A 57671-nucleotide genomic window follows, 5' to 3' on the forward strand; every position below is an offset into this window, starting at 1 on the left:
TTTGCTTATAAGGGCTCAGTCGACTTTTTTTCATGGGATTTATTCTAAATGATTTTGAATAAATCTAGTTATCTAGTACAGCCCCTTAAATTTTCGTCATCGAGTAATTGCATTTTCTCATCGGAAAGAACATGCATATAGTGATAGGCTTCATTAAGAACTTCTCTACCTTTTTCTTCAGAAAAATTAGCTTTTGCTTCGTTATAAATTTGAGCCAAATATTGGGTTCGAGCAACGTGCAGTTTGTCCAGCAAGCCGACGTTAAAGGTTTTATTTGCCCTATTAATGGTTTTTTGAATGAAATCCCTTGGTGTTTGTGATTCAAAGTGGAGAACATTAAAGTTGTACTCAACAGCCCCTTCAACCAACTCCCTATCCAAAGAGGCATTCAGATGGCAAGAATTTTGCATGACAATTTTATTGACGCGGGTAAAGGATTTTCCTGATACATATCCATAAAATCCGCCTTTATTAATCATTTCTGGGCGGTTGTAGATAGTTTGGTATGCTTTGGAATGGTATTTGTGTAATTTAAAATAGGGTGTTTTATAGACATCTAAGCCTGATTGAGGCGCTTCATTCAAATAAACTGCTTCTCTTGGGCGAGCTAAAACAGAGAAAACATTATCCGGGTAGGTAGCTAAAATTTCGTTGACATTGCCACGGCTATACAGCAATTCATCAATATCCAACATTAAGAGCCAGTCGGCAGAAGTGAGTAACTGAGCATGGAGCATGTTGTGATATTGTCGGTATTCCACCAATTCGGGGCGAGTACCTGCCTGATAGCGCAAACAATCGAAATGTGGGCAATTTTTCCAAAAATCGTCATCACAACCGATTAAATGCACACGTCTGTCTTGATTGATTTCCGATAATGGAAAATCGTTAGGAGAATCTAAAAATACAAAGATTTCTTTTGCACCTAAAGCAAGATGATGTTGGATAAAATAATTGATATAAGTGGGCGTTGATTTTACGGTTACGACCACTGACCATGAAGGATAGCAGACTGTATTGTTTTCTTGAGTGCTTTTATTAAAAGGAAATAAGCATTTATTAAGATTTTTCATTTTGTTTTCCCTAAAAATATTTTTTATTAAATCTAAAGTAAAAAGGCCGTCTGAAAGTAATGTAGTTTCAGACGGCCTCGGATGGTTATTCAAATGTAACGGCTTCGGCCAATACCTTGCCCGCTAAATCTTTGGCTGACAGAGAAGGTTTGCCGTCCAAAGGCCATTCGATACCGACTGTGGCGTCGTTCCAAATCAGGGAATGTTCGGCTTTGGGGTTGTAGTAGTCGGTGCATTTGTACACAAATTCGGCGGTGTCGCTCATCACATAAAAGCCGTGGGCAAAGCCTTCGGGTACCCATAATTGGCGTTTATTGTCGGCAGACAAAACTTCGCCGACCCATTGGCCGAATGTGGGCGAGCTTTTGCGCATATCAACGGCGACATCGAATACTTCGCCGGAAACCACGCGCACGAGTTTGCCTTGGGTGTTTTCGGTTTGGTAGTGCAGGCCGCGCAATACGCCTTTGGTGGATTTGGAATGGTTTTCTTGAACAAAAGTGCGCTCGCACACGTTTTGTTTAAACCATTCGTCGCGGAAAGTCTCCATAAAGAAACCGCGCTCGTCGCCGAATACTTGCGGCTCTAGGAGTTTGACGTCGGGGATTTTGGTGTCGATGATGTTCATGATGTTTCCTGTGTGGCCGTCTGAAAAGTTTTCAGACGGCCTTTTTGTCGGGAGTAGGGTGGGTTTTAACCCACCATTTTAAACATACGGCGATGGTGGGTTAAAACCCACCCTACCTTTTTTCAGACGGCATACGCCTGAATATTTTCCAGCGCTTTTTGCCAATCGCTCGGGGCAATACCGAAGGCCGTCTGAATTTTGCTTAAATCCAAACGGGAATTGGCGGGGCGTTTGGCCGGAGTGGGGTAATCGGCGGTGGTGATGGCGTTCAACTGCGGCTGCTTATCCAATACGCCGGCGGCTTCTGCGCGCGCGAAGATGGCTTGGGCGAACTCAAACCAGCTTACATAAGGCTGTCCGCTGAAATGGTACACGCCATAGGCGTTTTCTTTGCCGGCCAAAATCTGCTCGGCCATATGAATCAGCGCGGCAGCGATGTCGCCGGCGTAGGTCGGGCCGCCGAATTGGTCGCCGACGATGCCGAGGCTGTCGCGCTGTTTGCCCAAGCGAATCATGGTTTTAACGAAGTTGTTGCCGTGTTCGCCGAATACCCATGCGGTGCGCATAATGATATGGCGCGGGTTGGCAGCAGCAACGGCAATCTCGCCGTCGAGCTTGGTTTGTCCATATACACCTTGCGGATCGACGGGGTCGCTTTCTTTGTAGGCGTAATCGGCGGCGGCTTGGCCGTCAAACACATAATCGGTGGAAATATGCATCATCAGCGCGCCTTGCTGCGCGGCGGCTTCGGCCAAATATTGCGCACCATTGACATTGATGGCGGCGGACAATTCGGCTTCGCTCTCGGCTTTATCCACGGCGGTATGCGCGGCGGCGTTGATGATGACGTCGGGGCGGAAGGCTTCCACGGCGGCAAACACGGCGGCGCGGTCGGTAATGTCAAGCTGGTCGCGGTCAACCGCCAAAATCTCGGCTTTGCCGGTTAGTTGTTGCGTCAGGCAGTAACCGACTTGGCCGTTGCTGCCGGTAATCAGATATTTTGCCATTATTGTCCTTTCACCAGTTTGAGTAGGTATTGGCCGTATTCGTTTTTAGACATGGGTTTGGCTAATTCGGCCACTTGCTCGCTGCTCAACCAGCCGTTGCGCCAAGCGATTTCTTCGAGGCAGGCTACTTTCAGGTTTTGCACGTGTTCTAAGGTTTCGACGAATGAGGCGGCTTCCAGCAGGCTTTCATGCGTGCCGGTATCCAGCCAGGCAAAACCACGGCCGAGTAATTGCACATTCAGGCTGCCGTCATCGAGATACATTTGGTTGATGGAGGTGATTTCCAATTCGCCGCGTGCCGATGGTTTAACTTGTTTGGCAAACTCAACCACGCGGTTGTCGTAGAAATACAAGCCGGTAACCGCCCAATCGGATTTGGGCTGCTGCGGTTTTTCTTCGATGGACAAGGCTTTGAAGTTTTCGTCAAATTCCACCACGCCGAAACGCTCGGGGTCTTTGACCTGATAGCCGAACACAGTTGCGCCGTGCGGCAGGGAAGCAGCTTCTTTCAGGGTTTTGCTGAAACTTTGGCCGTAGAAAATATTGTCGCCAAGCACCAAACACACGCTGTCGTCACCGATAAATTCTTCGCCAATCAGGAAGGCTTGCGCCAAACCGTCGGGGCTGGGCTGAATGGCATAGGAGATATTGATACCGAAATCGGCGCCGTTGCCCAGCAGACGTTTGAAGCCTTCGTTGTCTTCGGGCGTGGTAATCACCAATACATCGCGGATACCGGCCAACATCAAAACAGACAGCGGATAGTAAATCATCGGTTTGTTGTACACCGGCAAAAGCTGTTTGGATACGCCGCGCGTAATCGGGTAGAGACGGGTGCCGCTGCCGCCGGCCAGAATAATGCCTTTCATAATCTTGCTCCTAAGTAATGTGGTTTTTCAGACGGCCTTTTAGGGATGGAGGCCGTCTGAAAAAGTAGGATGGGTTTTAACCCATTATTCATATGGTTGTTGTCGGAAACATCGGGTTAACCCCACGCCATATCCGGCTATTAAGCGCCTAAACGCTCGCGGTTGTAAGAGCCGTCAAGTACGCGCGACCACCAGGTTTTGTTGTTCAAATACCATTCAACTGTTTTGCGGATACCGCTTTCAAAGGTCTCTTGCGGTTTCCAACCCAGCTCGCGGCCGATTTTGGCAGCGTCGATGGCATAGCGCACATCGTGACCCGGACGGTCTTTCACATAGGTAATCAAGTCTTCATATTTGGCAACGCCGGCCGGTTTTTGCGGACGCAGCTCTTCCAGCAGCGCGCAAATGGTTTTCACTACTTCGATATTGGCTTTTTCATTGTGGCCGCCGATATTGTACGTTTCGCCCACCACACCTTCGGTAACGACTTGATACAGAGCGCGGGCGTGGTCTTCCACATACAGCCAGTCACGGATTTGCATACCGTCGCCGTAAACCGGCAGCGGTTTGCCGTCGAGCGCGTTCAGAATCATCAGCGGAATCAGTTTTTCCGGGAAGTGGAACGGGCCGTAGTTGTTGGAGCAGTTGGTGACAATGGTCGGGAAACCGTAGGTACGCAACCAAGCGCGTACCAAATGGTCACTGCTGGCTTTGGAGGCGGAATACGGGCTAGAGGGCGCATAGGGTGTGGTTTCGGTAAACAAGTCATCGGTACCGTGCAGGTCGCCATACACTTCGTCGGTAGAAATATGGTGGAAACGGAAGGCGGCTTTTTTATCCGCACCCAAACCGCTCCAATAGGCGCGGGCGGCTTCCAGTAGGGTATAGGTGCCGACGATATTGGTTTCGATAAATGCCGCCGGGCCATCGATAGAGCGATCCACATGGCTTTCTGCGGCCAAGTGCATCACCAAATCAGGCTGGTGTTGCGCAAATACACGGTCTAATTCAGCGCGGTCGCAAATATCTACTTTTTCAAAAGCATAGCGGTCGCTGTCGGCCACGGATTCTAAAGATTCCAAGTTGCCCGCGTAAGTTAGCTTGTCGAGGTTGACGACGGCATCTTGCGTGTCGTTGATGATGTGGCGGACAACTGCCGAACCGATAAAGCCGGCGCCGCCGGTAACGAGGATTTTTTTCATTGTCGTCATATTCCTATATGGGAATGGAAGGTTAAGGGTGTTGTGTCTGCCGGATAAGGTAGTTGATTCTTTGATTTATCGGACAATCGACTAACTCTTGGCTAATAATGTGGTTTTTCAAATTGTAGAACGATGAGGCCGTCTGAATGGTAATTACCGGGTTGCCTTCATCTAACCGTATGGTATTTTTTCCATATATTTCGTTATTCTGATGGTAGATGGCGCCTAGAGGATACCCTACTGGGTAAAACAAAATATAGGGGATGTTTTCGTTGAGAAACTGAGTCTCCATAGCAGAAATATCGCACAAACCATAAAGGGCTGTAAAATTATTTATGCTGGATACAAATTTAATTCCTTGTTTCCTTAGCCTAATCTTTTCAATAAAAGTCAAAGACAAGCCATTTGTATATAAAATAGGACGAAGCTTATTCTGTTTTAACTGGCTCAACAAGTTAAGCAAATAATGCCGATAGGATTTTAGCCGGTGGCCAGTATTCGGATGAGGTTTTATGATAATAGTATTATTCCTCAGTTTTTCCGCTAGTTGAGTAATTGTTTGCGCCACCAAATTCGTATAACTTAGGCTGGAGTAGTCTTCTGATGGCACACCACCTTCCCATGTCGGTGCATAAAAAATGACCTCTTGGGTGTCTGGGGAAGGTATAGATAGGCCAGTTTTCCCAATAAATGTATCACCCATGGCAATGATTTTACCGTGGTCGATGTCATAGGGTGTAAAAATATGATTTTCTAAATACCGCTGTTTTCCTGCCTCCCCAGCAGTAACAACATAATCGTAGATACGGATAATAGGTTTTACTGAGGAGATTTTATTGCTTTCACCATGTGTTACAAAAATGTGGGTTAAGTTACGGTTGGCTACGATACGGCAATTGGATTGCGCATTAAACAAATAAAATACTACACCGCCATTAGTCATGCGGATTTGAGAAGGGTGGTTGAATCCAATAGCTTGAATGCCAGCCGTTTTAAATAATTGAGAAAAATCCCCTGTATGCTTCTTATAAATTTTATAATAGACAATAGTCTTTTCATAATCAAAAATATGATTTTGAAAATAACTGATAAGCTGCCTAGCTGCGCCAGTGATTTTAGTGTCTAAATAAATATAGTTCATTATTTCCATACCCAAAAAGTTACACCCTCTTCTTTAAAGTTTGGGCGTAACCTTTGCTTGTGTCATGATACGGAATTAACGTCCGTCTTTCCTTACATCGACAATAATACCGGTTTTGTTGTTGAGTAAAGTCGCAAGACTGGTTTTCGCGACTTCTTCAGCACTCAGCAATAAATTCGGATCTTCTTTACCGAAGTTTTCTTCCCTCATTGGCGTTTTGGTGCGTTCTGGATTGATACAGTTGATACGAATACCAAAAGCATTCCATTCATCTGCCAGAGCTTGTGTCAGATTGACAATCGCGCTTTTGCTGGAAGAATATAATGCATAATAGGCACGGCCACGGGTATAGGAGCTTGAGGTAAAGTTCAACAACATACCTTTAGTATCAGAAAGGTACGGTTTTGCTTCAATTGCTACATTAATGGTACCCATGTAGTTAATATTAATCAAGTCTAAAATTTCTTGATCTGATAATGTATCAATGGGTTTTTTAATCAGTAAGCCGGCAGTATTGACAACGTAATCAATTTTTCCTGCTTGGTCATAAACTGATTTTAGAAAATGGGCAACGCTATTTTTATCTGCAACATCAGTTTGGTTAGCAGAGCGGCTGGCAGAGAATACCTTAGCACCTCTGAGCAAGGCCATATCATGGATAGCTTGACCGATACCACTACTGCCGCCAAAGATAGCAATCACTTTACCTTTGAGCAGATCCAAATCTAATCGGTCATTGATTTCAGTACGTTCACTAGATTGGAGTAATTTCTCAGCAATAAACAAATCAATCGGCTGAGTAACTTTCATATTGCTTTCTGAACCCAATACCGTAGCGACACGTAGATGGGGCAGCATCGCGCGGACAACGCCACAGTCACAGGTAAATACAGAACGATTTTGGCGTTTGGCTTCTGCGTAGGCAGCAGAAATCGTTTTGAGCAGGAATGCTTGAGGTGTTTGACCACGGCGCATATTGGCGCGATTAGGAATATTGGCGATACAACCGTCATCATAGACTTCTACCAGTGTATCGGCAGACGGAATAACCACATCCACAGCTTCAAACAAACTTAATTTATCCACACAGTCTTCGATAATACGGTTGGTAACCAGAGGACGCACGGAGTCATGAAACAGAACTTTGGTTTCAGGATCATAGCCATGCATAGCCGTAATGGCTGAGGCAGTAGAATCAAATCGTTCTTTGCCTCCAACAACAACTTTGGAAACCTTTTTCCAATTATTTTGTTTAACTAAGTCCCAAGTTTTTTCAATATAAAGCGGTTGAGATACGATGATGATTTCATCAATAGATGGTGCATCTTCAAATTGTTGGATAGTGTATTCCATTACCGCTTTACCGGCCAATTTAGTAAATTGCTTTGGCACTAAACCGCCAAATCGTGAACCACTACCGCCAGACAAAATAACGGCTACGCTTTTACTCATGGTTATTTCCCCACTTTAAAATTAAATTATGTGATTTATTGAACGATGATTTCTCGGATATTAGCTTTTAGCGGATCTGAATCTGCTACAACTTTTAATTGATGGGCAAATTCATCATGCAGGGTCTGCTCTGTGCTAAGCAGATAATCCATAGCTTTGATACGCTGCTCTTTTTTGTAGTCATCACCACCTAAAACACGCTCAAGCTGTGCCAATAATTCTTCTATATTAGAGAAAGTGTATGCATAGTCAGAATAGGTCATGTCGCTTTGAGAAATTTTAATTTCTTTGTCTTTTGGGATATAGGCAAACAAAGGACCATTGGCGGCAATGCATTCAGATACAACCGCTGAAATATCGCAGATGTAGATATTTGCGTTCATAATCAGATGGCTGACAGGGGTCAACTTGTCTGCAATATAAAAAGAAGTACCTTGACGTTGTAGTTCTTCACCAATTTTTTTCGGTGCATCTCCCAACATTTTGTCACGGGAACCAGTAACAGGATGGAATTTCATGGATAAGTGCATGCCAAAGCGTTTATAAATTTCGCTCAGCATGGTTGAAGCCATGCGTACAGAGGAGTAGTTGCCTTCCTCATAGACGCCTTCCCAAGTTGGCAAGTATAAAATTCGAGGTTCGGAACGCTTGTCCCAAGGGGTTTGCGTTTGTTTGATAATATCAGCCAACATTGGACGACCAATTTTGACAAATGTCATATGTGCTGTATTGAATCCAGCATTTTTGAAACGGTCGATGTGGGCTTGACCAGCCACCCATACTTCGTCATATACGCGGAAAAATTTGTGTGCGCTGGCAGATTTGTCACTGTCACCATGACCCAAGAAAATATGTTTATAGACATTAAAGCGCAGTGTATGAATCATATTGCCAGTATTAGACAAATAATAAATAGCTTTTACGAAAGCTAAATTACTTAATATACCCTCAACATCAATTGGATTTTTGGCGTAGATAACATCTACTTGAGGGTAGTTTTCACGCACCCATTTGTACAAATCCATATTGCGCACTAAAACAGCAAAATTTTCATTAGATTGGATGAAATATGGAATCCATTGGCTCAGATGGGATGGCCCATGCGTCATACCTTCGCCGGTATGGATGACATGCGCAATTTTTTTAAATGGATTAAGGGCATCAGTCTTGCGGGTAACAGGTTTTTCAACGGGTGGCATGGCAGTTTTCTCAGGAGTTTTTACGGATTTTTCGACGGGCTTTGCTACGGAGGGTTTGGTTGCAGCAGCTTTTGCTTGAGTGGGCTTTGTTGCTGTCGCTTGTGGCGGTTTTTCCGCTACCGGTTTAGGGGTTGCAGGTTTTGTTGCCTTCTCTGTAGGTTTAGATTTTTCAGTAGAAGGCTTGGGAACACTAGATTTAGAGGGTGCAGGTTTTTCTGCAACCGGTTTAGGTTTGGAAGGAGGGCTGTTTTTTACAGATGCTGTTTTTGTTTTCTCAACTTCTTTGGGAGGAAGTTGGATTGGTGTGTTATTTTTGTTCTTATTGCTTATAGCATCTTGAAAGAACAATTTTGGATTTGTCAAAAGTTTTGTGAGTTTGCTCATAATCACCAATCTGGAGAATTAGGTAGGTAAAGCATTTCAGCTTTCCGATTTGTCATAATGCGAGGTGGCAATATAATCTTTCATCAAACATGTAGATAAGTGCTTTCAAGTGAAATCATTTATGTAATGTGATGATGTTAATCATTTTGAATTTATTTGGCCTAAATGGAATTCAGCTGAGAATCTAGATTAATCTGTAACTGGAAGGATATTTTCCTCTAAACTGGATTGGTATTCAAGGCTATAATATAGTTACTTATTGTATTATAGATGGTATTACTAAGGGCGGCAATTTATAAAATTAATCTTAAGCCGTCTGAAAAAGGTAATTCGAGGCAGATAGGGAATATCGTGTATGATATACTTCGCTAAGTAATTGATTGGTCGGCTTCAGAGTAAGACGGGAATGCGTTTATGAATATGATTTTGAAGACAACTGCAGGTTTGTTGGTGCTTTTGAATATTGTTGCCTGTGGCAATATTCCAACATCCGGGCCAAGTGGTAGAAAAGTTGCGGCTTTATCGCAACAGCAGGCGGATAGCCGTGTGCCGGATGTTGCGGTAATTGATGTAGATGAATCGGTTGTGCGTGCACTATATCAACGGAGGATGAATCAATCCTTTGCACAATGGGGTCAAGGATATGCTTCGGTAGGAGCCGTTAATATCGGGGATGTGTTAGATATTACGATCTGGGAAGCACCTCCGGCGGTATTATTTGGCGGTTCGCTTACATCAGTAGGCTCTGGTAGTGCACAGCTCACGAAGTTGCCTGAACAAATGGTAACGTCATCAGGCACTATTTCAGTGCCTTTTGTTGGTAGTATCCCTGTTGCAGGCAAAACACCGGCTCAAATTCAAGAAATTATCCGGGGACGCTTGCAGAAAATGGCTAACCAACCTCAGGTAATGGTGCGTTTGGTTCAGAATAATGCTGTGAATGTCTCTGTGGTCAGGGCGGGCAATAGTGTACGTTTACCACTGACAGCAGCTGGAGAACGGGTACTGGATGCCGTTGCGGCTGTAGGAGGTTCAACAGCCAACGTACAAGATACAAATGTTCAATTAACGCGTGGTAATGAGGTGAAAACCGTTGCGCTGGAAGATTTGGTGGCGAATCCGCGTCAGAACATTTTGTTACAAAAAGGCGATATTGTCACTATGATTACTAATCCCAGCAGTTTTACTGCAATGGGTGCGGTGGGCAAAACGCAACAGGTTGGCTTTTCGGTTAAAGGTCTTTCTCTTGCAGAAGCTATCGGTCGCATGAGTGGTCTGCAAGATGGCCGTTCAGATGCACGAGGAGTTTTTGTGTTCCGTTACACGCCTTTGCTGGAATTGCCGTCTGAAGAGCAGAATAAATGGGCAGCGAAAGGGTATGAGAGCGAGGCAGAGATCCCTGTGGTCTATCGTATTAATCTGAAAGATGCCAATGCAATATTCTGGACTCAGCGTTTCCCGATGAAGAATAAAGACGTGGTATATGTATCAAATGCGCCATTGTCTGAAGTAAGAAAATTCTTGTCGTTCGTGTTCTCTCCAGTGGTTAGCGGTGTGAACAGCATCAACAATCTTACTGAATGATATAAATAAAATATTTGGGAATAGTAAAATGTCTGAGCAAATTCCTGTTGTGATGCCGGTATCGGTAAATGAGAAGAAACCACAAAATCCAATTAAGAAAAAGTCTTTTTGGCGTAGGATTCGTCCGTTGTTTTGGATTACGGTTATTATCCCGACACTATGCGCGTTGGTGTATTTTGGCTTGATAGCTTCGGATCGTTTTATCTCTCAGTCGAGTTTTGTGGTTCGCTCTCCTAAGTCTCAAACTTCTTTAGGAGGATTAGGTGCAGTTTTGCAGGGCGTTGGCTATTCCCGTGCTCAGGATGATACTTATACGGTTCGAGAATATATGCAGTCAAGGGCAGCATTGGCTCAGTTGGAGAAAAAACTGCCAGTACGAACATATTATGAAACCAAGGGTGACGTGTTTAGCCGTTTCAATCCGTTAGGGCTGAGGGGGGGAAATGAAGCGTTTTACCTCTATTTCCGAAATCGGGTAAACGTTGATTTTGATTCCGTATCTGGCGTGTCTCATTTGAATGTGACTTCGTTTGATGCCAAAGAGTCGCAGAAAATCAATAAGGCGTTGTTGGCTCAAGCTGAAGTACTGATTAACCAGTTAAATGAGCGTGCTCGGGGGGATACCATCCGTTATGCGGAGGATGCCGTCACCACGGCTGAAGAAAATGTTAAAAATGCAGCAGAGCAACTGACAAAATTTCGCTTGAAAAACGGCATTTTCGATTTGAAAGCGCAATCGGAAGTACAAATGGGGCTGGTGTCTAAATTACAAGACGAATTAATTGTGATTCAAACCCAGTTGGATCAGGTTAAAGCTGTTACACCTGAAAACCCGCAAATTCCCGGACTGGTTGCACGCGAGAAAAGTTTAAAACGTGAAATTATGGCGCAAATGCAAGCTATTGCAGGGGGCGGACAGGGCTCATTAACTTCTCAAGCAACAGAATATCAACGTGTTTACTTGGAAAATGAGTTAGCAGAGAAACAACTGACTACTGCCATTGCTTCTTTAGAAAGCGCTAAAGCAGAAGCCGACCGCCAACAACTGTATTTGGAGGTCGTGTCCGACGCCAGTAAGCCGGATTTGGCACAAAAGCCAGATCGTTTGTACAACATTGTGGCGACATTCATCGTCGGTTTGATGGTGTATGGGGTTTTAAGCCTGTTGATAGCCAGCATCCGCGAGCATAAAAACTGATGAAAGCTTTGGATCAAACATCATTCCGAGAGTCGTTGGTGATTCAAAACAGAGTCATTGGCGCTCTGCTTATGCGCGAAATCATCACGCGCTATGGCCGTAATAATATTGGTTTTTTATGGTTGTTTGTCGAACCTCTATTAATGACGCTTTTTATTGTGCTGATGTGGAAGTTTTTTCGTGCAGATCGTCTTTCAACATTAAATATTGTGGCGTTTGTATTGACCGGTTATCCGATGGCTATGATGTGGCGTAATGCTTCTAATCGGGCTATTGGTGCAATTCGTGCCAATATTAGCTTGCTGTATCACCGTAATGTTAGAGTGCTGGATACCATTATTGCCCGTGTCTTATTGGAAGTTGCAGGCGCAACAATGGCGCAGATTGCCATTATGCTGGCCTTGATTGCGGTTGGTTGGATTGATTGGCCTGCCGATGTGTTTTATATGGTGTTAGCATGGGTGTTGATGGCTTTATTTGCATTTGGTCTAGGGCTGGTTATTTGTTCGCTGGCTTATCAGTTTGAGGTGTTTGGCAAACTGTGGGGAACCATGAGTTTTGTAATGCTACCGCTTTCAGGCGCTTTTTTCTTCGTGGCCAGTTTACCCCAGCAGGTGCAAGGTTATTTTTTGACTATTCCAATGGTGCATGGAACAGAGATGTTTCGGGCTGGATATTTCGGTAGTTCGGTTATTACCATGGAAAATCCGTGGTATTTGGTGGTGTGTGATTTGGCCATCATTTGGATTGGTTTGGCGATGGTCAGCCGGTTCAGCAAAGGAGTTGAGCCGCAATGATTTCTGTTGAACATGTGTCTAAGCGTTATCAAACCCGTCAGGGCTGGCGAACGGTCTTGGATGACATTAATTTTACGCTACAAAAGGGTGAGAAAATCGGCATTTTGGGGCGTAATGGTGCGGGTAAATCTACGCTTATTCGCTTAATGAGTGGTGTTGAATCACCGTCGTCAGGTGAAATTCGCCGTACCATGAGTATTTCGTGGCCATTGGCTTTTTCCGGTGCGTTTCAGGGCGGCTTAACCGGCATGGATAACCTGCGCTTTATCTGCCGGATTTACAATGTCGATATTGGCTATGCCAAAGCATTCACGGAAGAGTTTTCTGAACTGGGTGAATATCTTTATGAGCCGGTTAAGCGTTATTCTTCAGGGATGAAAGCGCGTTTAGCTTTTGCATTATCATTGGCGGTGGAGTTTGACTGTTATTTGATTGACGAAGTTATTGCGGTCGGTGATTCACGCTTTTCAGAAAAATGCCGCTATGAATTGTTTGAAAAGCGACAGGATCGTTCGATTATTTTGGTGTCGCACAGCCCATCAGCCATCAGACGGTATTGCGATAATGCTGCCGTTTTAGAAGATGGCGTGATGTACAATTTTGACTCCATTGATGAAGCCTACGGTTTTTATAATCGTAATGAAATAGTGGTACCGTTGGAAGAAGATGTGGATTTGCATGAACGCTTGTCGGGCAGTCATTTCATTTTCAGCTGGTACGATGGTCGTAATGCGCGGGAAATTTTACTGCGGGAAGATGGTATTATCGAAACCATCGGTGGCAAGGGATCGGTTAATGAATATATGTGGAATGTCGAGCAGCATGCATTGGTGTTTAAAAACCAAGATGGCCGAACGACCAGTACATATTTCCATCTGACAGACAAGAGTCCAACAGGAATCGAAGCACTTGGTTATTATGAACGTAACCGCACTATTATTTTTAAATTGAATGAAATTATCAGCTAAGAAAACGCCCAGTTTATCAACTGGGCGTTTTTCTTTTCTGTAACATTAAAACAGCTCTAAAGGCATATCCAGCAACGGCTGCGCCTGCTTGATTTGCAAAGTGGCGGTGTAAACCTGCGGCAGGATGTGGGCGAAATACACGCGGGCGTTGTGTTGTTGCGCGGTGTAGAAATCGTCGCCGAACACGTTTTCTGCCGTGCCGTTTAAAGCGTCGGCGGCGGTGAGGTAGGCGCGTGCCAGTTCGACGGCGCCGAGGGTGGTGCCGATTTGTTGCAGCCAGGCGGCGGAAGCGGCGGCGGTTAAGGCTGCTTGGTCGGAAACAGCAACCAAACAGGCAATGCTGTCTTCAGCGGCGGCAATGGCTTGATTGAGCTGCTCGGCCAAGAGGCCGTCTGAAAGCGCCAGTTTTTCGGCCAAATCTTTGCCTTCGGCCAATAAGCCCAAAGGTAATGCGCCGTCTTTGCCGCTGGTTTTACGTCCGGCAATGTCGGCGGCCTGAATGCCGTTGGTTCCTTCGTAAATCGGCGTAATCCGCGCGTCGCGCATGTATTGCGCAATGCCGCTTTCCTCAACATAGCCTGCGCCGCCGTAAATTTGTATGGCGAGATTGGTCAGGATGACGCTGTTGTCGGTCAGCCAGGCTTTGATAATCGGGATAAAGAAGTCCAACTCGCGCTCGGCCTGTTTGCGTAAGACATTGTCTGCGCAGCCGTTGGCCAAATCGTTTAAACCGGCAGCACGCAGATACAGGGCGCGTTGCGCGGCAAGGGTGGCTTTTTGCACCAGCAGCATACGGCGCACATCGGCGTGGCGGATAATCGGCGCGGCGTCTGTGCTGTCGCTCTCGACATCGCGCCCTTGTTTGCGCTCTTTGGCGTAGGCTAGCGCATTTTGGTAGGCGCGTTCGGCAACGGCATGGCCTTCGATGCCGACGTTCATGCGCGCGGCTTTCATCATGGTAAACATATACGCCAAGCCTTTACTGGCGCGCCCAATCAGGTAGCCTTCAGCGTTGTCAAACTGCATGGTGCAGGTCGGGCTGGTATGGATACCGAGCTTGTGTTCTACGCCGGTCACGCTCACGCCGTTGCGTTCGCTCAAGCTGCCGTCGGCATTCACCAAGAATTTGGGCACGATAAACATGGAAATGCCCTGCACGCCCGCCGCCGCGTCGGGTAAACGCGCCAACACCAGATGGATGACGTTTTCAGTGATTTCTTGATCGCCCCAAGTAATGAAGATTTTTTGACCGTTGATGCGGTAAGTGCCGTCTGCTTGCGGCTCGGCTTTGGTGGTGAGGTTGCCCAAGTCCGAACCGGCGTTCGGTTCGCTCAAATTCATGGTGCCGCTCCACACGCCTTCGCACATTTTCGGCAGATAGGTCTGCTTTTGCTCCTCGCTGCCGTGTTTGCTGATGGCATCCACCGCGCCGAGGGTCAGCATGGGCATGAGCGACAGCGACAGATTCGCAGCGCACCACATTTCTTCGCAGGCTGCCGATACCGCCGCCGGCAAACCCTGTCCGCCGAATTCAGACGGCATACGCAGGCTCGCCCAGCCTGATTCGCAAAACGCCTGATACGCCTGCACCAAATCGGGATGTACATACACCTTGCCGTCTGAAACTTTCGCGCCGTTCAAATCGCCGGTGCGGTTGGTCGGCGCCCATTCTTCTTGGGCAAAACGCGCCGCTTCTTCCAAAACGGCGTCAACGGTGTCCTTGTCCAAGCCGTCGGCCGTCGGTAGTTGCAGAATCTGGTCTAATTTGGCGTGCACTTGCAGGCCGAAGCGCAGCTCGTTAACAGGGGCGGTGTATAACATCGGGTTCTCCAAAGACAAAATTTTTCTCACTTTAGCCCGAATCCGCCGCCTTGAAAAGCCTGTTTAGAGCCTAATCCCTAAAACTTTGCGTGATGACAAATCTCCCGCATAATCTGTTATCCTCTCCCCTTTGCTTTTCAGCCGCAGATTATTTATGGACATTATTCACATCATCGCCGTCGAACTCGGCGCCACCCAAGCCCAAATCACCGCCGCCGTCGAAATGCTCGACGACGGCGCCACCGTCCCGTTTATCGCCCGTTACCGCAAAGAAGCCACCGGCGGGCTGGACGATACCCAGTTGCGCACTTTGGAAGAGCGCCTGACCTACCTGCGCGAATTGGAAGCGCGCAAACAAACCGTGCTCAAATCCATTGAAGAACAAGGCAAACTTTCAGACGGCCTCAGAGAACAAATCGAAGCCTGTGACAACAAAACCGCGCTGGAAGATCTGTATCTGCCCTACAAACCGAAACGCCGCACCAAAGCGCAAATCGCCCGCGAACACGGTTTGCAGCCGCTGGCCGATGTATTGCTGGCCGAGCAGCCGCAAGACGTGGAGGCCGCCGCCGCGCCGTTTATCAATGAAAACGTGCCCGACAGCAAAGCCGCGCTTGACGGCGCACGCGCCATTTTGATGGAGCAGTTTGCCGAAGATGCCGAATTGATTGGCATGCTGCGCGAAAAATTATGGCGCGAAGCCGAGATTCACGCGCAAGTGATTGCGGGCGAAGAAGAGAAGGGCGAAAAATTCAAAGACTATTTCGACCACCGCGAACCCGTGCGCACCATGCCCAGCCACCGCGCTTTGGCGGTTTTGCGCGGGCGCAACGAGGGCATTCTTCAGACGGCCTTGAAATACCAGCCTGATGACACGCCGATTACCGAACAGAGCGAATACGAGCAAATCATCGCCAAACAGTTTGGCATAGACAGCGAAAACAAATGGCTGCGCGATACCGTGCGACTGACTTGGCGCGCCAAGATTTTCCTGTCGTTGGAGTTGGAAGCGTTTAACCGCCTGAAAGAAAACGCCGATACCGACGCGATTACCGTATTTGCGCGTAATTTAAAAGACCTGCTGCTGGCCGCCCCTGCCGGCCGCCTGACCACGCTCGGCCTCGACCCCGGCTACCGCAACGGCGTGAAATGCGCCGTGGTCGATGACACCGGCAAGCTGCTGGATACCGTCATCGTGTATCTGCACCAAGAAAACCAAATGCTCGCCACCTTAGGCCGTCTGATAAAACAACACCATGTGAAACTCATCGCCATCGGCAATGGCACCGCCAGCCGCGAAACCGACAAAATCGCCGCCGAATTGGTGAAAGCCATGCCCGAGATGGGGCTGCACAAAATCGTCGTCAGCGAAGCAGGCGCGTCGATTTATTCCGCTTCCGAACTCGCCGCCAAAGAGTTCCCCGATTTGGACGTCTCCCTGCGCGGCGCGGTATCCATCGCCCGCCGCCTGCAAGACCCGCTGGCCGAGTTGGTCAAAATCGACCCGAAATCCATCGGCGTCGGCCAATACCAACACGATGTCAACCAATCCCAACTCGCCAAATCGCTGGACGCGGTGGTGGAAGACTGCGTGAACGCCGTCGGCGTGGACGTGAACACCGCCTCCGTGCCGCTGCTGGCGCGTATTTCCGGCCTCAACAACACATTGGCGCACAACATCGTCGCCTACCGCGACGAACACGGCGCGTTCGACAGCCGCAAAAAACTGCTTAAAGTACCGCGTCTGGGCGAAAAAACCTTTGAGCAGGCGGCAGGTTTTCTGCGCATCAACGGCGGCAAAGAGCCGCTGGACACTTCCGCCGTCCACCCCGAAGCCTATCCCGTGGTCGCCAAAATGCTGGCGGACAAAGACATTTCCGCCGCCGGTCTCATCGGCAACCGCGAGCAAATCAAACAAATCAAACCAAGTGATTACACCACCGAGCAATTCGGCTTGCCGACCGTATTGGACATTTTGGCCGAACTGGAAAAACCCGGCCGCGACCCGCGCGGCGAATTTCAGACGGCCATTTTTGCCGAAGGTGTAAACGAAATCAAAGATTTGCAGGTAGGCATGATTTTGGAAGGCGTGGTGAGCAACGTCGCCAATTTCGGCGCGTTTGTGGATATCGGCGTGCACCAAGACGGCTTGGTGCATATTTCCGCCTTGTCCGACAAATTCGTACAAGACCCGCGTGAAGTAGTGAAGGCGGGCGATGTGGTGAAAGTGAAAGTGTTGGAAGTGGATGCCGCCCGTAAGCGCATCGCCCTCACCATGCGCTTGGACGATACGCCCGAAACGGCCAAACGCAGCGGCAGGCCGTCTGAAAACGGTGCGGCAGGTTCGGCGAGCGCACGTAACAACAACCGCAACGAGCGCGGCACACGCAACCATCCGCGTGACAAACAGCCGCACAACAGCGCGATGGCAGACGCGTTTGCCAAATTGAAACGGTAGGCTGAAATAAGGCACAGGCCGTCTGAAAAAGGTTTCAGACGGCCTTTTTATATATTGGTTAGTAAGATAAATTGTTGACATTTTAATATTTAAAAAATGAACAATATCCAAAATAATCAAATATATTAATAAGATTCCATCGGTCTTTTAGGTGGTGATTGCAGAAATTTTTTTGACAAACCTTAACTCATCCCCTAATATCCCTGCGGTTGTTTTAAGAAAAACATTTGTAAGAGAGTAATTTTATTATGGAATGGGAATTTAACGAGTATTACACGCTGATTTCCGCCACGCTGGTGTTGCTGCTGGGCAAATGGCTGGTCAGCAAAATCCGTTTTCTGCGTGATTTCAACATCCCCGAGCCGGTGGCCGGCGGTTTGATTGCGGCGATGGTTTTGTTTGCGCTGCACCATGCATACGGTGTGAGCTTCAAATTTGAAAAGCCGCTGCAAGACGCGTTTATGCTGATTTTCTTTACTTCCATCGGCTTGAGCGCGGATTTCTCGCGCTTGAAAGCGGGCGGTATGCCTTTGGTAATTTTTACCATCGTAGTGGGCGTATTCATTATTTTACAGAACGCGGTCGGCGTTGGTTTGGCTTCTATCTTGGGGCTGGATCCGCTGATTGGCCTGATTACCGGCTCGATTACCCTGACCGGCGGCCACGGTACGGCCGGCGCATGGGGGCCGATTTTCGAGCAGAAATATGAGTTGGTCGGCGCTACCGGTTTGGGCATGGCTTCCGCCACCTACGGCTTGGTGTTCGGCGGCTTAATCGGCGGCCCGGTGGCGCGCCGTCTGATTAACCGTTTGGGGCGCAAACCGATTAATAAAGCGGTTGACGAGAGCGACAGCGACGAGCATTCCGATGTAACCGACGTGTTTGAAAAAGCCGAACGCCGCCGTTTGATTACGGCGGATTCGGCCGTGGAAACGCTGGCGATGTTTGCGGCGGCGATGGCGTTCGGTCATATGATGGACATTGTGGACGCGGAATTTTTCCCGAGCTGGATGAATCTGCCGAAATTCGTATGGTGTCTGTTTGGCGGTGTGATTCTGCGCAATATTTTGGTTTCACTGTTTAAAATGAACATGTTTGACCGAGCCATCGATGTTTTCGGTAACGCTTCCCTGTCGCTGTTTTTGGCGATGGCGCTGCTGAACCTGAAATTGTGGGAGCTGACCGGCTTGGCCGGCTCGGTGACCGTGATTTTGGCGGTACAGACCGTGGTAATGATGTTGTACGCAACCTTTGCTACCTATGTCTTTATGGGGCGCGACTATGACGCGGCGGTATTGGCAGCCGGTCACTGCGGCTTCGGTTTGGGCGCAACCCCGACAGCCGTGGCCAATATGCAGTCGATTACCAATACCTTCGGCTCGTCGCACAAAGCCTTCCTGATTGTGCCGATGGTGGGCGCGTTTTTCGTGGACATCATCAACGCGTTGATTCTGTCGGGTTTTGTAAACTTCCTCAAGTAAGGGGTAATCCCGTATAAAAGTCCTTGTAAAAGCACCTGCCGCACCTTACCTGTTGCAGGTGCTTTTGTTATGATGTGCCGTCTGAAACTGTCAACCAAGTATCGGCGTTTGGCGGATACTCAAGGAGAAAAACCATGTATCAGAAACTGCCGCTTTTGTTGTTGACTGCCGCCCTGTTGAGCGCCTGCGGCGAAGACAAACCCGCGCAGGCGCCGTCCACACTGGCGTGTGACAACCCGGCCGTCGTGCAGACGGTGCGCAACAATCTGCAGGAAGTCATCAAGCAGGAAGCGCGCGCTTTTGCGCGTAACGACAGCCGCCAATTTGTCGAAGCCGACAAGATCATCGCCGCCGGTTCGCAACTTGACGTAAGTTTGGACAATCCGCAGGAAGTGCGCGAGGGCAACAAAGTATCGTGCAGCGCCGGTTTGAATATCCAAATCCCCGCCGAAATCATGGCCGCCGCCGACGGCAACAGCCCGCTGATTTACGGCAATGTCAGCTTGGGCGAATTGTTGCAGCAGAAAATCATGGGCAGCAATTTGAGCTTCAGCGGCAACCGTTTCAGCACCACCGTGCGCTATACCCCGAGCGCGGACAGCGTGAGCTTTGACGACAACACCGTCGCCACCACCGCGCAAACGCTCTCCACCGCGCTTTTGCCTTACGGCGTGAAAAGCATTTTGGTGATTGACGGCAAGGCCGTGACCAAAGAAGACGCCATCAAAATGGCGCGCAGCGACAGCTACGCCGAGCCGCCGGAAGCCGATCCGGAAGATATTTTAGACAACAATGCCGCCAGCCGTGCCGAGGGCGTACCGGCTGCGGCCGGTTTGGAAAAACAAGCCGAAGTATGGCGGCCGGATTCGGGCAGTGCGCACGAAGAAGCCCCGTCGTTGGCGCAAAGCGATTTGGACAACGCCCGTGAGCAAAACCAGCGTGCCGAGTCGGAAATCAACCGCGTATGGAACGGCATGGAGCGTACCGTGCAGCAGGGCATTGTGGCCGAGCAGCGCAACTGGTTGCAGAAAAAAATGCAAGACTGCGCCCAAGCTGCCGCAGCCGCCAACAGCCCGGCGCAGGCCGAGTATCTGCAACTGCAATGCGACACGCGCATGACCCGCGAGCGTACGCAGTATCTGCGCGGTTATACGATTAATTAAGCAGGCGGGCGGGCAGGGTGCACCCCGCGTTCCGCAAACAGGGGGAAGTTTCCCCTCAAGGATAAGGCCGTCTGAAAACAACACGCCCGCGACAAATGCGGTTGGGTCGGTTTTCAGACGGCCTTATTTCCACTCATGCGCCGCATAGCACCAGAAATTCTTTGTGTGCACCGTTTTTCCTTTTATAATGAAAGCCCTTCAAATATTCTGCGGAGTACCGAAATGCTGAAAAAACTGATGATGGGCGCAGCCGTTGTGCTGCTGTTGGCGGCCTGCGGCAAAGACGGAGGCTCCGCGCCTGCGCAAGGCAACGCGCCGGCTGCCGATGCGCATGCCCCGTTGATTGACAAAATCAACAACAAGCAAACCCTGACTGTCGGTACGATGGGCACTTATTCCCCGTTCAGCTACCACGACCAATCGGGCAAACTGACCGGCTACGATGTGGAAGTGACCCGCGCCGTGGCCGACAAACTGGGCTTGCAGGTAGAATTTAAAGAAACCCCGTGGGACGCCATGATGAACGGCTTGAAATCCGGCCGTTTCGACTTGGTGGCCAATCAGGTTGCGCTGACTTCGCCCGAACGCCAAGCCACGTTTGACAAAGCCGAGCCGTATAGCTGGAGCGGCAAAATGCTGGTGGCGCGCAACGACCATGCGCCGGTGGCCAAATTGGAAGACATCAAAGGCGTGAAAACCGCCGTGATGTTGTCTTCTAACTACGACGAAGTGGCGCGCAAACTGGGTGCGGATGTGGTGCACACCGATACTATGGCGCAAGGCTTGATGATTGTGCAGCAAAAACGCGCCGAGCTGACGCTGAACGACGAATTGTCGCTGCTGGACTATCTGAAACAAAACCCCAATTCCGGCCTGAAATACGTATGGCGCAGCCCAGCGGAAGAAAAATTGGGCGCCGGTTTGGTGATAAACAAAGGCAACGAAGCGGCGCTGGCGAAAATCAACGAAGCCATGAAAGCCTTGCAGGATGACGGTACACTGAAAAAATTGAGTATCCAATTCTTCGGCGAGGATGTCAGCCATAAATAATCGGTAGAAAATAAACAAGGCCGTCTGAAAATATCGGATTTTCAGACGGTCTTTTGTATGCTCTACCGATTGATTTATGAATGGAACGTCACGATTTCACTCAAATCCGCACGCGGCGTGCGCACGCTGTTGACGTTGGCGGACAGATCGGGCTTGCCAAAGGAAATGCCCAGCAGCAGCTTATGGTTGGCCGGTACACCCAAAATCTCGCGCACATCGTCGGGGAAGAAAGCGCAGAACAGTTGCGGCACGCTGCCGTAGCCCGCGTCGTCCAATGCCAGCATAAAGGTTTGGATAAACATACCCGCGTCCATCGCCACATTCACGTTGTCGCCGGTATCGGGGACGAAGACAAACGCAGCCTGCTTTGCGCCGTAGAAATACAGGTTCTGCTCCATAAACCGTTGGCGGCCTTCCTTGTCTTCGCGTGCCACGCCGAAGGCTTCGTACAGGCGGCGGTAGGCGTCGCGGTAGCGGTCTTCATACACGCCGGTAAACAGCGATTGGTCGTAGCTGAAATCCGGATTCAACTCGCCTTTGTGCAGCTTATAGGCCATCGCTGCGGAAATCTTGCGCATGGTTTCGCCCTGCACAATATGCACCAGCCACGGCTGCGCATTCACGGCGGACGGGGATTGTTTGGCAGTCTCCAAGACGGCTTCGATTTCGGCACGGCTCATTTCCACCGGCTCAAAAGCACGTACGGAACGGCGGTGTTCGACCACGGTTTTAAAATCAGACATGGTTTTTTTTTCCTTGTGAAACGGGATGATTCATTTCGGGGCGGAGCGGGTGAGAATCAAGTGAGGCAAATAATATCGCTTGGGTTGGCATATTATCCCGACAGGCTGAAACATACGAAAATGCCGTCTGAAAACAATCAGGTTTTCAGACGGTATTTCATTGCCATATCAAGGCATTAACCTTACACCACAATATTGACCAAACGACCCGGCACAACAATAATTTTCTTCGCCGGTTTGCCTTCCATAAATTTCACGGCGCCGTCGGTGGCGAGGGCGGCGGCTTCGAGGGCGGCTTTATCGGCGTCGGCGGCGACGGTAATTTTGCCGCGCAGCTTGCCGTTGACCTGCACCATAATCTCGATTTCCGATTTCACCAGCGCGGCTTCGTCGGTTTGCGGCCAGCCGGCCTGCCACAATTCTTGCGCACTGTTCAATTCGCCCCACAAGGCTTCGCTGATGTGCGGCACAATCGGCCACAACAGGCGCACGGCAGCTTCCAACACTTCCTGCGCCACGGCGCGGCCTTGTTCGCTTGAGGTATCGGTTTTGTCAAACTGGTTGAGCAATTCCATCACGGCGGCGATGGCGGTGTTGAACTGCTGGCGGCGGCCGTAGTCGTCGCTGACTTTGGCGATGGTGCTGTGCAGCTTGTGGCGCAGCTCTTTCAATTCTTTGGACAAACCGTCTTGGCTGCCGCTGAATGCCGCCACCGCGTCGCCCTGTTTGCGGTATTCAAACACGGTGCGCCACAGGCGGCGCAGGAAGCGGTGCGCGCCTTCGACGCCGCTGTCGCTCCATTCCAAAGATTGGTCGGGCGGGCTGGCGAACATCATAAACAGGCGGGCGGTATCCGCGCCGTAGGCTTCAATCAGCTCTTGCGGATCGACGCCGTTGTTTTTCGATTTCGACATTTTTTCCGTGCCGCTGATGACCACGGGCAGGCCGTCGGCTTTCAATACGGCGGACACGGGGCGGCCTTTTTCGTCAAAGGTCAGCTCGACATCGGCGGGGTTAATCCAGTCTTTGCCGCCTTTGTCGTTTTCGCGGTAATAGGTTTCGCACACCACCATGCCTTGCGTGAGCAGGCGTTCAAACGGCTCGTCCACGTTGACCAAGCCTTCGTCGCGCATGAGTTTGGTAAAGAAACGCGCGTACAAAAGGTGGAGAATGGCGTGTTCGATACCGCCGATGTATTGATCTACCGCGCCCCAGTATTGCGCCGCTGCGGGGTCAACCATGCCGTCTGAAAACTTGGGCGACATATAGCGGAAAGGATACCAACTTGATTCCATAAAGGTATCCATGGTATCGGTTTCGCGCTTGGCCGCGCCGCCGCAGCAAGGGCAGGTGGTTTCGTAAAATTCGGGCATTTTGGCCAAAGGCGAACCCATGCCGTCGGGTACGACGTTTTCCGGCAACACTACCGGCAGTTGCTCGGCGGGTACGGTCACGTCGCCGCATTGTTCACAATGGATAATCGGAATCGGGCAGCCCCAATAGCGTTGGCGCGAAATGCCCCAGTTGCGCAGGCGGTATTGCGTTTTCGGTTCGCCCGCGCCTTGGCTTTGCAGCTTGGCGGCGATGGCGTCAAAGGCCGTCTGAAAATTCAGGCCGTCAAATTCGCCGCTGTTAACCAGAATGCCGTTTTCTTTGTCGCCGTACCATTCCTGCCATTGCGTAGTGTCAATCGTTTGATTGTCAACGGAAATGACTTGTTTGATCGGCAATTTGTATTTGGTGGCAAATTCAAAATCGCGCTCGTCGTGCGCCGGAACCGCCATCACTGCGCCGTCGCCGTAGCCCCACAATACATAGTTGGCAATCCACACTTCCAGCTTGTCGCCGTTGAGCGGATTGATGACGTAGCGACCGGTCGGCACGCCTTTTTTCTCCATCGTCGCCATGTCCGCCTCGGCCACGCTGCCCGCTTTGCATTCGGCGATAAAGTCCTGCAATTCGGGTTTGTCGGCAGCGGTTGCCAGCGGGTGTTCGGCGGCCACGGCCACATAAGTCGCGCCCATCAGCGTATCGGGGCGGGTGGTATAAACCTGCAAAAATTGCGCGTAATCGCCGTCCAAACCCGCTTTGCTCGCTTCATCCACGGCAAAGCGCACGGTCATGCCGCGCGATTTTCCGATCCAGTTGCGCTGCATGGTTTTTACCTGCTCCGGCCAGTGTTCCAATTTGTCCAAATCGGCCAGCAGCTCTTCGGCGTAGTCGGTGATTTTGAAGTAATACATTGGGATTTCGCGTTTTTCAATCAACGCGCCGGAACGCCAGCCGCGACCGTCAATCACCTGCTCGTTCGCTAATACGGTCTGATCCACCGGATCCCAGTTCACCGTACCGTTTTTGCGGTAGACAATGCCTTTTTCAAACAGTTTGGTAAACAGCCACTGCTCCCAGCGGTAGTAATCCGGCTTGCAGGTGGCGATTTCGCGTTCCCAATCAATCGCAAAGCCCAAGCTCTTGAGCTGCGATTTCATGTATTCGATGTTGTCGTAGGTCCACGCGGCGGGGGCGACGTTGTGCTTCATTGCCGCATTTTCCGCCGGCATGCCGAAAGCGTCCCAGCCCATAGGCTGCAATACATTGTAACCATTGAGCAATTTATAACGGCTCAACACATCGCCGATGGTGTAGTTGCGCACATGCCCCATATGCAGCTTGCCGCTGGGATAGGGAAACATCGACAGGCAGTAATATTTCGGCTTAGAAGTATCTTCGGTCACATTAAACAGGCGCGCCGCGTCCCATTTTTGCTGCGTCGCCGGCTCGATGGCGGACGGCTGGTAGTGTTCTTGCATAATCTTTCGCTTTGCTGAAAAGATGTTGGAAAATAAAGTCAAACGCAGATTATAGCGGATTTGCAAGGCGCTTGCTTGAGTTGGCAACAGGTCGTCTGAAAAACGGTTTTCAGACGGCCTGTTGCAATAATCCGCCATCATGTCTTGAGTTTTATTCCAATGCCCATATTATGAACAGCAATTTCCATACTTTTGATTTAAGAATACACCAACCATGAGCAAAGATTATTACGAAGTGCTGGGCGTGGCCAAAAGCGCCGGCGATAATGAGATTAAAGTTGCCTACCGCAAGCTGGCGATGAAATACCATCCAGACCGCAATCCGGGCGATAAGGAAGCGGAAGAAAAATTTAAAGAAGTGCAAAAAGCCTACGACACGCTGTCGGATAAGGAAAAGCGTGCCACTTACGACCAATTCGGCCATGCCGCCTTCGAGCAGGGTATGGGCGGCGGTGCGGGCGGTTTCGGCGGATTTGGCGGCGGCTTCGGCGGTGCGCAGGGCTTTGATTTCGGCGATATTTTCAGCCAAATGTTCGGCGGCGGCGCGGGCGGTGGCAGACAGCCCAATTATCAGGGTGCGGACTTGCAAGTCGGCGTAGAAATCACGCTGGAAGAAGCGGCCAAGGGCATTAAAAAACGCATTAATATCCCGACTTACGAGGAATGCGATGTCTGCCACGGCAGCGGCGCGAAACCGGGTACGTCGGCCACAACCTGCTCGACCTGCCACGGCTCGGGTACGGTGCATATCCGTCAGGCGATTTTCCAAATGCAGCAGACTTGTCCTGCCTGTCACGGCAGTGGCAAGGAAATCAAAGACCCGTGCGTGAAATGTCGCGGCGAAGGCCGTACCAAAACCAGCAAAACGGTTGAGGTCAATATTCCGGCGGGTATCGACGACGGCCAGCGTATCCGCTTGAGCGGCGAGGGCGAACCGGGTACGCACGGCGCACCGGCGGGCGATTTGTACGTCAACGTGCGCGTGAAAGAGCATAAAATCTTCGAGCGCAACGGCTTGGATTTACATTGCGAATTGCCTATCAGCTTTACCGTGGCGGCGCTGGGCGGCGAAGTGGAAGTGCCGACCTTGGACGGTAAGGTCAAACTGGCCATCCCGAAAGAAACGCAAACCGGCCGCCGTATGCGCATTAAAGGCAAGGGTATCAAGTCGCTGCGTTCTACTGCAACAGGCGATTTGTACTGCCATGTGGTGGTGGAAACGCCGGTCAATCTGACCGACCGCCAGAAAGAGCTGCTGGAAGAGTTTGAAAAAATCTCCACCGGCCTCGACCGCAGCCAAACGCCGCGTAAGGAATCGTTTTTGGACAAATTGAAAGATTTGTTTGATTGATTCGGATAGCGGGTGAATAAAGCAAATGCCGTCTGAAAATAGGGTTTTCAGACGGCATTTTTGTAAGTGCTTTAAATAATTTATGAATATTGTGTAGATTGGGTTGAAAACCCAACTTTCTATTTTGCGATTAAATAAAGTCTAATCAGGTAGCTGAGTGTATCTTGTTGTGTAGTAGCGGGAGTGTGAAGAGTTTTACTGGGTTTACACTCAACTAGGTGCTTTTCAGACGGCATCTATACATTTTAAGTTAAGGCGTATAGTGCACATATTTACCCCCCCGTTAACGCCATCACGCGGATGATTTTTTTCGGATTTTCCACAAATTCGTGTTTTTCCGGTTTCATAGCAATGGCTTGGCGGATACGGTTGTCCAGTTCGTCATCGCTGCACCCATCGCGCAGCAATTCGCGCAGCGGCATTTTGTCTTCCTGCCCCAAGCACAGATGTACGTTGCCGGTGGCGGAGAGGCGCACGCGGTTGCAGGTGGCGCAGAAGTGCTGGCTCATGGGGGTAATCAGGCCGAGGGTAAAGCCGCTGTGGTCGCTGTGCCAGTAGCGGGCGGGGCCGCCGCCGATGTTGCCGCGAAACGGGGTCAGGCCGAATTTTTGGCGCAGGTTTTCCAATACGGGTTGCAGGTTGACTTTGGCGTGCGCCTGTCCGGTCGCGCCCATCGGCATGGCTTCGATGAGGTTGAGGATAAAGCCGTGTTCCATGCAAAAAACGACCATTTCATCGACGTCGGTGTCGTTAATGCCTTTGAGCGGCACCATATTGATTTTAATGCGCTCGAAACCGACATCTTGCGCGGTTTTGATGCCTTCGAGTACTTGCGGCAGGCAGTCGCTGCCGGTAATGCGGGTCACGCAGTCGCGGCGCAGGCTGTCGAGGCTGATGTTCAGACGGCGAACCCCGGCTTGGCGCAGCGCGGCGGCGTGTTTGCCCAGTTGCGTGCCGTTGGTGGTGAGGGAAATGTCTTCCACGCCGGCTTGGGCGGAGATGTGGGCGGCCAAGTCGGTCAGGCCTTTGCGCAGCAGCGGCTCGCCGCCGGTCAGCCGGAAACGCTTGGTACCCAGCCGGGCAAATGACGCGGCTACGCGGCCCAGTTCTTCAATGGTCAGCCAGTCTTTGGGGACGGCAAAGCCTTTGAAGCCTTGCGGCAGGCAGTAGGTGCAGCGCAGGTCGCAACGGTCGGTTACGGAAATGCGCAGGTAGTCGATGGTGCGGCCAAACGGGTCGGTAAGCATGGTGTGTAGTGTTTTTTGTCTAATTATTTAGGATTATTTTAATCTGATTTTTCTTTCAAAATATGCTGTTAATCTTACAGGCCGTCTGAAAAAAGGGCAAATGGAAAAACCTTATGCCGATTGGTGTTTTTAATAACGCGGTACATTCTCATCTACCTGAGTCGACCATGCATCTATGCCACCTTGCAGGTTGTAGAGGTTATCGAAGCCGACATCGGCCAGATACATGGCGGTGTGCAGGCTGCGGATACCGTGGTGGCAGTAAATAACCAGCGGAATATCGTCATCGGGCAGCTCGTTGTGGCGCAGCGGAATCAGGTTCATCGGGATGTGCAGGGCGTCGGGAAGGGCGCAGATTTGGGTTTCCTCGTCGGTGCGCACGTCGAGCAGGCGGACGGGTTTGCCGTCGTCCAGCCATTGTTTGAGTCGGGTAACGGGAAGTTGCGGAATATCCATGTGTGTGTCTTTCTGTGTGTGAACAGGTATAAGCAGGCCGTCTGAAAGTTGGTTTTCAGACGGCCTGCGGGTTAACTTAAGATAAAACGGTGCGCTTTAAAATGCAAAGTCGCCAAAGGGCGAACCGCCTTTGTCGTCCAAACGGGCAACTTGGGTATCAAACAAAACTGTTTCTTCAAAGCTGTCGCTCTTGCGGGTAAGCAAACGGGCGTGTTGCACCGGCTTGCCGCCGACAATAATCACCATACGGCCGCCGTCTTTCAACTGCTTTTTCAGAATTTCGGGAATGTCGCCGACTGCGCCGCCGACATAGATGGCGTCAAACGGTTCGCCTTCGCTGAGGCTGTTCAGACCGTCGTTTTGCGCGTAGAACACATTGCGGTAGTCCAAGCCGTCCAACACGGCTTTGGCGCGGTTTTGCTGTACGGCATCCACATCGCAGGTGACGACTTCGCCCGCCAGCTGCGCCAGTAATGCGGTGGCATAGCCGGAGCCGGTGCCGATTTCCAACACTTTGTCTTGTTTGGTTAATTTCAAACCCTGCGCCAAACGCGCCACCACTTTGGGCTCGAGCATTTTCGCGCCGTTGGGCAGCGGCAGTTCGGTGTCGGAATAGGCCACGCCTTGCAGCTTGTCGCCGACAAACCGTTCGCGCGGGATTTCCATCAAGGCATCGAGAACGTCAAAATCCAACACGTCCCACGGGCGGATTTGCTGCTCAACCATATTGAAACGCGCTTTTGCAAAGTCCATAGTGTGCTCCGTTCATTATTTTTTATAGAAATAGGGTCATGATTATAATGCCTTATGCTCTCAGCCGCCATCTTTCAGATGGCCTTGTCTGTACATTTGCCCAACAGTTGCACCAATTCGCCCAAATAATGCGCATCGGTATCGTCAAATTGCGCCAGCTTGTCGTCGTCTGCATCTAATACGCCGAAGCAGCGGCCTTGCGCGTCAAACAGCGGTACCACGATTTCCGATTGCGACAGCGACGAGCAGGCAATATGGTCGGGGTGGGCATTAACATCGGCGACGACCATCGTTTCCCCTTTTGCCCAAACCTGTCCGCACACACCGCGCCCGTAAGGAATGCGCGTACAGGCCAACGGCCCTTGAAACGGCGCCAGCACCAGCGTATTGCTGCCGGATTCTACCAAATAAAAACCAACCCAAAGCCAATCGAACGCTTCCTTTAAAATTGCGGCGGTATTGGCTAAGTTGGCAGTTAAATTCGGTTCGTCCGCAATCACAGCGGCAATTTGCGGCAAAATTTCGCGGTAACGCGCCGCTTTGTCGCTATCGGCGGTAAAGTGGAGGGTGTGCATAGAAAAAGCATGATAACAGGAAGAAAAAAATGATTATAAAGCGGTTTGCCCAAGGCAGTCATTCATTTCTTGAGGCCGTCTAAAAAAATGTTCAGACGGCATTTTCTGCTTTAAAATCAGTAGGGGCGCGATGTGGGATATTGCTAATCATGTTTATATGAATTACACTTCACTACAAATTATATTGACAATTTCACTAAATTCAATGGAGCAATTATGTATCACGAAGACGGTATGTGGCAGCAGAAATGGGTTATCGGCAACTGGAAAATGAACGGACGCCTGCAAAACAACAACGCCCTGATGCACCGTTTCCGTGTAATGCCGACCGCCGATCGCGTACTCATCGGCTTGGCCGCTCCGACTGTTTACCTTCTGCAACTGCACAATGCCATGCAGATTGTGTTGAATAACCGCATTCTGACCTGCGCCCAAGACGTCAGCCGTTTCCCTAATAATGGCGCCTATACTGGTGAAGTGTCCGCCGAAATGCTGGCCGACATCGGTACCGACATCGTCTTAATTGGTCATTCCGAGCGCAGCCTGTATTTCAGCGAGAAAAACGAAATTCAGCGCCGTAAAATGGAAAACGTATTAAACGTCGGTCTGATTCCGCTGCTGTGTGTCGGCGAAAGTCTGGAAGAGCGTGAAGCTGGTAAAGAGCAAGAGGTCATCGCCCACCAGCTGTCTATTTTAAAAGGTCTGAATACCAAAGATATCGCAGTTGCTTACGAGCCGGTTTGGGCCATCGGCACCGGTAAAGTGGCTACTGTCGAGCAAATTGCCGCCATGCACGCATTCATTTATTCAGAAATCTTGCGTTTGTGCGGCGAGGATGTTAGAATCCGCGTTCTTTACGGCGGAAGTGTGAAAGCAGAAAATGCGGCAGACATTTTTGCCGTACCTTATGTGGACGGCGCTTTAGTCGGCGGCGCGTCATTATCTTATGACTCGTTTATCGCCATTATCGATGCCGCGCAAGCCTCGTAGAGAATTATGGAAGCCTTTAAAACCGTTATTTGGATTTTGAACATCATGTCTGCTCTGGCAGTCATCGTGCTGGTGTTGCTGCAACACGGCAAGGGTGCGGACGCAGGCGCCACATTCGGTTCAGGCAGCGGTAGTGCGCAAGGCGTGTTCGGTTCGGCCGGTAATGCCAACTTCCTCAGCCGTTCTACCGCCATCGCAGCAACCGTATTCTTTGCAACCTGTATGGCGATGGTGTACATCCATTCCAATACCAGTAAACACGGTTTGGATTTCAGCGATGTCCAACAAAGCAGCCCCGCGCAGATACAAAGCGCGCCTGCGGCTAATACAAATACTGCACCTGTTGCCCCGGCCTCACAAACGCAACAGTAATCAAATCTAGCCGACATGGTGGAATTGGTAGACACGCTATCTTGAGGGGGTAGTGGCCGTAAGGCTGTGCGAGTTCGAGTCTCGCTGTCGGCACCAAACTCAAAAAAGCCCGCTGAAAATTGCGGGCTTTTTTACGTCTGACACCGTCCCATGCCGTAAACCAAACACCCACGCTGTAAGGATTTACGCCCGATTCCCTATTTCTCTTTTCTGTCTTGACAGTCTGACGCGGTATCATGCCGTATCATTGGAGCAACCATTTTTAGGGGGTATTATCGGGGGTATCGACCAAATACCCCTGAAAACATACCCCAAAATGCCACTAAACGACTGCCAAATAAGAACGCAAAGCCTGCCGACAAAGCCTATAAGCAAACCAAAAAACTACTTATTTGTCCGTACGTATCCGTAAAAAGGTGGCAAAGCGTGGTGTGCCTTTTTGGGTACATCCACGATAGCGATAGGTAATAACAGAGCCGATCGGCGGAGGGTTATTCCGTTCTGCATCTTTGAAACCGCTGCCGATACGGAATTCTCCTAATTGATTTTTACAGCCGATAGCGCCTAAGCGCCCGGCGTTTTTTCCTTTCCCTTCGTAGTGGCGTGTCACGGTACATTCTGCATCGTGTACGCTTTTAAGCTTTAATAATTGGTTGCTACGTCCTGATGTATAGGCCTGATTCGGGTTTCTCAACATGACGCCTTCTCCTCCCAATGCTTCGATTTCTTTAAGAAAAGCTTGCGCATGCTCTTGGTTTTTGACTGGGATTTGCGGAATGACGACAATGGGGGCGCTTGGATATAATTTCAGCCAGTTTTGGGCGATGGTAAGTCGTTGGTAGAGGTTGCCGGAAGCTTTGGGAACATCAAAGACATGCAGTTTGATGTCATGCCAATCGCTTGAATTGGCGCGGACGGTAGCGGAAATTTGTTCAAATTGGCCGCGTCCGCTGTATAGTTCGCCATCTAATGGGTAGGGCGGGAAATGTGCGGTATAGTCGGGTGGCGGTGTGAATGCGTATCCTTGTCGGCTGAGTAATTGCTTGCCATCCCAATAAGCGCGCACGCCGTCTAGCTTTTCGCTCATGGCCCAGCCGCTGATATCTTGGTTTTTGTATTCTTGAGCCAGCAGTAAATCTTCTGCGGCTGCGGTTGTGTGGCAGATGAAAATAGTAGCAAAAATCGGTATGATGTTTTTCATGTTTTCCTCTGTAATATAATAAATAATCTTGGAAATAATTATTTCAAAAAACATAGTAGCATAAATATTGAAAAGGCCGTCTGAAAAATGCGGCTTTATCATATTAGATAAGGAATAAAATCATGGCTTTGCAATTTGAGATTTTGGCTGTTACACCGTTTCGGCAAAATTGTACGCTGTTGTGGGATGACGAAACCCGAGAGGCTGTATTGACTGATGTCGGCGGTGATGTGCCGTTTGTATTGGAACAAGTAGCTGAGAGGGGCGTGGATGTTAAGGAAATCTGGCTGACACACGGGCATCTTGATCATGCGGGTGGTGTGGTGGCATTTTTACAACATAAAAATGTTCCGGTTATCGGGCCGCATAAAGATGATGTTTTTTTATTGGAAGCATTGCCTGTTGTTACGGCGCAATACGGTTTTCCTGTATCTCCGGCGTTTGAGCCGACCCGTTGGCTTGATGAGGGCGAGGAATTGTCTGTCGGCAGTTACCGTTTTAAAGTTTTACACATCCCCGGACATACCCCCGGACAGGTCGTATTTTATTGCGAACAAACTGGGTTGTTGGTGGCGGGTGATGTGTTGTTTTACGAGACCATCGGACGCACGGATTTTCCTAGAGGAAACCATGCTGATTTGATCCGAAATATCCATGAAAAACTGCTGGTTTTGCCGGAGAAAACCCGTGTGATTGCCGGACATGGGCAAATGACAACAATTGGTCATGAAAAGCGACATAATCCGTTTTTATAAGCATCTGTTTAGTATGTTTTTAATAAGGCCTGTAAAAACATATTAAATTGATAGATTTAGTCATTGTTTTTAAGTTTTCTATTGTAAGATGATAACCAATCCGCAAAGGAGCGGAGTATTTCATTTTCACATTACTAAGGAACGAATGATGTCTTTCGATTTGGGTAACTTGCTGCAAGGCCAATTGGGTAACGTATTGGGTCAATTCCTGACCAACAACGGTGAGTCTGAGGATAACAGCGCAAAAGCTGCCGGTTTGGCGCTGCCTGCGATTGTTGCCGGTTTGGTCAAACATGTCAGCGGTGGCGCAACCAACGCTTCAGGTTTGATTGATTTGTTGACCGGTTCTGCCGGTTCTCAACTGACCAAAGCCGTTTCACAAGCTACTGCCGGTGGTAACGGTTTGGCTACTGTTATCGAACTGGGTAAAAACCTGTTGCCTAACCTGTTGGGTGGCAATGCAGCCAATGTTGCCGATCAAATCGCACAAGAAAGCGGCGTTTCTAAAGCATCTGCCGGTTCATTGTTGTCACTGGCGCTGCCTTTGGTTCTGTCTGTATTGCGCGGTAAAGCGCAAAGCGACAACTTGGGCGCAGGTCAGCTGTTGGGTCTGTTGGGTCAACAACAAGGCTGGTTGTCTAAAGTATTAAACAGCAATATGCTGTCTGCCTTGGGTATCGGTAGTCTGAGCGGCCTGTTTGGTGGCCTGACCAACCTGATTAGCAGCTTTGGTGGTACCGCTGCCGGTACAGCAGCAGCTGCCGCCGGTGCAACCGCAGCAACTGCCGCTGCTGCCAAAAAAGGTGGTATCGGTAAATGGATTGCTTTGATTGTGGTTGCCTTGGCTGCTTTGTTGGCACTGAAAAACTGCGGTAAAGGCGAAGAAGCTGCTCCGGCTCCGGCTGAAGCTGCTGCATCTGCCGCCTCTGAAGCCTCTGCGCCCGTAGAAGCGCCTGCCGCTTCTGAAGCTTCTGTGCCTGCCGTTGCCTCTGAAGTTGCGCCTGCTGCTTCTGCTCCGGCCGCTTCCGAAGCTGCTCCGATTGCAGACGCCGGCTCTGAAGCTGCGCGTGTTGTCGTTGAAAACGGCGTAGCCAAATTCTTCTTTGCAACCGGTAAAAATGACATCGCCCAAGGTGCAGAAGCGATTGTGGCCGACATCATCTCTGCCGGTAAAGATGGTAAAAAACTGGTCGTGAGCGGTTTTGCTGACAGTACCGGTGACGCTGCCGCCAATGAAAAATTGTCTAAAGACCGCGCAGAAGCTGTTAAAGCATTCTTCGAAGCTCAAGGCGTGGACGCTGCCAATATCGAACTGCGCAAACCGGAAAGCACTACCGGTGCTGTGGGTAACGATTTGGAAGGCCGTCGCGTAGAAGTAAAAATTGAAGGCTAATTTTTAAAGATTAGTTGCTTGAGGCCGTCTGAACAGTTTGCTGTTCAGACGGCCTTTAATTTTAAGCTCAAGAAAAATACGGACAGGCTAAACGGATATTGCCGCGCCGGATGGTTTGTTTTAAGCTGTATGCTGTTTCGATGATGAGGAATAAGATGACTCCTATTGCTACTTTGATTCATGCCGATGAGGGCAATCAGGCTTTAAACCTGTTGTGGCAGGCTGTGGCCGAATGGCGGCGGCAAGGCTTGCGTGTGGCCGGTTTGTTGAATCCGCTGGATGCGCAAGGCAAGCGGATTCGCGAGCGCGTGTGTTCGCTGACGGATGAGCGTGAATATGAAATCATGTATGCCGATACGGGCGACCGTGTAGCGGATTCAGACGGCCGATTGGCCTGTTTGCTGAACCCGCAGGAATTAGCTGCTTCGTCGGCAGTGATTCGGGATGCGTTGGCTACGCCGCCGGATATTCTGGTGTTCAATAAATTCGGTTATGCCGAAAGCGAAGGCGGGGGGCTGCTGGATGAATATGCGCAGGCGGTCGGGCAGGGGATTGCGGTGGTGTCGCTGTTGAAAACCAAATACCTTCCCGAATGGCGTGCCTTTACCGACGGGATGGGTACGGAATTGTCCGACAGTGATAGCGATACATTGCTGGCTTGGGGCTTGGGGCAAAAGGGCGTCTGAAAAATGGTTGGATTTTTGCAGGTCGGTGTCAACCCACCATTTTGTGGGAAACGGTTTTGGTGGGTTTACTCTCACCCTACGGCTCACGTTTTATAATGTGAGTTCCGGGATAGGCTAAACGCCTGAATCAGTAGCGGTAGGCTACGTTAGCCGCCTTAAGCGGCGTAACGTACCGGCTAGCGGGTGTTTGGTGTTGTGCTGTTTTGCAAACATCCGCTAACCGGTGCAATACGGCGTACCGCCTATTGCACCCTACGGTTATTTTTATAAATGCCGTCTGAAAATAATTTTTCAGACGGCATTTGCTATTTAAACCGACACCATTCAATCCATACTGTTTAACGCTTTCAACAGCTTGTCTGATTTTTCCGGATCTTCATTGCGCATAATCTTGGCAATGTCATTTTCCAGCTTGGTCGTGTCGCTGTGCAACACGATGTTTTTCACAGCCAGCAGGTTGTTGGTGTTCATGGAAAAACGGCGCAAACCCATGCCCAAGAGCAGGCGGGTGAAGGCGGTATCGCCGGCCATTTCGCCGCAGATGGAGACGCTCTTTTCCATGCGGTTGGCGGTGCGGATAACGTGTTGCACCATTTTCAACACGGCCGGATGGCTGGGTTGGTAGAGGTGGCTGACGGCATCGTCGCCACGGTCAACCGACAACACATATTGGATTAAGTCGTTGGTGCCGATGGAAATGAAATCGACCAGTTTCAAAATGCTGCCGACGGTCATGGCGGCGGCGGGAATTTCAATCATGCAGCCGACGCCGACATCGCCGAAGGTCTCGCCGCGCTCGGACAGTTGTTTACGCGCGGTATCCAGATGAATCAGGCATTGGCGCACTTCGGGCAGCGAGGTAATCATCGGCCACATCATGCGCACGGGGCCGTGGGCGGCGGCGCGTAAGATAGCGCGCATCTGCGTACGGAACATCACCGGCTCAGCCAGACATAAGCGGATACCGGTCAGCCCCAGCGCAGGGTTGAGGCTGCCGTTGGGAGTAGCGTTTTGGCCGAACCAGCGCGGATTTTTGTCCACGCCCAAATCAACGGTGCGGATGGTAATGCGCTTGCCCTTCATTTTTTTTACAATTGCGCTGTACACCTCGTATTGCTCGTCTTCAGGCGGCATGGTGTCGCGGTTGAGGTAGAGGAACTCGCTGCGGAAGAGGCCGACGCCGTCTGCGCCGAAATTGTGCATGGCCTTGATGTCTTCCACCGATTCGATGTTGGCGGCCAGCTCGATGCTGACGCCGTCGGCGGTGGTGGCGGCGGTTTTTTTCAGCTTGTTGAGTTCGCGCTTGTGGCTGCGGTATTCGCGTGCCAAGCGGCGGTATTCGTTTAAAACAACGTCGTCGGGCGCGATAATCAACACGCCGTTAATCCCGTCCACAATCACGACTTCGTTTTCGGTAATCAGTTTGCGGGCGTTGTGCAGGCCGATAACCGAGGGGGTGTCAAGACTGCGGCCGAGGATGGCGGTGTGGCTGGTGGGGCCGCCGATGTCGGTCACAAAGGCGGTAATGTGCTGCTCTTTAAATAATACGGTGTCGGCAGGGGAGAGGTCGTGCGCAATCAGAATGGTGTCTTCAAACGGATTGTTGACCAAGGTCAGCTCGTTGCTTTGGCCGACCAGATGGTTGTGGATACGCTGCACCACTTGCAGCATGTCCTGCTTGCGCTCGCGCAGGTAGGCATCTTCAATGCTGTCAAACTGCGCCGACAGCTTGTCGCTTTGCTGCTTCAACGCCCATTCTGCGTTAATGCCCTGTTCTTTCAAAATGTCGATGGGTTCTCGCGACAGGGTCACATCGGTCAGCAGCATTAAATGCAGGGAGATAAACGCGCCCAATTCGGTGGGGGCGTTTTCCGGAATGGCGTTGCGCAGCTGCTCCAGCTCTTTGCGCGTGGCCTTGACCGCCGCGTCGAAACGGGCGGCTTCGGCAGGGATGTTTTCAGGCGGAATGTCGTATTGCGGCACTTCCGACGTGCCGCGCGTTACCAGATGGGCGTGGCCGATGGCAATGCCTTTGCCGGCCGCCACGCCGTGCAATACGATACTCATCTTATTCGCCTTCGCCGAAGTAGTCGTTAATCAAACCAGTGAGCGCGGCCATTGCCGCCGCTTCGTCGGCGCCCTCGGTTTCCAATTCGATGACCGTGCCTTTGGCGGCCGCCAACATCATCAAGCCCATAATGCTTTTGCCGTTGACACGGTTGCCGTTTTTGGTGACCCACACTTCGCTTTGGAACTGCGACGCGGTTTGGGTGAACTTGCTGGAGGCGCGGGCGTGCAGACCTAATTTGTTAATGATTTCGATTTCTTGCTTCAGCATGGGATTCCTTTTTTAGGCGTTCTGAGCTTGGTTGGGATGTTACGCAAACGCAAGGTTTTCAGACGGCCTCAAGCGCTTTTTCTTTGCCCTGCGCACGGCAAATCAGGCCTTCCGGCTCTTCGGTAATGGCGAAAATGCCCTTAATCGCCGCCTCGCGCACCAACTCGGTAAACTGGTGCAGATTGTCCGATTTGTCGGCATAGGCCACCGCCTTAATCATCATCGGCGCGTTTAAGCCGGTGAGGATGGCGGACTTGTCGGCGCGCACCAAACGGCGCGCGGCGTTACACGGGGTTGCACCGAAAATATCGGTCATAATCAACACGCCGTGGTTGTCGGGAAATTCCTGAATATCCGCAATGGCGCGGTTGATGATGTCGTCTTGGTTTTCATCGGGCTGTACGCCGAGAATGCGCACATTGTCGGGAATGCCGCTCGGGAAAAAATGGTTGGTCAGGCCGCGGTAGGCTTCGCCGACGGATTCGTGGGTAATAATCAGCAAACCGATCATGGTGGTTTCCTAAAAAAGATGGGGTGGTGTGTGGGTAATATATTGTTGTTTGCCGCAAAAACAAGCGGTTTTAGCGCTGTAAAAACTGCATTTTAGCTTCGCAGAAACTTCGTTTTAGCTTCGCAGAAACTCGCAGAGCTCGTTTTAGCTGCGCAGAAACTTCGTTTTCAGACGGCCTTAATTCTGCTTCAAGGCATAAATCTCGCCCAAATTGCGCCAGCAGCCGGCGGCGTCCATGCCGTAGCCAAACACATAGCGGTTGGGTACATCCAAGCCGACATAATCAGCGCGGGTGGGTTTTTCCTTATCAATCAGCTTGTTGGCAAATACCGCCGCACGGCAGCTGGCCGCGCCCATCGCCAGCAGCTTTTCCTGAATCACATGCATGGTGTGGCCTTCGTCGAGAATATCGTCCACCACCACCACATGCCGCCCCTGAATCTGCTCGGGGTCGGGCATGCGCTTCCAGTTGAACGCGCCGCCCGCCAGCTTGTCGCCGTAGCGCGAAACGTGCACATAATCAAAATCCAAAGGAAAACGCAGCAGCGGCAACAGCTTGCCGGTAAACACCACCGCCCCGCCCATCACCGGCAGCAGCAACGGATATTTATCGCCCAAATCGCGGGTAATTTCATCGGCCACGCGTTGCAGCGCGGCTTCGCAGGCGGCATGGTCGAACAGCAGCTCGGCGGTGTCGAGCATGGCTTGGGTGTCGCGGCGTTTGGCTTCTAAATCAATCATGGTTATCGTATTCGGGAGAATTGTCTGTTTGGAAGGGTATATTATAAGCCAAAGGCCGTCTGAAAATCTCCTTGATTTTCAGACGGCCTTTCTTTAATTAATCTGCTTTAAAACATCTATCAGTTTTTCACCGACAGCTTTAGCAAGATTGACGGGTACGGCATTGCCGATTTGCTTGTATTGGCTGCCCATTGCGCCCTGAAATTGCCATTCGTCGGGAAAGGTCTGGATACGGGCGTACTCCCGCACCGTAAGCGGTCGGGTTTCGTCGGGGTGGCAGCGTTCGGTTTGGTTTTGTGCGGGAGCGCAGGTCAGGGTCAGGCTCGGCTCGTCCCACCCCAAACGACGGGCCATGCCTGTACGTCCTCCGCCTAAAAAATAGCTGCCTTTCATATATTCCCGTGCTATATCATCAGGCAAATCACGCCAACAACCACCGGGCGGTACTAAATCCATGACGGCTTTTTTGCGTTCGGGATATTGCTGTCCCTCGGATTCTGGTACATCGGTGTCGTACAGTTCGCCGGCTTTTAGGGCATCGGCCATGGTCATCGGGCGGATGTAAGGTTCGGGCCATTCAAAATGCGCTGTGTCCGCCAAATCCTCACGGATACTGATAATAAAAATCCGTTCGCGTTTTTGCGGTACACGGTATTGCACGGCATTCAGTACGCGAGGTTCAATCAGGCGGTAACCCAAATCTTTTAAGGTCTGTTTAATGGTCGCCAAGGTTCGCCCTTGGTCGTGATTTACCAAACCGCGCACGTTTTCGCCCAAAATCACTTTTGGCTGCACCTCTGCAATGGCACGGGCAAATTGGAAAAACATTGTGCCGCGAATATCGTTGAAACCCTCGCCTTTGCCAGCATAGGAAAAGGCTTGGCAGGGAAAACCGCCTGATAAAAAATCCACTTTGCCGCGATAAGGGGAAAAATCAATACCGCACACATCGCCTTCTACCACATTCCAATTCGGGCGGTTGGTACGCAGGGTGTCGCAGGCATTTTTGTCCCATTCGTTCAGCAGCACGGCTTCAAAGCCTGCTTGCTCCAAGCCCAAGGCTAAGCCGCCCGCTCCGGCAAACAGCTCGATACTGCGGAATTTTTTATTTTGGGTTTGCGGTTCGTTTTTCGGCTTGTTGTCCGAGAGGCCAAAAAGGTTTAATTGCATTTCACTCATTTAAATTAAAATTCTCAAATCCTTGATATGTCTTGAAAGCCAGTAAATACAGGCTTTGTAAAATATGATTTGTTTCTTGGGCTTTCAAATCTTCAATTACCGTATTTTGGATAACCCGTTTTTTCTGTTTGGAAACGACATTGCTGATGACGTGAGGCAGAATCCGACAGAGTTTTTGGAAGGCGAATTTATCACCTGTAACCAATTCGTAAAATTTATCAATTGAAATTCTACGGATTTGTTTGTGTTTCATCTGCTGCTTGTCAACCGTACAGACCCATTCTATGTTTTGGGATTTGGCTGCGATGATTTCCGCCAGATAGCAGGTTGCCTCGGGGTCATTCAACAATTTGTTCTGCATCCGTATATAGGTTTTGGCTGATGAAGAGCTGTTCATCGTATTGTGCTTATTTTTCATCTCCACATAAATTTTCTGCTGCGGATTTACTATATCGAATCCCGTTTTAGGTACACTCCAATTTTGACTGTTGATATATTGGAAAATATTCTGATGGAAATAGCCGATGTGGTTGGTGTTGGATTTGTCGATTTGCCGTAAAACTTCGTTTTGCAGAATATTTTCCAAATTCTGATTCGTGTAACCGTTTTCGTAAATACCTGAATCAAAGGTCAGCTTAATCGGGTCAACCAAATTTTTATTTAAATCTTTCAAACTGATTTTGAAGCGGTATTTTTTGACGGTGTTTTCAACGTGCTCGAACAAATTTTCATCGCTGATGAAAGATAATCCGTATTTCATCTGTTTCTCTTTGTTTTTATAACAGAGGCTGGATTATGCGGTCTTTCAGAGCCAACTTCAAGGCCGTCTGAAAATCGGGCAGGTTTTAGCTCCGCAAAAACGCGCAAAGCTTGTTTTAGCTGCAGAAACGCACAAATATGCGTTTTCAGACGGCCTGTTCTTATACCCTCATCACGCGGAAAGTCAGGTTAACCCTCGGTTCGGAGACTTTGCTGCTTTTCGTCACCGCATGCAGCCAGTGGCGCTGCGTTTCCCCGCGCATGATGATGAGTTGGCCGTGCTGCAACATCAGGTCGCGTTTTTCGCCGCTGCTGCGGTGTTTGAAGGCAAATTTACGCGTGGCGCCGAAGCTGAGCGAGGCAATCGCAGCGTTTGGGGTCAGTGAGGTTTCGTCGTCGCTGTGCCACGCCATGCCTTCGCCGCTGTGGTGGTAGAGGTTGAGCAGGCAGGAGTTGAAGACGGTCGGGCTGACGGCGGCGATATGCTGCTCAACGGCTTGTTTGAGCGCCAGCAAGGTGTCGTTCCACGGCAGGGCGGTGCGGCTGATGCCGGAGTAGGTATAGGTAAAATTTCGGTTGCCGTACCACGCGACTTTGCGGGCGGTAACGATGCGGCGGCCGAACATCACGGCTTCATCGTGCTGCCACGGAATGTCGTGCAACAGAATCTGCAAATAGCGGTCGGCTTCGCTCGGGCTGAAAATCACGCCGTAATCGTTGACGACACCGTCGTAGGGCAGCAGGTTTTCATCGGGCGGGAACAGGTTGAAATCGCTCATGGTTGCGGGTCTTGTTAAGGGGGCAAAGGCGGATACGTGGTTTAGGGTTTTTATTGTAGCGCGAAGAAAGGGTGGTTTGCATACGTGGCGTAATGCGCCTGAATATTTTGGCGGGGTGTTATCTTTCTTCCTTTTGACCGATACCGTTTTTAGCTCCGCAAAAACGTGCAAAGCTTGTTTTAGCTTCGCAGAAACTTCGTTTTCAGACGGCCTTCGATTTCGACATTAGCTGCATTCAGGGAAAATGCGTGATTAAAGACGTCGGCGGCGTGCGTGCGACCTATCAGAAAATTATCCGCGCCAAGTCTTGCGGCTAGGTATTTACCGTTCGATAAAACAAGCTCCTGTTTCGTATGGAAATTCCTACGAAACAGGAGCTTGTTTTATTTACATGCGCTTTCCTATTAATGGAACTGCATACCGCCGTCAACGATAATGGTTTGGCCGGTAATATAGTCGGAATCTTTACCCGCTAAGAAGCCGACCACGTTGGCGACATCTTCTGCTTCCGACAAACGACCCAAGGTGATGTATTGGGAAAATTGCTGCATACCCCATTCATCGTCTTTGCCTGCATTTTGACCGACGCGGTGCGCAATATCGAACATCATCGGGGTTTTGACAATGCCCGGTGCATACGCATTGACGGTAATGCCGTCTTTGGCCAAGTCGCGGGCGGCTGTTTGGGTAATACCGCGCACGGCAAATTTTGAACCGCAATACAAAGCCAGTTCAGGGTTGCCGACCACACCTGCCTGGCTGGTGGCATTGATGATTTTACCGCCATGCCCCAGCGCTTTGAATTGTTTGGCCGCCGCTTGAATGCCCCATAATACGCCGGCTACGTTGACGCCATATACCTGCTCGAACTGCTCTTGGGTAATGGTGTCAATCGGTGTGGTCGGCGCCACGCCTGCGTTGTTGACGACAACATTCAAATCGCCGAATTTTGCCACCACTTCGTCAAATGCGGCATGCACCGCTTCACGGTCAGCCACATTCACTTTAACCGCAAGCGTATCCTACGCAGAAATGGCGGCGGCAGCTGCTTTCGCCGTATCCAAATTGTAATCCAACAAACCAATTTTAAAACCATCGGCATGCAAGCGTTTGGCAATCGCAAGGCCGATGCCTTGACCTGCGCCGGTTATAATCGCTACTTTCACTGAATTACTCATTTTGATACTCCATTTAGAGGTTAATGAATCTTGAGTATTGTACTATTTATAAGATTTATCAATGCTTTTTACACTATCCAACAATTAATAAAAATAATATATTCATTTGAGTAATAACCATCTGCCGGATTAAAAATCCTTTTCAGACGGCCTGTCGGCGCTTTTGCTATAATCGCATTTTCTTTAATTTTCGTCGTTTCAGACGGCCTCTCGCTGATTTTATCCCATGCACCAAGACCCCTACTTATTCCTCGAAAACCTCGATTCCCCCGCCACACAAGCCTTTGCCGCCCAAGCCCATGCCGAAACGGTGGCGCGTTTTCTGAATCATCCTGAAGCACGCGCCCTTTCAGACGGCATTTTGGCGCAAATGCAGGACACGCGGCAGATTCCGTTTTGTCAGGAACACCGCGCGCGCATGTACCATTTCCACCAAGATGCGGAGTATCCGAAAGGCGTGTACCGCGTGTGTACCGCCGCGACCTACCGCAGCGGGTATCCCGAATGGGAGATTCTGTTTTCGGTGGCGGATTTTGACGAAATTTTGGGCGATGATGTCTATCTCGGCGGCGTGTCGCACTTGGTGGAGCAGCCCGACCGTGCGCTGCTGACCTTGAGCCGTGCGGGGGGCGATACGGCTTATACATTGGAAGTGGATTTGGCGGCGGGTGCGCTGGTGGAAGGCGGTTTTCATTTTCCGGCGGGCAAAAACCATATTTCGTGGCGCGATGAAAACAGCGTGTGGGTCTGCCCCGCGTGGGACGAGCGCCAGCTCACGGCGGCGGGTTATCCGCGCGAAGTGTGGCTGGTGGAACGCGGGCAGGGCTTTGAAGAGAGTACGCCCGTGTATCAGATTGATTCAGACGGCATGATGGTAAACGCTTGGCGCTACCTCGACCCGCAGGGTTCGCCCATTGATTTGATTGAATCGTCCGACGGTTTTTACACCAAAACTTATCTGCAAGTCACGAAAGACGGCGAAGCCAAGCCGCTGAACCTGCCGCAAGACTGCGACGTGGTCGGCTATCTGGCGGGGCATATCCTGCTGATGCTGCGCAAAGATTGGCACCGCGCCAACCAAAGCTATCCGTCCGGCTGCCTGCTGGCGGTAAAGCTGAACAAGGGCGAGTTGGGCGCGGCGCAGATGTTGTTTGCGCCGGATGAGACGCAGGCGCTGGAGAGCGTGGAAACCACCAAGCGTTTTGTGGTGGCGAGTGTGCTGGATAAAGTAAAAGGCCGTCTGAAAGCGTGGCGTTTTGAGGGTGGGCGTTGGCAGGAAGCCGAACTGCCGCGCCTACCTGCCGGTGTGCTGGAACTGGCCGACCAGCCGTGGGGGGGCGATGTGGTCTATATTGCCGCCAGCGATTTCACCACGCCGCTGACCTTATATGCGTTGGATTTGAACGTGATGGAGCTGACCGTCATGCGCCGCCAGCCGCAGCAGTTCGATCCGAACGGCATTGAGGTTCGCCAATTTCAGACGGCCTCTGCCGACGGCGTGCAGATTCCTTACTATCATGTCGGCAAAACGGCGGATAAAAACACGCCGACGCTGGTGTATGTCTATGGCGGTTTCGGCGTGCCCGAGCTGCCGCATTATCTGGGTAGTATCGGCAAATACTGGCTGGAGCAGGGGAATGCTTTTGTGTTGGCCAACGTGCGCGGCGGCGGCGAGTTCGGCCCGCAATGGCATCAGGCGGCGCAGGGCTTGAGCAAACACAAAAGCGCAGAAGATTTGCTGGCGGTAGTGCACGATTTGCACAAACGCAGCCTGACTTCCCCCGCCAAAACCGCCTTGCAGGGCGGCAGCAACGGCGGCTTGGTGGTGGCTTCCGCTTTTGTGCGCGAACCGCAAGCCATAGGCGCGATGGTGTGCGAAATGCCGCTGACCGATATGCTGCGCTATCCCCTGTTATCGGCAGGCGCAAGCTGGACGGACGAATACGGCAACCCCTTGAAATACGACATCTGCGCCGAGTATTGGGCAGCGCATTCGCCGTATCACAATCTTGCCGACGACCAAAGCTATCCGCCCGCGCTCATCACCACCAGTTTGAGCGATGACCGCGTTCACCCCGCCCACGCGCTCAAGTTTTACGCCAAGCTGCGCCAAATCAGCAGTCAAAGCTGGCTTTATGCCCCCGACGGCGGCGGACACACCGGCAACGGCACGCAGCGCGACGCAGCCGACGAATTGGCGTGTGTATTGATGTTTTTAAAAGAAATGTTGTGTTAAAACCGTTGCCTTAGGCCGTCTGAAAGCCGAAAATCATTTTCAGACGGCCTGCGGCAGTATGGTATTTCATGCCAGATAACCGCCAACTGTTTGATAAACCACAAAAACAAAAAGCTGCTTGTAGGATAAAATCAGCCTATGATAATATGCAGCTTAGTGCAAAGATTCCCATTTTAAGTGTCCAAAGCGCTTTTTAGATGGAAAGCTCTAACCAAATTCGGTAAAATAGACACCGACTTACTTTTTCTTAACCCGCCGCAAGGCACAGAAGGAACGACTGATATGTCAAACATCGAACAACAAGTTAAAAAAATTGTTGCTGAACAACTGGGCGTAAACGAAGCCGAAGTGAAAAACGAATCTTCTTTCCAAGACGATTTGGGCGCTGATTCTTTGGATACCGTTGAATTGGTAATGGCTTTGGAAGAAGCTTTCGGTTGCGAAATCCCTGACGAAGAAGCCGAAAAAATCACCACCGTACAACTGGCTATCGACTACATCACCGCCCACAACGGTTAATTGTCAAACGATACCCTTACGGCCTCTGCTGCGTATGCGCCATCAGAGGCTTTTCCCATATTACAGGCTTGAAATTAGAGTAAAATTCTAATTCCGCCTGTCGGCAGTATTTCGGTTGCGGATGTTCCTGCCGATTTGACTGCCAACCGGATTTCCCGGCCGTTTTGTCAGACGGCCAAACCAAACGCAGCCCTGCCGGTTTGCATAAGGCACAACCCCACAGCGAGATTATCATGAGTCAGAGAAGAGTAGTCATCACAGGCCTCGGCCAAGTATCACCGGTCGGCAACGACGTCGCCACCGCATGGAGCAACCTGCTCGCCGGTAAAAGCGGCATCGGCTCGATTACCCGCTTCGATGCCTCCGAAATCAACAGCCATGTCGCCGGCGAAGTGCGCGATTTCAATATCGGCGACTACATCAGCGCCAAAGAAGCCCGCCGCATGGACGTGTTTATCCACTACGGCATTGCCGCCGCATTGCAGGCGATTGCCGATTCCGGTTTGGACGACACCCCTGATTTGGATAAAGACCGCATCGGCGTCAACATCGGCTCCGGTATCGGCGGCATGCCCAGTATTGAAGCCACCGCTAAAGCCGTGTTTGAAGGCGGTGCGCGCAAAATCAACCCGTTTTTTATTCCCGGTTCGCTGATTAACCTGGTGTCCGGCCATGTGACCATCCTCAAAGGCTACCGCGGCCCGAGCTACGGCATGGTATCCGCCTGTACCACCGGTGCGCATTCTATCGGCGATTCCGCCCGCCTGATTAAATACGGCGACGCCGACGTGATGATTGCCGGCGGTTCCGAAGGCGCATTGAACCTCTTGAGCGTGGGCGGTTTTGCCGCCATGAAAGCCTTGTCCACCCGCAACGACGACCCGGCCACCGCTTCCCGCCCGTGGGACAAAGACCGCGACGGTTTCGTCATCAGCGAAGGCGCGGGCATTTTGGTGTTGGAAGAATTGGAACACGCCAAAAAACGCGGCGCGAAAATCTATGCCGAAATCGTCGGCTTCGGCATGAGCTCCGACGCCTACCACATCACCGCGCCGAATGAAGAAGGCCCGGCGCTGGCCGTGACCCGCGCTTTGAAAGACGCCGGTTTGAACGCCGAAGACGTAGATTATGTCAACGCGCATGGTACTTCTACCCCGTTGGGCGACGCCAACGAAACCAAAGCCCTGAAACGCGCTTTGGGCGAACATGCCTACAAAGTCATCGTCAACTCCACCAAATCCATGACTGGCCACCTGCTCGGCGCCGCCGGCGGCGTGGAAGCGCTGTACAGCGTATTGGCGATTCACGAACAAAAATCCCCGCCGACCATCAATATCTTCAACCAAGACATTGAAGCCGGTTGCGATTTGGACTACTGCGCCAACGAAGCGCGCGACGCGAAAATCAATGTGGCGATTTCCAACTCCTTCGGCTTCGGCGGTACCAACGGTACGCTGGTGTTTAAAAAGTTTGAAGGCTAAACGGATTTGAGGTGAAAAATGCCGTCTGAAATATTGGGTTTCAGACGGCATTTGTGTATAAGGCGGCTATTTCAACTTTATAGTGAAATTACTCAAAAACCAAACTAATAAGTACCACGTAGGTTGGGTTGTAAACCCAATTTGCCCGAATACCCGTTAGGACTTCATCCCAACCTACTCAGTTTGGTTTTGACGAATTTGACTATATCAGTCTGGTAAGAAAATCAAGGCCGTCTGAAAGCAGAAACTGTTTTCAGACGGCCTTTTTGCTTTTTAACGTGAGTTCGGGATAAGCAATTCAAATATATTTATTGTTTTCAGAATAGTATGTAGTTCAGCAGACAGAAAATCTCTAGATTTTCGTCATTCCCGCGCAGGCGGGAATCCAGAAGCCCAATATTTCTGTAATGTTTTCAAGGTATCAGAACTCCAAACGTCTGGATTCCCGCCTGCGCGGGAATGACGAATCCTTACGGATTCTGTCTGCCTAATCAAAATACATTTTTGAAATTTAAAAAGATATTCTATCTGCTTATCCCGAACTCACGTTTTTTATGCTTACACGCGGCCGCGCACAAACTGCGCGGTAATCTCCGCTACGCGCACGCCATAGAGACGGGCGGATTCCAAATCACCTGCGGACATTTCCTCTACCGAACGCAAGCCGGAAGACGACATTGCGCCGATACTGGCGTCCAAACGGTTAATCGCATTGGTACTCGAGCCGTCGGCGCGGGTCAGCGCGTTTTCTTCGTTGTAGCCCGGTGCTTGATTGAGGCCGATAAAAATCATGCCCTGCTGCATGGCGTTGACAAACAGGCCGATGAGCGTGGTCATTTTGTCGCCGTCCAGATTGCAGGCGTTGGTAAATGCACCGGCGATTTTGTTCTGCCATGCACGGTTGAACCAGCGCGATACGGCGGCTTCCTGAAAAGCCTTCATTCCGGCGGAAACATTGCCCATATAGGTCGGGCAGCCGAAAATAATCGCGTCAACGGTATCGAGAAATTCCAACTGTTGCGCCGCTTCGCCGACTTCCAAAAAAGAAACTTCCGCACCGGCAACCGATTCGGCACCTGCTTTGACAGCCTCGGCCTGACGCTGCGTGTGGCCGTTACCGCTGTGGTAAACGATGGCGATTTTAGTCATGTTGTATCCTTAGAAAAAAGGCGGGCAACCGCGCGTGTTACCCGCCTGATTGGGTATGCAGAAAATTAGAAACGGAAATCGGCCGACCAGCCCAGTTTGGCTTTGGCTTTGTCGCTGTTGATTTCAGGTGCGTCGTCGGCGATGTTGAATACGCCGGATTCGGTTTGGTTAACTGCCAAGAAAGCGGCTTGCACGGCGGCGTCCACATTCACGGAAGGCGTACCGGCAAACGGCGCGTCAAAGCCGGTACCTTTGCCGTAGAGCAGGCCGTTGCGCAAGACCACGCTGACGAATTTGCCGTTAAGGGTTTGTTGCTCCAAGCTGTACACGGCGCGGGAAGTTTCGCCGTAGGCCGGGTCTTCAAAGTTTAGCAGCGGTGATTCTTCGGTAAACGGCGTGTTGCCCGGCTCATACACAAAAGCAATGCTTTGGGCGATGAATCTTTCCACACCGGCGGCTTCGGCAGCGGCCACCAGATTGGCCGTGCCTTCTTCGCGGATACGCGCATTGCGCACCAGCGCTGCTTCCATTTGGTCGGCAGGCAGGCCGTCGGGCAGGTCGGTTAATTGGTGGCTCAACACGCTCGGTTTGGCTTCGGCCACGGCTTTGATGACCGCTTCTTTGTCAAAAATATCCACAATAACAGGTTTGACACCCATTTGGGCGAGCATTTCAGCCTTGGCTTCGGTACGGGTCGTGCCGTAAACCGTCCAGCCTGCATCCAGCAGCAGTTGGCACAAAGGTTTGCCGATAACGCCGCTGGCGCCGGCCACAAAAATGGTTTTATTCATGATTTTTCCTTTAAAAAAGAATTCGGTGTAACGGAATAAGCGCTATTCTACTTTTAGCCGCCTTTAGGATAAAGTAGCTGAAATCGTTTTATTTGTACGGATTTTCGGATAATATCGGGCGCAGACGCAGACAATGAAGGATAAAACGATGAACACGATTCATTTGGAGGCGGTGCGCGCTTTTTGCCGCATTGTGGAAACCGGCGGTTTCGGCAAGGCAGCGGAGCAGTTGGGGATGGCGAAAACCACGGTTTCCGGACAAATTCAGGCGCTGGAAGAGGGTTTGGGCGTGACTTTGCTGCACCGTTCCACGCGGCGCGTGTCGCCGACGGCCGACGGTTTGGCTTATTATGAGACCGTAAAGCCGCTCTTGGAGCAGTTTGATGAGGCCAACCAATACATCGCCACGCGCGGGCAGATTTCAGGCCGTCTGAAAATCGAAACCACTGCGCCGCTGGGTTCGTATCTGCTTATGCCCGCGCTGCCGGAATTTTTGCACCGCCATCCCGATTTGCAGCTGGAAATCCGTTGCAGCGAGCGGGCGGTGGATTTGATTGCCGAGGGCATAGACTGCGCCTTGCGCGGCGGGCCGGTGACTGATCCTGATTTGGTGTGCCGCCGAATCGGGCAAATGCGTTTTTGCCTGTGCGCCTCGCCCGACTATCTGGCGAACGCGCCCGCGCTGAACCACCCGCAGGATTTGGCAAACCACCGCAATATCGGTTTCCGCTTTCCCGGTTCGGACAAACTTTATACCTACACGCTGCACCGCGACAGCGAACATTTTACCGTCGAAACCGAGCCGGTAATGACCTTCAATAATGCCGATGTCTATACCAACGCGGCGCTGGCGGGGTTGGGCATTGTCAACGTGCCCAAAGCGTCGGTGGCGGGGTTGGGCATTGTCAACGTGCCCAAAGCGTCGGTGGCGCATTATTTTGCCGACGGGCGGCTGGCGGAGGTATTGCCCGAATGGGCGCCCGACAGCATGCCGGTCAGTTTGGTCTATCCTTATGCGCGGCACCGTTCGGCGCGGGTGCAGGCGTTTGTGGATTGGGCGGTGCCGCTGTTTGAGCAGAATCCGCTGTGGCGTTTGTGATGGGGTAATCCGTCAAAGGCCGTCTGAAAAATCAAGTTTTTCAGACGGCCTTTGTGCTGGGCGGGTTGGAATCAAACGCTGCGTAGGTTGGGATGAAATCCCAACGGTCATGCAGGTTGTCGGGCTGATAACCCAACCTACACCATATTATTTCGGCTTGGCTGCTAACCAAGCAAATCCAAACGAAACACGCCGCGCAGGGCGTTGCTTAAACGGATTTCCTGCGCTTGGGCAAGCATTTCCCGCGTTATCCGGCTCTCGCGCACGCTGCCCGCGCCCAAATAGCGTTGCGGGTCGGCCAAGACCGCCTGCCGCATGACGCCGTTGAGAATATCCAAATCCAAGGCGGGCGTGTGCCATTGTCCGTCGATGTTCACAAACACATTGCTGCGCCCGCCTTCCAGCAGCAGGCCGTCTGAATTGAATAGCAAACCGTCAAACGCGCCTTGCGCTTCGGCTTCGCGCCACACTTTATCCAAGATTTCGCGGCGGTCGGTTTTGAAACGGCGCAGGTAGTCATGCGCAGGCAGCGTGTGCGGCGAAACCGTCACGCGCTGAACGCCTTGCAATTCATTAATTTCGGCATGGCTAAAATGCAGGCCGTCTGAATTTAACAGGACTTTCAGACGGCATAAGGCCGGCGGCATGGCACGGATATAATCTTGAATCTGCGCGGCAAAATCATCGGGCAGAACCAGATTGAAGGCAAGGGCGGCGTTTTTCAGACGGCCTGAGTGCAAGTCCCACAAGGCGCAGCGCTTGCTTTCAATACGCATGGTTTCAAACACGCCGAAATCGGGGCGCAGGCTGCTGAGAAAACGCGCTTTCCAGCCGCATTCTTCATATTCCGCCTGCGCATCGCTGTCAATCACAATGCCCGAGCCGACGCCGTATTCGCCGCGATAGAGGCCGTCTGAAAGCGGCGCAAGCTGAAGGGTACGGATAACCACGTTCAACACGCCTTCAAAGCCCAAACCGCTGTCGCACGGATTGAGAAAGCCGATACTGCCGGTATAGAGGCCGCGCGGCGCGATTTCCAAATCTTCAATAATCTGCATGCTCATGCGCTTGGGCGCGCCGGTAATCGAGCCGCAGGGGAAGGCGGCGCGGAACACATCGGCGGCGGTCACATTAGGCTTCGTTTGCGCCTCAATCGCGCTGGTCATCTGCCACACGCTGCCGAAGCGCGACACCTTAAACGGCTCGGGCACGCGCACTTTGCCCGTTTGCGCGATTTTGCCCAAATCGTTGCGCAATAAATCCACAATCATCACGTTTTCGGCGCGGTTTTTCGGGTCGGCCTGCAATTCGCACGCGCGTTGCTCGTCTTGGCCGTCATTGAGAATCGGCGCCGTGCCTTTCATCGGTTCGGTGGTGATGAGGCCGTCTGAATGAATGTTGAGGAAGAGTTCGGGCGAGAAACACAATGTCCACGTATCGCCACCTTCGTTGTCGGGCAGGTGTAGCAGCGCGGCATAGGGCACAGGCTGGCGCAGGCGGCGGTACAAATCAATCGGATTGCCGTAGGCGTTGAGGTGTAAGCGGGTGGTGTAGTTGATTTGGTAGGTGTCGCCGCGACGGATGGCGGCGTGGATTTTGCCGATGGCATCGAGATAGTCGGCTTGGGCGACATTGCTTTGCGGTGTGGAAATACCGGCGGGCAGGCCGTCTGAAGATTGCGCCAGCCAGCTTGCCGCGTCAACGCTTTGGCAGTCGGCAAACCAGTGCAGCGCCAGTTGTCCGCTTTGGGCGGTGGCGACGTTTAACAGCGGCGCACCGAAAGCGTAGTCTGCGCACAACACCGCATGCAGCCCCTGCGCCCAGCCTTGTTGCAGCAGGGAATCGAGCGTATCGAGTCGGTCGGCGTTGAGAAAATGCGTTTGTCGGTGATTTTGATACAGTTTTGCTTGGCCGCTGAGGGCGTCGTCGAGCAGGGCGAAGAAAGACATGGCAGTGCTGCAAATATTTTGATTATACATGATTTTTCAGGGTAAAAAAGCGGGCGGCGCAGCCGGATAAAAATGTGTAATTTAGTGTAGGACGGCGGTGGCGCAAACAGGTAAAATAATGCTAAAGAATCATCATACCATGACAAATCGCGATAAATAGAACAGGAGTTACCCATGACAGACCATCAATTACAACCGTTTGAAACCATTGATGTCAGCGGCCAAGAGGATAAATTGCAGGTATTTGAAAGAGCCGTGTTGGAGCATAAAGGGCTGGGCACGCCGGAAAATTCCAACAGCGCCCCTCTGCCGGAAAGTTATCCCTACAAGCAGCGTATGCGCCGTTCCACTTATGAGGCGGAGAAGAAAAAGCTGCAAATCGAATTGCTGAAAGTGCAGAGCTGGGTGAAAGATTCCGGCCAAAAAATCGTCAGCCTGTTTGAAGGCCGCGACGCGGCGGGCAAGGGCGGTACGATTAAGCGCTTTATGGAGCATTTAAACCCGCGCGGCGCGCGCGTGGTTGCTTTGGAAAAACCCACCGCCACCGAGCGCGGACAATGGTATTTCCAACGCTATGTGCAAAACCTGCCGACGGCGGGCGAAATGGTGTTTTTCGACCGTTCTTGGTACAACCGCGCCGGTGTCGAGCGCGTGATGGGCTTTTGCGAACCTAACGAATACTTGCTCTTCATGCGCCAAACGCCAGAATTCGAGCGTATGCTGGTGGCCAGCGGTATCCATCTGTTTAAATTTTGGTTTTCCGTGTCCCGCGAAGAGCAGCTGCGCCGCTTTATCTCGCGCCGCGACGACCCGCTGAAACACTGGAAACTCTCGCCTGTCGATATCCAGTCGCTTGACCGCTGGGACGATTACACCGAAGCGAAAGACGCAATGTTCTTCCACACCCACACCGGCGACGCGCCGTGGACGATTATCCGATCCGACGACAAAAAACGCGCACGTCTCAACTGTATCCGCTATTTCCTGCACCAGTTGGATTACCCGGGCAAAGACGTAAACGCCATCGGCAAGGTGGATGAGAAAATCGTGTTGGTGCCGAAAACGCGTTATCAGGAACGCAATATTGATATGGCGTAAACGTAAGATTTTGATGTAAATGGCAAAGGCCGTCTGAAAATATTTTCAGACGGCCTTCGCGTATTTTTAGGGCGGCACACCCTACGTCGGTTTTGCGGGAAATCTGCTGTTTTGCAAGTCAAGCGGTGGGCAGCAAATGCCACTTACGCCTCTCCCTCCAACCCCAACGTCTCCTGCGCCGTTTCGGTCAGTTTCTTATCCAATTGCTTGCCCGCTTTTACGCCCAGCAAACGCAGTTTCTCCGCCCGTCCGACCAGATTGCCACGCCCTTCGGTGAGCTGTTTGTAGGCCGTCTGATACTGGCTTTGCGCCTGCTCCAGATTTTTGCCCACGCCTTCCAGCGTGGTGACGAAGCCGACAAATTTGTCGTACAGTCGTCCGCCTTCTTCCGCAATCGCCAGCGCGTTTTGGTTTTGCTGCTTGTTGCGCCAAATATGCGCCACAGTGCGCAATGTCGCCAAGAGCGTGCTCGGGCCGGTGAGCATAATGCGTTTGTCGAAGCACTCTTGAAACAGATTGGCGTCGTGTTGCAGCGCGGTGAGGTAGGCCGGTTCGACCGGGATAAACATAAATACGAAATCCAGCGTGTTGACGCCGGCCAAATCGGTGTAGTCTTTTTGCGCCAAGCCTTTGAGGTGGGCGCGGATGCTGGCGGTGTGTGCGTCCAGCGCGGCTTGCGCTTCCGTTTCGTCGGTGGCTTGGGTGTAGCGCACATACGCGGTCAGCGATACTTTCGAGTCAATGACAATCTGCTTGCCGTCGGGCAGGTTGACCAATACGTCGGGCTGCAAACGGCGCGTGCTGCCGTCTTCTTCCGTGCGCGTGGCGGCGGCCTGCACGATATACTCGCGCCCTTTTTGCAGGCCGGAGTGTTCTAAGACGCTTTCTAAAATCATTTCGCCCCAGTTGCCCTGCGCCTTGTTTTGCGTGCCGGTAAGCGCGTCGGTGAGGGCTTTGGCGTCTTGGTGCAGCTGGTTGTTTAGGGATTGCAGGCGCTTGAGTTCGGTTTCCAGCGTCAGGCGTTCGCGCGATTCTTTTTCGTAGGTGTGTTGCACCAATTCGGAAAAGCCGTGGATACGCTCGTTGAGGGGATTCAAAAGCTGCCCCAAGTGCTCTTTGTTTTGCTCGGTAAAGCGGCGGCTTTTTTCTTCCAAAATGGTGTTGGCGAGGTTTTGGAACTGGTCGCTCAGGCTTTGCCGCGCTTCTGTCAATAGCGCCAGTTTCTCTTCGGTGGCTTGGCGTTCCTGCTCGATTTGGGTGTGCAAGCGCTCGTTGCGCACCTGCAAATCCTGCGCTTCTTGCTGCAATTCCTGATAATCCTGTTTCAGACGGCCTGCTTCTGCTTCGCGCTCCTGTAAGTGTTCGATTTGCTGACAGGCGGCGGCAAAGCGGATATGGGATTCCTGCGCTTCGTCCAGCAAATCTTGGATTTGGCGGCGGCAGTCGGCCAGCTCGCCCTCGGCACGTGCTTGCGCTTCGGCGGCATACTGGTATTGCTGTGTGCGCTCGGCCAGCTCGTGATTGAGCAGAAACTGCTGCGACTGGGCGGCGTTGCGGGCGAGCAGCCAAGTGATGAGTGCGCCGAAAAACAGGGCGGCGAGGGCGGTTAAAATCAAAAGCGTGGTGGCGGACATGGCAAAAGGCCGTCTGAAAAAGGAAACAGGCAACTATATCATGTTTGCCGCATTTTCAGACGGCCTTGAGGAGGAGTATGATGGGCGTTTTAAACAGGAGGGCAAAATGGCGGATTTTCTGCATACGGTATGGTTTGCGCTGAATGTGACCCTGCCCAGCGTGTTGCTGCTGGGCATGGGCATATTGCTGCGGCGGCTGGGCATGGCGGACACGAATTTTATCGCGCAGGCCTCGAAAATCGTGTTTTATTTCGGCATTCCCTGCCTGCTGTATTCAAATTTAATGCAGAGTGATATTCATGTGGGCGAGCAGGCGGATATGCTGCTGGCGGGCGCGGTGTCGGTGTTGCTGTGTTATGCGTTGGGCGAAGTGTATGCGTGGAAATTCGTGCCGGACATCCGCGATAAGGGCGTGTTTGTGCAGGGCGTGTTTCGCGGCAACTTGGGTTCGATGGGTTTGGCTTATGTATTGAATGCCTACGGTCAGCAGGGGATTGCCGCCGGTGCGGTTTATACCGGCGCGATTACGTTGTTGTTTAATATTTTGGGCGTGGTGAGCTTGAGTCGCGGGCAGGAAGGCTCGTTGTGGGACAAGCTGCGTGGCACGCTGAAAAAAATCATGGTTAATCCGCTGATTCTGGGTATTTTGGCGGCGCTGGTATGCCGCTTGGTCGGCTTTATGCCGCCGCAGTCGGTGATGAAGGGCGTGGACTATGTGGCCGATTTGTCGGTACCTCTGGCGCTGATTTGCGCGGGCGCGGCCTTTGATTTCAAAGTGTTGTCCAAATTGGGCGATTTGTCGATGTTGGCGAGTATCGGGCGTTTGATTGTCGCGCCGGTGTTGACCGTGTTGGTCGGCTTGGCCTTCGGCTTGCAGGGCATGGCATTGGGCATTTTGTTTTTGATGACCGCCACGCCGCTGGCCGCTGCCGCGTATCCTATGGTCAAAGCGATGGGCGGCAATGATGTGATGGCGGCTAATGTCGCCGGGATTACCACCATCGGCTCGGGTTTGAGCGCGGCGGTGGGGATTGTGATTCTGCGCAGCTTGGGTTTGATGTAATTTTAGAACTTTTTTCTCACGGCAAGGCCGTCTGAAAACCAGATTTCTGTGAAATTGAAACAGATATTCGTTTTCAGACGGCCTTTTTGACGGCCAAAACCGCCAAATTATTGCCAAAAGCAATCGTAGAAATAATTTTCCGCTAAAGGTGATTTGATTTATATCAATGTTTAAAATTCAAATATCCTATTGAAATTAATCATATATTTTGTAATTTGGTATCAATTTGTCTCTGAAATGCAACAGGTAAATTTGGTGGTTTTACTCTAAAATTTTACGGTGTGTAATTGTCTTGTAATCAAGACATCGGTGTCATGAAAACAGACATCGGTGTCATTTTCAAAACAAAATATTTCTTATCAATTTATATTATTTAACAAGATTTTTTAGGCATTTTCTTTGCTGAAATATTGTATATCTTAACAAATAAAGCAGTATGATTCGTTCCGTCGGCAAGGTAAGCGCTGTGCCGACAGTGAAAGGTGTTAGAAAATAACACCTAAGATGGAAAGGAAAGACAATGAAAAAATTGATGACGCTGGCTGCAGCCTCCCTGATCGGTATGTCAGGCGTGAACGCCTCTACTGCTTTGATTGCACAAAACATTGCCAACGCTGCCGAATAAGCCGTTGTAACCCATAATTCAAATACAAAACCACATTTGGAAAACACCAAAAGGAAAGAATCATGAAAAAATTGATGAAACATGCTGCTGCTTCTTTGATCGGCATGTCCGGCCTGAGCGCTTCTGCCTCTATGCTGCAACACAACGCGATGATGGCGCAATACATGATGGACAACGCTGAATAAGGCCGTGCCGCAGGTTTAGCTGAAGAAAAAAGCATAAAACAAGAACAACAGGAAAGATTACTACTATGAAACAATTGATGAAATTGGCTGCCGCTTCCTTAATCGGCATGTCCGGTCTGACCGTCAGCGCAACTGCCGTTGCCCAACAAATGACCGAAGCTGCCGAATAAGCAGCCATACGCGAAAAGATTTTACGATTATTACGCAACACAAACATAAAAAAAGCATAAAAGGCCGTCTGAATTCAGACGGCCTTTTCCGTTGTCGGGCTTATTGTCCCGGAAGGAATGGGAACGGCATTACAACACCATTTTCGGCAACCAAGTGGAAAGCGCGGGCACGGCGGCGAGCAGAATCAGAATCACCATGACCATAATCAGAAACGGCGTGAGCTGTTTCACCAGCGGGCTCATTTTCACTTTGGTCTGCGCCATCACCACAAACAGCCCCAGGCCGACCGGCGGGGTCAGCACGCCGATGGCCGTTGCCACCGCGCACACCACGCCGAACTGTACCGGATCAACGCCGAGCTGTTTCACCACCGGCATCAGAATCGGCACCAAGACAATCAGCGCGCTGATGTTCTCCAAAAACATGCCCAAGAAAATCAACACTGCAATCACCAACACCATAAACCAAAACGGCGAAGTGGTCATCGAGGTAATCATGGCCACAATCTGATTGGGCACGCCTTGGAAGGTCAGCGCCCAGCTCAACAGCGAAGCCGTGGCAATCAGGCCGCAGATGGTGGCGGTGAGGGTACATACCGACAGGAAAATCTCAAACAAATCGCTGATTTTGATTTCGCGGTAAATCAGGCAGAGGATAAACGCAATCAAGGAAGCTACCGCGCCCGCTTCGGTCGGGGTCATCACGCCGGCGGCAATGCCGACGATAATCACCACCGGAATCGAGCCCGGCAGAATGCCGTCGAGCAGGACTTTGGAAATCGGCTGATCCGGCGCGATGTGGGAAGAGGTTTCCGGAATCTGCTTGGTAAACAGGGAAAAACCCAATACCACCGCGCACAGGCCGAAGAAAATCAGCGTGGCCAGAATTACCCCCGCGATAAACAGCGGGATAATCGGCTGCACTGCCACCACGCTGTAAATAATCATCAGCATGGAGGGCGGGAAAATCGGCCCGAGCAGGCCGCCCGATACGGTGACCGCACTGGCAAAGGCCTTGTCGTAGCCTTGTTTTTCCATCGGCGGAATCATCACGCGGCTCATCACGCCGATTTGCGCCACGGCCGAGCCGAGAATCGATGCCGCCAGCGCGTTGGTGGCGAGATTGGTGTAGGCCAGACCGCCTTTGAAACGGCCGACAAACAATTCGGTCACGGCAATCAGGCGCTGGGTCAGGCCGCCCTTGTTCATGATTTCGCCGACCAATACAAACAGCGGAATCGCCAGCAAGCTGCCGGTTTCCAATGAATTGTAGAGTTGCAGCGGCACGCTGGAAAACAGAATTTCCTGCCCGCCCGTAAAGATAAACAGCAGCGCGGCGCACAAAATCGCGGCGTAAATCGGAAAACCAATCAACAACAA

The 57671-nt window shown here is 51.2% G+C and carries 48 protein-coding genes, 1 tRNA gene and 2 pseudogenes (1 of these 51 running past the window's edge); 22 read left to right on the forward strand and 29 right to left on the reverse strand.

The annotated features are described in order from the left end of the window. Positions 1-68 precede the first annotated feature (68 nt). From J2T37_RS07305 to J2T37_RS07340, 8 genes are all read right to left on the reverse strand, one after another. Complete coding sequence (locus tag J2T37_RS07305; protein WP_253354949.1) at positions 69-1073, reverse strand: glycosyltransferase family 2 protein; 1005 nt, start codon at positions 1071-1073, stop codon at positions 69-71. 85 nt (positions 1074-1158) lie between these two features. Further along, complete coding sequence (rfbC, locus tag J2T37_RS07310; RefSeq protein WP_253354950.1) at positions 1159-1701, reverse strand: dTDP-4-dehydrorhamnose 3,5-epimerase; 543 nt, start codon at positions 1699-1701, stop codon at positions 1159-1161. Between the two features lie 122 nt (positions 1702-1823). Next, complete coding sequence (gene rfbD, locus J2T37_RS07315) at positions 1824-2708, reverse strand: dTDP-4-dehydrorhamnose reductase (RefSeq protein ID WP_253354951.1); 885 nt, start codon at positions 2706-2708, stop codon at positions 1824-1826. After that, a complete protein-coding gene (rfbA, locus tag J2T37_RS07320; RefSeq protein ID WP_253354952.1) occupies positions 2708-3577 on the reverse strand; it encodes a glucose-1-phosphate thymidylyltransferase RfbA in 870 nt (289 codons plus the stop codon). The genes rfbD and rfbA overlap by 1 nt, the downstream gene beginning before the upstream one ends. A 140-nt stretch (positions 3578-3717) precedes the next feature. After that, positions 3718-4779, reverse strand: coding sequence for a dTDP-glucose 4,6-dehydratase (gene rffG, locus J2T37_RS07325; protein WP_253354953.1), 1062 nt, complete (start codon positions 4777-4779; stop codon positions 3718-3720). A 31-nt stretch (positions 4780-4810) separates the two neighbouring features. After that, complete coding sequence (locus J2T37_RS07330) at positions 4811-5920, reverse strand: CDP-glycerol glycerophosphotransferase family protein (RefSeq protein WP_253354954.1); 1110 nt, start codon at positions 5918-5920, stop codon at positions 4811-4813. 75 nt (positions 5921-5995) lie between these two features. Then, the gene (locus J2T37_RS07335; protein WP_253354955.1) at positions 5996-7372 is read right to left on the reverse strand and encodes a bifunctional cytidylyltransferase/SDR family oxidoreductase; all 1377 of its coding nucleotides are present in this window, start codon (positions 7370-7372) and stop codon (positions 5996-5998) included. A gap of 35 nt (positions 7373-7407) precedes the next feature. Then, the gene (locus J2T37_RS07340; protein WP_253354956.1) at positions 7408-8955 is read right to left on the reverse strand and encodes a hypothetical protein; all 1548 of its coding nucleotides are present in this window, start codon (positions 8953-8955) and stop codon (positions 7408-7410) included. A gap of 414 nt (positions 8956-9369) precedes the next feature. On the opposite strand from J2T37_RS07340, the gene J2T37_RS07345 reads away from it, so the two are divergent. The 4 genes and pseudogenes from J2T37_RS07345 to J2T37_RS07360 all read left to right on the forward strand — a co-directional run. Further along, complete coding sequence (locus tag J2T37_RS07345) at positions 9370-10539, forward strand: polysaccharide biosynthesis/export family protein (protein WP_253354957.1); 1170 nt, start codon at positions 9370-9372, stop codon at positions 10537-10539. Positions 10540-10567: 28 nt separating this feature from the next. Continuing rightward, entirely contained in the window at positions 10568-11737 is a 1170-nt protein-coding gene (locus J2T37_RS07350; protein WP_253354958.1) for a capsule biosynthesis protein, read from the forward strand. Further along, positions 11737-12534, forward strand: coding sequence for an ABC transporter permease (locus J2T37_RS07355; protein ID WP_253354959.1), 798 nt, complete (start codon positions 11737-11739; stop codon positions 12532-12534). Before J2T37_RS07350 ends, J2T37_RS07355 begins: the two co-directional genes overlap by 1 nt. Continuing rightward, positions 12531-13169, forward strand: a pseudogene (locus tag J2T37_RS07360) (ABC transporter ATP-binding protein); the annotation flags it as partial. The gene J2T37_RS07355 and the pseudogene J2T37_RS07360, both read left to right, overlap by 4 nt. A 378-nt stretch (positions 13170-13547) precedes the next feature. On the opposite strand, the gene J2T37_RS07365 reads toward J2T37_RS07360, so the two are convergent. Beyond that, the gene (locus J2T37_RS07365) at positions 13548-15323 is read right to left on the reverse strand and encodes an acyl-CoA dehydrogenase family protein (protein WP_253354960.1); all 1776 of its coding nucleotides are present in this window, start codon (positions 15321-15323) and stop codon (positions 13548-13550) included. Positions 15324-15477: 154 nt separating this feature from the next. Between J2T37_RS07365 and J2T37_RS07370 the strand changes: the two genes are divergently transcribed. From J2T37_RS07370 to J2T37_RS07385, 4 genes are all read left to right on the forward strand, one after another. Further along, positions 15478-17781 (forward strand): Tex family protein, encoded by a 2304-nt coding sequence (locus J2T37_RS07370; protein ID WP_253354961.1) that lies wholly within the window; start codon positions 15478-15480, stop codon positions 17779-17781. Positions 17782-18029: 248 nt separating this feature from the next. Next, a complete protein-coding gene (gene gltS, locus J2T37_RS07375) occupies positions 18030-19262 on the forward strand; it encodes a sodium/glutamate symporter (RefSeq protein WP_253354962.1) in 1233 nt (410 codons plus the stop codon). A gap of 134 nt (positions 19263-19396) precedes the next feature. Next, positions 19397-20425, forward strand: coding sequence for a lysozyme inhibitor LprI family protein (locus tag J2T37_RS07380; RefSeq protein ID WP_253354963.1), 1029 nt, complete (start codon positions 19397-19399; stop codon positions 20423-20425). A 222-nt stretch (positions 20426-20647) separates the two neighbouring features. Continuing rightward, positions 20648-21475, forward strand: coding sequence for a transporter substrate-binding domain-containing protein (locus tag J2T37_RS07385; protein ID WP_253354964.1), 828 nt, complete (start codon positions 20648-20650; stop codon positions 21473-21475). Between the two features lie 74 nt (positions 21476-21549). Here the strand turns inward: J2T37_RS07385 and J2T37_RS07390 are convergent, their stop codons facing one another. Next, entirely contained in the window at positions 21550-22218 is a 669-nt protein-coding gene (locus J2T37_RS07390; RefSeq protein WP_253354965.1) for a nitroreductase, read from the reverse strand. Between the two features lie 182 nt (positions 22219-22400). Continuing rightward, positions 22401-25028, reverse strand: a complete 2628-nt coding sequence (gene leuS / locus J2T37_RS07395; RefSeq protein WP_253354966.1) for a leucine--tRNA ligase — start codon at positions 25026-25028, stop codon at positions 22401-22403. Positions 25029-25242: 214 nt separating this feature from the next. Here leuS and dnaJ point away from each other — a divergent pair, with 214 nt between their 5' ends. Beyond that, positions 25243-26379, forward strand: coding sequence for a molecular chaperone DnaJ (gene dnaJ, locus J2T37_RS07400; protein ID WP_253354967.1), 1137 nt, complete (start codon positions 25243-25245; stop codon positions 26377-26379). Between the two features lie 272 nt (positions 26380-26651). Here the strand turns inward: dnaJ and moaA are convergent, their stop codons facing one another. From moaA to J2T37_RS07420, 4 genes are all read right to left on the reverse strand, one after another. Continuing rightward, the gene (moaA, locus tag J2T37_RS07405) at positions 26652-27626 is read right to left on the reverse strand and encodes a GTP 3',8-cyclase MoaA (protein WP_253354968.1); all 975 of its coding nucleotides are present in this window, start codon (positions 27624-27626) and stop codon (positions 26652-26654) included. A gap of 129 nt (positions 27627-27755) precedes the next feature. After that, complete coding sequence (locus J2T37_RS07410; RefSeq protein WP_253354969.1) at positions 27756-28082, reverse strand: rhodanese-like domain-containing protein; 327 nt, start codon at positions 28080-28082, stop codon at positions 27756-27758. 96 nt (positions 28083-28178) lie between these two features. After that, positions 28179-28835, reverse strand: a complete 657-nt coding sequence (locus tag J2T37_RS07415) for a protein-L-isoaspartate O-methyltransferase family protein (RefSeq protein ID WP_253354970.1) — start codon at positions 28833-28835, stop codon at positions 28179-28181. Between the two features lie 74 nt (positions 28836-28909). Continuing rightward, positions 28910-29410, reverse strand: coding sequence for a GAF domain-containing protein (locus J2T37_RS07420; RefSeq protein WP_253354971.1), 501 nt, complete (start codon positions 29408-29410; stop codon positions 28910-28912). 216 nt (positions 29411-29626) lie between these two features. On the opposite strand from J2T37_RS07420, the gene tpiA reads away from it, so the two are divergent. The 3 genes from tpiA (at position 29627) to J2T37_RS07435 (ending at position 30868) form a co-directional block, all read left to right on the forward strand. Continuing rightward, positions 29627-30400 (forward strand): triose-phosphate isomerase, encoded by a 774-nt coding sequence (gene tpiA, locus J2T37_RS07425; protein ID WP_253354972.1) that lies wholly within the window; start codon positions 29627-29629, stop codon positions 30398-30400. Positions 30401-30406: 6 nt separating this feature from the next. Beyond that, positions 30407-30772, forward strand: coding sequence for a preprotein translocase subunit SecG (gene secG / locus J2T37_RS07430; RefSeq protein ID WP_253354973.1), 366 nt, complete (start codon positions 30407-30409; stop codon positions 30770-30772). A gap of 9 nt (positions 30773-30781) precedes the next feature. Further along, positions 30782-30868 (forward strand) — tRNA-Leu (locus tag J2T37_RS07435). Positions 30869-31160: 292 nt separating this feature from the next. On the opposite strand, the gene J2T37_RS07440 is transcribed toward J2T37_RS07435, so the two are convergent. After that, positions 31161-31973: a DNA ligase gene (locus J2T37_RS07440; protein ID WP_301286367.1), complete on the reverse strand. Its 813-nt coding sequence runs from the start codon at positions 31971-31973 to the stop codon at positions 31161-31163. Between the two features lie 122 nt (positions 31974-32095). Here J2T37_RS07440 and J2T37_RS07445 point away from each other — a divergent pair, with 122 nt between their 5' ends. The 3 genes from J2T37_RS07445 (at position 32096) to J2T37_RS07455 (ending at position 34807) form a co-directional block, all read left to right on the forward strand. After that, positions 32096-32728 (forward strand): MBL fold metallo-hydrolase, encoded by a 633-nt coding sequence (locus J2T37_RS07445; protein ID WP_253354974.1) that lies wholly within the window; start codon positions 32096-32098, stop codon positions 32726-32728. A gap of 148 nt (positions 32729-32876) precedes the next feature. Beyond that, positions 32877-34121, forward strand: coding sequence for an OmpA family protein (locus J2T37_RS07450; RefSeq protein WP_253354975.1), 1245 nt, complete (start codon positions 32877-32879; stop codon positions 34119-34121). Between the two features lie 155 nt (positions 34122-34276). Then, positions 34277-34807 carry a DUF2478 domain-containing protein gene (locus tag J2T37_RS07455; protein ID WP_253354976.1) on the forward strand — a complete coding sequence of 177 codons (531 nt, stop codon included), beginning with the start codon at positions 34277-34279 and terminating at the stop codon, positions 34805-34807. A gap of 324 nt (positions 34808-35131) precedes the next feature. Here J2T37_RS07455 and ptsP read toward each other — a convergent pair whose 3' ends face one another. The 8 genes and pseudogenes from ptsP to J2T37_RS07495 form a co-directional block, all read right to left on the reverse strand. Then, positions 35132-36874, reverse strand: a complete 1743-nt coding sequence (ptsP, locus tag J2T37_RS07460) for a phosphoenolpyruvate--protein phosphotransferase (protein WP_253354977.1) — start codon at positions 36872-36874, stop codon at positions 35132-35134. 1 nt (position 36875) lies between these two features. After that, the gene (locus tag J2T37_RS07465; protein WP_253354978.1) at positions 36876-37145 is read right to left on the reverse strand and encodes an HPr family phosphocarrier protein; all 270 of its coding nucleotides are present in this window, start codon (positions 37143-37145) and stop codon (positions 36876-36878) included. 58 nt (positions 37146-37203) lie between these two features. Continuing rightward, complete coding sequence (locus J2T37_RS07470; RefSeq protein ID WP_253354979.1) at positions 37204-37656, reverse strand: PTS sugar transporter subunit IIA; 453 nt, start codon at positions 37654-37656, stop codon at positions 37204-37206. A 177-nt stretch (positions 37657-37833) separates the two neighbouring features. Beyond that, a complete protein-coding gene (locus J2T37_RS07475) occupies positions 37834-38397 on the reverse strand; it encodes a hypoxanthine-guanine phosphoribosyltransferase (RefSeq protein ID WP_253354980.1) in 564 nt (187 codons plus the stop codon). A 93-nt stretch (positions 38398-38490) separates the two neighbouring features. Further along, positions 38491-39567, reverse strand: coding sequence for a DNA cytosine methyltransferase (locus J2T37_RS07480; protein ID WP_253354981.1), 1077 nt, complete (start codon positions 39565-39567; stop codon positions 38491-38493). Between the two features lies 1 nt (position 39568). Next, complete coding sequence (locus J2T37_RS07485; RefSeq protein ID WP_253354982.1) at positions 39569-40336, reverse strand: Eco47II family restriction endonuclease; 768 nt, start codon at positions 40334-40336, stop codon at positions 39569-39571. 160 nt (positions 40337-40496) lie between these two features. Further along, positions 40497-41114, reverse strand: a complete 618-nt coding sequence (locus J2T37_RS07490) for an alpha-ketoglutarate-dependent dioxygenase AlkB family protein (protein WP_253354983.1) — start codon at positions 41112-41114, stop codon at positions 40497-40499. Between the two features lie 404 nt (positions 41115-41518). Next, positions 41519-42292, reverse strand: a pseudogene (locus J2T37_RS07495) ((S)-acetoin forming diacetyl reductase). A gap of 226 nt (positions 42293-42518) precedes the next feature. Between J2T37_RS07495 and J2T37_RS07500 the strand changes: the two are divergent. The 3 genes from J2T37_RS07500 to fabF all read left to right on the forward strand — a co-directional run bounded on the left by J2T37_RS07500 (position 42519) and on the right by fabF (position 46528). Further along, positions 42519-44528, forward strand: coding sequence for a prolyl oligopeptidase family serine peptidase (locus J2T37_RS07500; RefSeq protein ID WP_253354984.1), 2010 nt, complete (start codon positions 42519-42521; stop codon positions 44526-44528). A gap of 282 nt (positions 44529-44810) precedes the next feature. Further along, entirely contained in the window at positions 44811-45047 is a 237-nt protein-coding gene (acpP, locus tag J2T37_RS07505) for an acyl carrier protein (protein WP_047759914.1), read from the forward strand. A 233-nt stretch (positions 45048-45280) separates the two neighbouring features. Beyond that, positions 45281-46528: a beta-ketoacyl-ACP synthase II gene (gene fabF, locus J2T37_RS07510; RefSeq protein WP_253354985.1), complete on the forward strand. Its 1248-nt coding sequence runs from the start codon at positions 45281-45283 to the stop codon at positions 46526-46528. A 558-nt stretch (positions 46529-47086) separates the two neighbouring features. Here the strand turns inward: fabF and J2T37_RS07515 are convergent. Together J2T37_RS07515 and J2T37_RS07520 are read right to left on the reverse strand one after the other, a co-directional pair. Continuing rightward, on the reverse strand, positions 47087-47677 hold the full coding sequence (locus J2T37_RS07515; protein ID WP_253354986.1) for an NAD(P)H-dependent oxidoreductase: 591 nt from the start codon (positions 47675-47677) through the stop codon (positions 47087-47089). A 65-nt stretch (positions 47678-47742) separates the two neighbouring features. Then, positions 47743-48468, reverse strand: coding sequence for an NAD-dependent epimerase/dehydratase family protein (locus J2T37_RS07520; RefSeq protein WP_253354987.1), 726 nt, complete (start codon positions 48466-48468; stop codon positions 47743-47745). Between the two features lie 148 nt (positions 48469-48616). Between J2T37_RS07520 and J2T37_RS07525 the strand changes: the two genes are divergently transcribed. Continuing rightward, positions 48617-49567, forward strand: a complete 951-nt coding sequence (locus tag J2T37_RS07525) for a LysR family transcriptional regulator (RefSeq protein WP_253354988.1) — start codon at positions 48617-48619, stop codon at positions 49565-49567. A gap of 164 nt (positions 49568-49731) precedes the next feature. Here the strand turns inward: J2T37_RS07525 and J2T37_RS07530 are convergent, their stop codons facing one another. Further along, positions 49732-51516: a bifunctional chorismate-binding protein/class IV aminotransferase gene (locus J2T37_RS07530; RefSeq protein ID WP_253354999.1), complete on the reverse strand. Its 1785-nt coding sequence runs from the start codon at positions 51514-51516 to the stop codon at positions 49732-49734. Positions 51517-51690: 174 nt separating this feature from the next. Between J2T37_RS07530 and ppk2 the strand changes: the two genes are divergently transcribed. Further along, positions 51691-52614 (forward strand): polyphosphate kinase 2, encoded by a 924-nt coding sequence (ppk2, locus tag J2T37_RS07535; protein ID WP_253354989.1) that lies wholly within the window; start codon positions 51691-51693, stop codon positions 52612-52614. A gap of 143 nt (positions 52615-52757) precedes the next feature. On the opposite strand, the gene rmuC is transcribed toward ppk2, so the two are convergent. Then, complete coding sequence (gene rmuC, locus J2T37_RS07540; RefSeq protein ID WP_253354990.1) at positions 52758-54248, reverse strand: DNA recombination protein RmuC; 1491 nt, start codon at positions 54246-54248, stop codon at positions 52758-52760. Here rmuC and J2T37_RS07545 point away from each other — a divergent pair. Next, the gene (locus J2T37_RS07545; RefSeq protein WP_253354991.1) at positions 54187-55311 is read left to right on the forward strand and encodes an AEC family transporter; all 1125 of its coding nucleotides are present in this window, start codon (positions 54187-54189) and stop codon (positions 55309-55311) included. The two genes, rmuC and J2T37_RS07545, sit on opposite strands and share 62 nt — an antisense overlap. Before the next feature lie 687 nt (positions 55312-55998). Then, a complete protein-coding gene (locus tag J2T37_RS11525) occupies positions 55999-56121 on the forward strand; it encodes a hypothetical protein (protein ID WP_301286368.1) in 123 nt (40 codons plus the stop codon). 299 nt (positions 56122-56420) lie between these two features. Here J2T37_RS11525 and J2T37_RS07550 read toward each other — a convergent pair whose 3' ends face one another. After that, positions 56421-57671, reverse strand: partial view of a TRAP transporter large permease gene (locus J2T37_RS07550; protein WP_253354992.1) — the 3' portion only. 27 nt of this gene lie beyond the right edge of the window; the window shows 1251 of its 1278 coding nt (coding positions 28-1278); its start codon lies beyond the right edge, outside the window; its stop codon occupies positions 56421-56423.

It is taken from the genome of Neisseria perflava, assembly GCF_024170405.1.
Taxonomy (GTDB): domain Bacteria; phylum Pseudomonadota; class Gammaproteobacteria; order Burkholderiales; family Neisseriaceae; genus Neisseria; species Neisseria perflava_B.

Excerpts from the sequence above, each read along its gene's own strand:
- J2T37_RS07305 (WP_253354949.1), bottom strand. The coding sequence starts at position 1,073 with ATGAAAAATCTTAATAAATGCTTATTTCCTTTTAATAAAAGCACTCAA.
- rfbC (WP_253354950.1), bottom strand. The coding sequence starts at position 1,701 with ATGAACATCATCGACACCAAAATCCCCGACGTCAAACTCCTAGAGCCG.
- rfbD (WP_253354951.1), bottom strand. The coding sequence starts at position 2,708 with ATGGCAAAATATCTGATTACCGGCAGCAACGGCCAAGTCGGTTACTGC.
- rfbA (WP_253354952.1), bottom strand. The coding sequence starts at position 3,577 with ATGAAAGGCATTATTCTGGCCGGCGGCAGCGGCACCCGTCTCTACCCG.
- rffG (WP_253354953.1), bottom strand. The coding sequence starts at position 4,779 with ATGAAAAAAATCCTCGTTACCGGCGGCGCCGGCTTTATCGGTTCGGCA.
- J2T37_RS07330 (WP_253354954.1), bottom strand. The coding sequence starts at position 5,920 with ATGAACTATATTTATTTAGACACTAAAATCACTGGCGCAGCTAGGCAG.
- J2T37_RS07335 (WP_253354955.1), bottom strand. The coding sequence starts at position 7,372 with ATGAGTAAAAGCGTAGCCGTTATTTTGTCTGGCGGTAGTGGTTCACGA.
- J2T37_RS07340 (WP_253354956.1), bottom strand. The coding sequence starts at position 8,955 with ATGAGCAAACTCACAAAACTTTTGACAAATCCAAAATTGTTCTTTCAA.
- J2T37_RS07345 (WP_253354957.1), top strand. The coding sequence starts at position 9,370 with ATGAATATGATTTTGAAGACAACTGCAGGTTTGTTGGTGCTTTTGAAT.
- J2T37_RS07350 (WP_253354958.1), top strand. The coding sequence starts at position 10,568 with ATGTCTGAGCAAATTCCTGTTGTGATGCCGGTATCGGTAAATGAGAAG.
- J2T37_RS07355 (WP_253354959.1), top strand. The coding sequence starts at position 11,737 with ATGAAAGCTTTGGATCAAACATCATTCCGAGAGTCGTTGGTGATTCAA.
- J2T37_RS07365 (WP_253354960.1), bottom strand. The coding sequence starts at position 15,323 with ATGTTATACACCGCCCCTGTTAACGAGCTGCGCTTCGGCCTGCAAGTG.
- J2T37_RS07370 (WP_253354961.1), top strand. The coding sequence starts at position 15,478 with ATGGACATTATTCACATCATCGCCGTCGAACTCGGCGCCACCCAAGCC.
- gltS (WP_253354962.1), top strand. The coding sequence starts at position 18,030 with ATGGAATGGGAATTTAACGAGTATTACACGCTGATTTCCGCCACGCTG.
- J2T37_RS07380 (WP_253354963.1), top strand. The coding sequence starts at position 19,397 with ATGTATCAGAAACTGCCGCTTTTGTTGTTGACTGCCGCCCTGTTGAGC.
- J2T37_RS07385 (WP_253354964.1), top strand. The coding sequence starts at position 20,648 with ATGCTGAAAAAACTGATGATGGGCGCAGCCGTTGTGCTGCTGTTGGCG.
- J2T37_RS07390 (WP_253354965.1), bottom strand. The coding sequence starts at position 22,218 with ATGTCTGATTTTAAAACCGTGGTCGAACACCGCCGTTCCGTACGTGCT.
- leuS (WP_253354966.1), bottom strand. The coding sequence starts at position 25,028 with ATGCAAGAACACTACCAGCCGTCCGCCATCGAGCCGGCGACGCAGCAA.
- dnaJ (WP_253354967.1), top strand. The coding sequence starts at position 25,243 with ATGAGCAAAGATTATTACGAAGTGCTGGGCGTGGCCAAAAGCGCCGGC.
- moaA (WP_253354968.1), bottom strand. The coding sequence starts at position 27,626 with ATGCTTACCGACCCGTTTGGCCGCACCATCGACTACCTGCGCATTTCC.
- J2T37_RS07410 (WP_253354969.1), bottom strand. The coding sequence starts at position 28,082 with ATGGATATTCCGCAACTTCCCGTTACCCGACTCAAACAATGGCTGGAC.
- J2T37_RS07415 (WP_253354970.1), bottom strand. The coding sequence starts at position 28,835 with ATGGACTTTGCAAAAGCGCGTTTCAATATGGTTGAGCAGCAAATCCGC.
- J2T37_RS07420 (WP_253354971.1), bottom strand. The coding sequence starts at position 29,410 with ATGCACACCCTCCACTTTACCGCCGATAGCGACAAAGCGGCGCGTTAC.
- tpiA (WP_253354972.1), top strand. The coding sequence starts at position 29,627 with ATGTATCACGAAGACGGTATGTGGCAGCAGAAATGGGTTATCGGCAAC.
- secG (WP_253354973.1), top strand. The coding sequence starts at position 30,407 with ATGGAAGCCTTTAAAACCGTTATTTGGATTTTGAACATCATGTCTGCT.
- J2T37_RS07440 (WP_301286367.1), bottom strand. The coding sequence starts at position 31,973 with ATGAAAAACATCATACCGATTTTTGCTACTATTTTCATCTGCCACACA.
- J2T37_RS07445 (WP_253354974.1), top strand. The coding sequence starts at position 32,096 with ATGGCTTTGCAATTTGAGATTTTGGCTGTTACACCGTTTCGGCAAAAT.
- J2T37_RS07450 (WP_253354975.1), top strand. The coding sequence starts at position 32,877 with ATGTCTTTCGATTTGGGTAACTTGCTGCAAGGCCAATTGGGTAACGTA.
- J2T37_RS07455 (WP_253354976.1), top strand. The coding sequence starts at position 34,277 with ATGACTCCTATTGCTACTTTGATTCATGCCGATGAGGGCAATCAGGCT.
- ptsP (WP_253354977.1), bottom strand. The coding sequence starts at position 36,874 with ATGAGTATCGTATTGCACGGCGTGGCGGCCGGCAAAGGCATTGCCATC.
- J2T37_RS07465 (WP_253354978.1), bottom strand. The coding sequence starts at position 37,145 with ATGCTGAAGCAAGAAATCGAAATCATTAACAAATTAGGTCTGCACGCC.
- J2T37_RS07470 (WP_253354979.1), bottom strand. The coding sequence starts at position 37,656 with ATGATCGGTTTGCTGATTATTACCCACGAATCCGTCGGCGAAGCCTAC.
- J2T37_RS07475 (WP_253354980.1), bottom strand. The coding sequence starts at position 38,397 with ATGATTGATTTAGAAGCCAAACGCCGCGACACCCAAGCCATGCTCGAC.
- J2T37_RS07480 (WP_253354981.1), bottom strand. The coding sequence starts at position 39,567 with ATGCAATTAAACCTTTTTGGCCTCTCGGACAACAAGCCGAAAAACGAA.
- J2T37_RS07485 (WP_253354982.1), bottom strand. The coding sequence starts at position 40,336 with ATGAAATACGGATTATCTTTCATCAGCGATGAAAATTTGTTCGAGCAC.
- J2T37_RS07490 (WP_253354983.1), bottom strand. The coding sequence starts at position 41,114 with ATGAGCGATTTCAACCTGTTCCCGCCCGATGAAAACCTGCTGCCCTAC.
- J2T37_RS07500 (WP_253354984.1), top strand. The coding sequence starts at position 42,519 with ATGCACCAAGACCCCTACTTATTCCTCGAAAACCTCGATTCCCCCGCC.
- acpP (WP_047759914.1), top strand. The coding sequence starts at position 44,811 with ATGTCAAACATCGAACAACAAGTTAAAAAAATTGTTGCTGAACAACTG.
- fabF (WP_253354985.1), top strand. The coding sequence starts at position 45,281 with ATGAGTCAGAGAAGAGTAGTCATCACAGGCCTCGGCCAAGTATCACCG.
- J2T37_RS07515 (WP_253354986.1), bottom strand. The coding sequence starts at position 47,677 with ATGACTAAAATCGCCATCGTTTACCACAGCGGTAACGGCCACACGCAG.
- J2T37_RS07520 (WP_253354987.1), bottom strand. The coding sequence starts at position 48,468 with ATGAATAAAACCATTTTTGTGGCCGGCGCCAGCGGCGTTATCGGCAAA.
- J2T37_RS07525 (WP_253354988.1), top strand. The coding sequence starts at position 48,617 with ATGAACACGATTCATTTGGAGGCGGTGCGCGCTTTTTGCCGCATTGTG.
- J2T37_RS07530 (WP_253354999.1), bottom strand. The coding sequence starts at position 51,516 with ATGTCTTTCTTCGCCCTGCTCGACGACGCCCTCAGCGGCCAAGCAAAA.
- ppk2 (WP_253354989.1), top strand. The coding sequence starts at position 51,691 with ATGACAGACCATCAATTACAACCGTTTGAAACCATTGATGTCAGCGGC.
- J2T37_RS07545 (WP_253354991.1), top strand. The coding sequence starts at position 54,187 with ATGAGTGCGCCGAAAAACAGGGCGGCGAGGGCGGTTAAAATCAAAAGC.
- rmuC (WP_253354990.1), bottom strand. The coding sequence starts at position 54,248 with ATGTCCGCCACCACGCTTTTGATTTTAACCGCCCTCGCCGCCCTGTTT.
- J2T37_RS11525 (WP_301286368.1), top strand. The coding sequence starts at position 55,999 with ATGAAAAAATTGATGAAACATGCTGCTGCTTCTTTGATCGGCATGTCC.